This window comes from Arthrobacter tumbae (genome assembly GCF_016907495.1).
In the GTDB taxonomy this organism is placed as follows: Bacteria; Actinomycetota; Actinomycetes; order Actinomycetales; family Micrococcaceae; genus Arthrobacter_D; species Arthrobacter_D tumbae.
The window spans coordinates 3,661,201-3,703,121 of the sequence record NZ_JAFBCC010000001.1 but is presented as its reverse complement, the minus strand read 5'-3'; the positions used below and the strand labels follow the sequence as shown (position 1 = coordinate 3,703,121).

The following is a 41,921-nucleotide window of genomic DNA, read 5'->3' as shown; positions in this document are numbered from 1 at the left end:
CTCGTTCGCGGTGGGTGGTCCGGCGAGGAGGCCGTAGACGCCGACACCGGCCAGCACCAGGACCGTCACGAGTGCGGCGAGTGCGGCGATCAGTCGGTGACGGGAACGCGGGGCAGACAGGTCGGGAGGCTTCATGCCTTGTAGGTGCACCACGTGCACCCGCAGTCGCCCGAATGCTCAGAGGGCGCGCAGGTGCCCCCGTGCGGGCGGGGTTTCGTGGCCTGCCCGGCGGTCGCGGGCGGTCCGCAGTTCCGCGGCGAACCTGCTGGTGCCCTCGACGGCGGTCAGGAAGGACTCGATCTGCTCGTCGGTGAGTTCGGCGGCGAGCTGCTCGGCGTCGTAGTGGGTCCACCAGTCGGCCAGTTCGGTCCAGGTCAGCACGAACGCCCGCACCGGATACTGCACCGGTGCAGCATCGTCGTCGGCTGGCGGCGCGGGTCGAGGGGTGCGCTTCTTCGCTGTCGCTGTCGCGGTCTTGGCGCGGGCGAGCGCGTCGGCGGCAAGCTGGTGCAGGTCCGACTCGCGCTCATCCCTGGCTGTCTCGGCGAGATCGTGGATGTGCCGGTAGATCGGATCGACGGCGGCACCCGCGTCGATTCGCTCCAGCTCGCCGGCCACGTAGTGGCGTAGCGCGGCCGGCTGGGCGGTGTCGTCGGCAAGCTGCTGGATGTAGCTGATCTTGTCCAGCGTGGTGTGGGACGCACCGCCGGGGACCATCGCCGCAGCCTGCTCCCGGTCTTCCCGGAGGCGCCCGGTGACGGTGGTGCAAAATTTGCACCACCGTTACTTCCAGGCTGATTCGCCGCACTGAACCGGGCCGCGGCCTGCCTGCGGGCGGCGTCTTCGGCCATCAGCGCTTTCAGCTCCCGGTAGAGGGCGGCGGCCTCGGTCTGGGTCAGGGGTTTGTGCAGGACGTTGTCGTCCTGCTCGGCCAAGAGGTGCCCGAGCCGGTCGGAGATGCCCGAGCGGACCCACACGTTGACGGTCTTCCAGCCGAGCTGTCTGATCGCGGTCAGCCTCCTGGCCCCGCACACGAGCACGCCGTCGGGGGTGATGGTGATGGGTTGGAGGAGGCCGTCGCGGTCGATGGAGGCAGCCAGTTCGTGGATGTCGCCCAGCTCGGCGCGGTGCCGGTGGCCGACCCGGATCGAGGCGACGGTGCGTTCCAGCTCGATGGACCCCGCCGGCGCTCTCATCGCGACCCACCCCCATCGGCGGCATCGTCGTCATCGACACGGTCGTCGCGGCGGTGGTGATGGGTGGGGGTGGCGAGCGAGACCACGAGGACGAGGTCGTCGTCGCGCAGCAGCACCGGCAGTGTCTCGCCGATCAGCAGCCGCAGCAGCACGCCCCGCCCCGCGGTCGTGGCGGCGTAGGCGGGGTGGGGGTTACCCAGCAGCGCCTTCAACAGCGCGGTCCACGAGCCGCCGGGTAAGTCGAGCAAAGCTCGGGCGTGCCGGTCGCGGCGCAGGCTCTCGTAGGCGGCCTGCCGCGTGCCCGCCTTCGTTAACGCGGCACACACGTGCTCCACACCGGCCCGGGCTGTGTCGGGCGGCCAGTCCAGGAGTGTGAACAGAGCGATCGCGTCCTCGACGGCCGAACCGGCAGACGTGTACGCCCGCGCCGACGCGGAAGACTCTGTCGCATCGGGTTCGAGGTGAGGGTGGTCGGTGACGTGAAACGCCGGGTGGTAGTCGGCCAGCGGCGTCTCCCGGTCGGAGAAGCGTTCGGGGTCGTGGAACGCTGAGATGTGCGGGCGGCGTGCCTGGTGGACGGAGCACAGGAGTCCTTGGGCGCGTTCTTCGAAGATGCAGGTGATCCGCACCGCGTGGGTGATCACCGCCCACGGATCTTTCGCCGTGCGGGCAGCTTGGGTGCGCATCACGTCGAATGCCGCGGTGGCGGCCTCCCAGGGGTCCAGGCCGTGCTTGCGTGCCAGTGGCGCGTACTTCTCCGCCGCGTAGGCCATCAGTGCCGCGGCTGTGGGGTCGTGCTCCCACGCACCCGGCCCGGCATCGTGGAGGCGAGTCAGCAGCGTGCGTAGACCTTCGCTGCGCGTGAAGTCCTCGCCGTTCTCGGTTCTCTGGTGATTAGTGGTATGAGCCTTCTCGGTCATGGTGGGAGCACCTCCTGACAGGCAGGTGCGCACGCCGTCCCCAACGACGACGTCCATGCTGCCTGCCCGGGTGGTGCTCATGACCTCTCACCTGCTCAGCTCATCCGACCGGCGAACGCGACGGAACGGACTGAGTTGTCCTGCTGCGGCCAAAGGCCGACAGCGCGGCAACCGGCGCGCCCGATCCCCAAGCCCTCGCACACCGGTGTTCGTGGCGGTGCGGGTGCGGCGAGCCAACTCGACCTCCAAGTCGATGCCCCGCCCCGCCAACGCCGCCCCTTTCCGGGCGAGCAGGTCCGTAGGCCGCACCCACTCCACCCCCCGCGCACGCAGGCCCGCATCCTGTGCGAGCCGCTCACGGGTCTTGCCCCGGAGACCAGCGATCCTCGCCGCCTGCACTGCCTCTGGTGTCTCCGCCCTTTCGACCGGCGGGGTCTCGGTCTTCTCGGCCGGTGGTGTCTCGACCTGCTCGGCTGGCGTCGACGGCGGGTGATCGGTCTCCGGCACCGGCGGTCGCCGGTGAGGTTCCTGCTGGTGGTCATGATCGGGATTCATGCGTCCTTCGCCTCCTCGGCATCGGTGTGCTCGGTGGTATCGGGAAGGTGCGCGCTGGTGAACCACCGGCCCACCGTGGACGCGTGCACGCCCAGTTCCCGGGCATCCTTTTGTTCGACCATCCCTGCCCGCGCAGCGCCGCCGCCCGCGCACGCCGATCGGCGAAACCCGCCGCGGCATCGACCTGCGGGTCAGCGCTCCGGTCCACTGATGCCTGCCTCACGCCGGCAGCTGCGACGGGGTCGTTCTCCTGCGGTATCGGCGCCGACAGCGCGGTGGCTTCCACCGCATCCGTTGGTGTCGCCGCCGATACCGGCTCCCACGCTGCATCCGGGCTGGGGCCCTCGATCGCTGCGGCTTCGGACTCGTCGGTGGATGCGGGCACCTCGGCGGCGAGTTGCGGTCGGGTGAGGATGACGGTCAGATGGGTGATCGCCAGCAGCACCACTGGCGGCACCGCCGCCACCGCAGCCGCCAGCACCCCGGGCACGTCCGCATCGGCAGCCACCACGGCGTGGATCGCGTTGGCGGTCACCGACACGGCAGCGCCGCCGATCAGCAGCGCCCACGGATACCACGCCGACCGATGGCCGGCCAGGGCGACGACGGCGACGGTGGCCACGACGATGATGCCGTCGACGATCAGCGGCCACGCCCACGCCTGTGAGCCGCCGACCCCGGAGCGGGCGGCCAGGTCCGCCAACGCCGTGAACGACAGCCAGAACGCGCCGCCGGCGATGAACACCGTCCCGGCCACCGCCGTGACCACCGCCCACCGCCGACTCGACGGACTGCTAGGGACGGTCATGACAGCCGTGGCCCCGGAGCGGACGTCCGCACGGTCGCCTCGCGAGCAAACCACCCGTCCGCGGCCCGCGCCGAGCCCCGCACCGTCGAGGAAGGGCGGGCGGGGGGTTGGGTGGTGCGGTAGGCCGAGCGGACGGTGGCGGTGATCTCCCGCTCGCCCAACCCCACTTCCGAGGCCGCGGCCGTGAGCACATCCAGTGCATCGGGGGTCGTGACACCGTTCTCGGCCAGTCGGCAAGCGGCCCAGAACAGGCCCCGGTTCCGTTCCCCTTCGCCGCGAGCAGCGACCCACGTCACCAGCCGCGACACATCCACCGACCGCTGCACATCGTCGCCCGTCCTGGGCCGGAGCATCGGGCGCGGGTCGAGGAAGTCCCGCAGCCGGTCCGAATCCAGCGTCGCCGAGGGGCCGGTATTGATCTGACGCACCCGGTAGCCGACAACTGCACCGTTGATGGACACCATCGAGGGTGGGACGAGGATGTAGCCGCCGTCGCCACGGAAGTCCACACCGGCGCGCGCGGACTGCCAGGACCGCTGCGTCGCCTGCTCCGGTGTCGCCGGGTAGTAGGCGTGCATCCCACCCGACGGCGTGGACACCAGGAACGCCCACCTCGACACGAGGCCGGCACGGTGGGCACGCCCGAAGGAGGCGAATCCGTCGGTGGGGCCGTGGACATCGACATCCACCACCACCATCCCGGAGGTGGCGCCGGTGGGGACAGCGAGGTTCGCATCCGGGTGCGTCCGCCACCAGGCCTCCACCTGGCCAGGATCGGTGGTGGCGTCGTGGAAGCCGTGCTCGGTTAGCGGACGCTTCCCACCCGGCACGCACGGGAACAGCGGCACGCCTGCGGCGGCGAGTTCTCGTGCTGCGGCGGAGACCGTCCAAGGCCCGGTCATCTGCGACAGCACACCCGCGAGCGCGTCCGTAGCGGCCATCACAGATCCCGTCCCTGCATCACGGCCGCGCTGGCCACCGGCCGGGGACCCGTTTCGGGCACGGGCTCGACCTGCCTGCCCGACGCTGCGCGTTCGGGTGCGGAGCGCTCATGGGATGGCTGGTTGCGCTGCGGCGTCTCACGGTCGAGACCCGGCGGAGTGCCGTCACCGACCTGGGCGGTGTCGAGCTGACCGAGGATCGTCAGGGCGGCCTTGCGGACCCGCTCGCCGGTAGCCTTGACGATCTCGACCGGTTCCTTGCCGTCCACCCGCGCAGCCCAGGTCGACACGTACGGGATCGTGTACCCGGTCGTGTCCATGTGATGGGCGGCGCCGATCATCAGCGCCACCGACTCGGCCTCCACCTCCCCGATGCCGCGATGCTGGCGGGCATCCTCCTGGTCAGGACCGTGCATCAGGACGTGCCCGAGTTCGTGAGCGAGCGTCTTGACCTGAGCGGCGGGGTCCATGTTCTCCCGGACCGCGACCGTCTTCGCGGTGTAGTCCGTCACGCCGTTGGCGCCGTGGATCATGCCCTCGTGCGGCACCGCCAGCACGGTGAACCCGCGCTCCTCAACCAGCCCGGCCAGACCATCCCACAACCCGACCGGTGCTTCACCTTCCAGCAACTTCGGCGCGGGCGGTTCCGGGATCGCATCACCGGCAGTCTGCGAGGCGTCCCACACGTAGGCGGGCTTGGCGGTAATCATCTTCGAGCGCACGACCTCACCGGGGCGGGGCTTCTCGCCCTTGCCGAGTCGCCGCCACGACTCAGGGTCAGACGGTGTCGCGGTGGCGAAGCGGCCGGTGACCGGGGCGAGGATCATGTACCCCGACTGACCCTTCTCCACCTGCCGGCCCAGGCCCTGCCACTGGCGATACCCGGCCACATACGACGGCACCGGCTCCGGAACCCGACCTGCCTCGAAAGCCGCGGCATGCTGTGCCCAGATCAACAGGATGTTGGAGAACGATCTCGCCCTGAACCGCGCCGCGAACGCGAGCGCCCGGCCCCAGTCGTCGCCGGAGACGAGCTGTTCCACCGCGCCGGTCAGCCGCTCATGCAGCTCATCGAGCTTCGCCTCCCGCGCGGCCTGAGCTTCCTCCCGTGTCGTAGCCATCGTCGCTGTCTCCTCCCGATACCCTGAGCACCGGGCCGATCGGGCTCGGTGAACATCAGGTGCGCCGGGAACACCAGTGACGAGAGACGGAGGCCGACGGTGTGACCGTCAGTGCGCGGGGTGAATCCGACGAGTCCTACCGGACTACCAGCCCGTCAGGTGACGAGGGCGCAGGATCGGACGATGATGCGGATACGTGTATCGCAAACGCGAATATCGGTATCGAACCGTCAGGTCAGTGCCTTCTGCCGGACGAGCTGGCGATACCGCGTCGGGCTCGCTCCGACACACTGGCGGAACAGCCGCGCGGCGTGACCCCGGCTGTGCCAGCCGACCTCACGCATCGCCACCTCGATCGGCAGATCGGTCTCACGCAGCAACCGTGCCAGGCGTTCGGCGCGCAGCGTCGCCAAGTACGTCATCGGCGTTTTCCCGTAGGCGTCGACGAAGACCCGGCCGAGCTGAGACGGCGAGAGATGCACAGTGTCTGCAAGCTCGTGGAGTGTCCACCGCTGCTCAGGCATGTCGCGCAGCAGTTCGGCGGCTTGCCGGGCCTCGGCGCGTAGCGGCGCGAACCGACGCAGCGATGGGGGACCGGGACGGGTGGCCCTCCGCTGCGTCGGGGACCGCCGTCTCTGCGTGGTCTTCATGTACGGCTTGATCACGTCGAGGACAGCGAACAGCAGTGCTTGCATCCGGTAGAACCGGTCTGGAGACAGTCCGTCGAGGCTGAGCGAGACCAGCTCATCCAACCACGGCATCAGCATCCCGGTGCGCTCCTTACCGAGGTGAAGTATCTGTGCAGGCTCGGAGTACAGCTCATCGGCGAAGCCCTGCGCATCCAACCGATCAGCCAGCAATGCGGCGTACTGCCAGAACACTTGATCGATCACGTAGTCGCGGTCGAGGTAGAGGGTGGTAAAGGTGATCGAGCCTTCGGGCTGACTTCCGCACAAAGTGTTCGCCCCGAGTGCGACGAGGTCACCAACGATGACGGGCTTCTCGCCGAACTCGCTGAGGAGGATCGCTGAGCCGCACCGGACGAAGATGAGCTTCACACAGTCGTACGCGACGGGGCCAACGGGGCGACAGATGCTCTGGGTGCGGGCAACGATCGGTGAGAAGGCACCACGATTCCGAGGATGGCGAGCCGTTGCTTGTTGAGGCACCACCGTGTTCACGGCTGGTCATCTGATCCGGTGCGTCGTCCGAACGCGTCGCCAAGGAGGCTCACGCCGTCGCTGTTCACGAAGGCGCATTCGCCAGCGGAGAGAACACGGCAGCCTCGCCGTCGATCAGGGAGGACGCAAGAAGGCGCCTGACCGCTCTGCGCCTGTTCGGTCGGCGCGAGGACCTCAACGCGCAGCCCTGCCTCGGACCGGTGGCGCCATTGCGGTCGGCTCACCCACGGCAACCTCTGCTCAGGGTCACCGGTCCTTGCATTAGCGGGTCTAACACCCAAGTGGTACTATGGTCCATATGACACAGACTAACACTTCCTCAGTGGGCGCGGACCCTCGCCGCTGGTGGATTCTCGCTGCCCTCTGCTCAGTGCTCCTGCTCGTCGGCCTCGATCTGACGATCCTCAACGTTGCCGTCCCCGTGATCGGCGCCGATCTAGACGCCTCGGTCGGCGAATTGCAGTGGATCGTCAACGGCTACACCGTCGTGCTGGCAGCACTCCTGCTGCCGGTCGGTCAGCTCGGCGACCGCTTCGGCCGCAAACGGCTGCTGCTGGCCGGACTCGTCGTCTTCGGCATCGCCTCACTGCTGTGCGCATTCGCACCCACCCCGGGCTTCCTGATCCTGGGCCGCGCCCTGCTGGGCCTGGGAGCGGCGTTCCTTAACACTCTTGGCCTGGCGGTGCTGGTATCCGTGTTTCCGGCCGAGGAGCGCCCTCGGGCGATTGGCATCCAGGCTGCCGCCGTCTCGGCCGGCATGCCTTTAGGGCCGATCGTCGGCGGGTTCTTGCTGGAGAACTTCTGGTGGGGGTCGGTGTTCCTGCTCAACCTCCCGCTAGTCCTGATTGTCTTCATCGCCCTAGCCGTACTGGTGCGGGAGTCCCGCTCCGAGCGCCCGGTTCGGGTCGATGTCACCGGCGGCATCCTGGCCGTCGGCGCCGTGGCGATCCTCAGCTACGGTCTGATCACCGCCGGCGAGACGAGCTGGACCAACGGCATCGCCATCGCAGGCATCCTCGCGGGTCTGGTGCTGCTCGTGGTTTTCGTCATCGCCCAGCGCCGGGTGAAGGACCCGATGGCGGACCTGTCACTCTTCAAGGAGTCCGGCTACACCTGGGGCTCGATACTCTCAACCGCCGTACAGTTCGTCGTCTTTGGCGTGATGTTCATCGTGCCCCAGTACTCATACGTCGTTCTCGACGCCTCACCCGTGCAGGTCGGCCTGCACCTGTTACCCTTGATCGCGGCCATGATTCTTGCCATCGGCGTCGCCAGCCGTGTCCGAAAGACTGTCGGGGCGCGGGCGATCATGGCCGCCGGGTTCGTCGCCTTGGCCGCTGGCCTGACCCTCGGTGCGCTCTCAGACGTCGAATCCGGCTTCGGGCTTTTCGCGTTGTGGACCGGACTCATCGGAGTCGGCTTCGGTGCCGCCATGCCACCTGCACTTGACATCGCGCTGGCACCGGTTCCCAGCAACCGCTCTGGAGTGGGATCGGCCCTGCTCCAGGCTCAGCGGCAGGTCGGCGCAGTCCTCGGCGTTGCTATCATGGGTAGTGTGCTCGCCTTGAACTACCGTGCGCGTCTCGACACCGCCGCTGTGCCCGCCGAAACGTTGGAGACCGTTGAGCACAGCGCCCCCAGCGGCCAGAGCGTCGCCGAAGAGCTCGGCTCCACCGAGCTTGCCGCCAACATCTCGGACGCCTTCACCCACGGCATGGCCGCCAGCTTCTGGGTCGCCGCAGGCGTCTCGGTGGCGTGTGCGCTTGTCTCCGTAATCTTTATCCGCAAAGGCGCCGACCAAGTCACCGACCCCGAGCACGCGAGCGAGACCCGATGAGTACTCCCACCCTCGGACGACGCGAACGTAAGAAGGCCGAAACCCGTATCCGTATCCAGCAGGCCGCACTCGACCTGTTCGAGCAGCACGGCTTCACCGAGACCTCGATCGAACAGATCACTGAGTTGGCCGACGTGTCCACGACCACGTTCTTCCGGTACTTCCGAACCAAGGACGAGACTGTTGCGCACAACGGGTTCACTCCTTTCTTCCTCCAAGCGCTGCGCGCCCAGCCGGACGACCTCGAACCCCTTGACGCAATCCGTGTCGCGCTCAAAGCCGCCGACGAATCGGTCTCAGCCGAGACGTGGACCAACGAACGTCGCCGGCAGCTCTACGTCCTCAGCGAGCCCGATCTCCGGGGACCCTCAGTTGGTGCCATCAAAAAACTGTTCGACGACCTCGCCACTCTTCTCGCCGCCCATGCGGGAAGGGAACCCGACGACCCAGAGGTGACCGCCTTCACCGGCGCCGTCCTCGGTATCTTCGGTTCCACGGTCCTCAACGACAACCTCACCGTCGACAAGTACCTCGCCGCCCTCGACGCCGCCCTCGACTTCCTCGCCCAAGGCATGCCCCTGACCAGAAGGCTCTGAAACAGGCGCCGCTCGCGGTTCCACGTGGCGAAGGGCTGCAGTTGCACCGCCGCCGGTTGCTCCACGAGTTGCACTGGTCATCGTTCGCTACTTCCGCCTAAGGCCGGACAGTGGGCGCGGACAGCAGCCCGCGCACGTCCTCGATCACCACGAACTAGGGGTGTAGCGCGTCAATCGCGGCTGTCGTATGCGGCCGAAGCTGGGAACGAGGCGCCAGGGGCGAGGCAAGCCTGCTTGCCACGATCGACACATCCGGCAAGGGAACTTCGCCGCAGAGGATATCCACCGGTGGCACGCGACGCGTGTCGATGGCAGTGAATTCGTCGGCGCTCGGGGCGTCGGGGCAGTGGCGTGCGAAGACGCGGGTGAAGGGCTCGTTGTGTTCGGGAACCGGACGGTCAGGCCGCTGAGGACGTGCTCGACGGCGAGGTCGCGTCCGCCGTATCCGAAGAACAAAGACCTGACCCGCATACGGCCCCCGCCGGTGGGCTGATCGGCTCGCGCATGACGGCTCCGCAGTTCGGGGAACCCGGACCGGACGCCTTCTAGAGTTCCGCTCGCGGGCTAGTCGCCTGGCAGTTGCTCGGTCCCGGCCAACCGCCACGAAGGCGGGTTACAAACAGCCTCCATGTCCACGGGACGCCTACCGGAGTCGTGACTCGGGCCGTCTCTGCTGACCCGCTCCTTAGTCGAGCACACCTCTTGCAGATCGAGGACAGAGTCTGCTGCGGCATAAGCCGGACTCTTGGAACTACCGTGGTTGTGTGAGTGCTTGGGAACCGGTGAGCGGGCTCGTGAAGTTCCCGGACGGCCGTTCCATCAGAGGCATGGGAGTCCGACGCCCTCGCGGCGACGTCCCGGTTCCGGATTCGCTGTCTACTTGCTCGGCAGAGACCCCGCGGCATCGATGGCTGGCCGTACAGGTGGGTTAAGTGGGCGCGACTTCTCTCTGCCCGACTCCATGGACGACGCGATTAGCGCACCGGGCGAAGCTCATACTCGGGCGGAGCGCGAACGGGTTGAGATTGCCTGCGGTGGTGGGATAGGTCGCACCGGCACCGCCATGTCGCTCCTGGCGGTCATGGGCGGAGTCGAGTCCGCAGACGCTGTCGCCTGGGTGCGCGAGAATTACCACCCGCGCGCAGTCGAGACACGCCGACAGCGACAGTGGATCAGGGAGGCGGCGGCGCGCTTCCGCACGTGAGCGTGGGGGGTTGCGAGCAAGCCCTTCGCATTACCGGACGCAACCACCTGCTACGAAGCCAGGAGGGGGCAGCACGCAATCACATGCCTTTGAAGAAGGTCGTTCAGTGCAATTCGGCAGTGTTGCGGTAGGGCCGGTCATGAGCATCAGGTCGTCCGTGGTGAGGGCGTCGTTGCCGCGCTCGGTCAGGATCGCCGGCTCTCGCACATACCTGGCCACGTCGTCTAGGGTCTCCTGCCGCTTCGTCGGGCCTCAGCACTTCGCGCGCTGTTGCGCTTGAGTCGCCCGGCGACGGCGATGGTCACGAGCGCCACGGCTGTGGCGACGGTGTTCGGGATGACGAGGGGCCAGTCGTGTCGGGACAGTCCGTAGAGCACCCAGAGCAGGAAGCCGGGGATGAGCAGGGCGAAGTATCCGAGTGATACGTCGTCGGCGGATCGGGTCCGCAGCATCCGGTGAATCTGCAAGGCCGGGGCGATGGCCATCACGACTCCCCATGCCGCCGCCGCAAGACCAAGAACATCACTGAGCACCATGTGGGCCTCCTACTGGTGGCCCTGGCTCTGGTCCTCGTCCGTACAGCACGGGGGGCGACACGAGGATGCGCCAATACTATCGACCCCGGGCGATCCGCCGGCGAAGTCACCGACTGGGAAACCGACAGATTGGTATACCTCCCAGTTCGGGAGCTACACCAAGAACGTACAGTCCCGTTCCTCTTCGCGATGCTCAGACTTGACCTGGAGTCGGGTCCAAGACGGTATGGAGCAGTTCCTGCCCGCAGGCGATGCTCACGTGGCGCAGTTGGAAGGCTGGCGCGCTGTGCTCGCGGCGTTGTCGCGGCACGCCCGTGAACGAGTGAGCCAGTGGCTGGCCGTCCTCGACAGCGAGGGAGTGCTGGCCCGGAGAGCAGGGACCAGTCCGCCACGGTCCTGCTCGCGACCGTCAACGGGCTCAGCCTTGAACTGATCACACTCGGCACCCCAGCAGGCGTCGAGGCCGCGCACCACGCCCTCGGCCCCATCGTCGATGCTGCCGTGGTTGGCCCTCCTTGGTAGTGCGTAAGTTTGCCAGCTCGCGGAGCCACGGCAGCCGCCATCGCGGGAGCCCGGCCGGAAGTTCCGGTAAGTCGGTGTCAGCGGTCGAACGTATCCTGAGATGGTGCAGCAAGGTGCTGCTGGCGGGTAGTGCGGCTTCGGCCGAGGAAGTGAGGAGCTATGTCGGCCGATGAAGGTTTGCCAGCTCGGGGTGCGGTGTTTTGGCCGGTTGGCACCGGGGACAGCACCACCGTCGTCGTGGACGAGACCCTCGTGTTGCAGGTGGACCTGCATGACATGGCGAAGGCTGATGACGAGGCGAACCCCGAGGTCGCGGTGGTCGACAAGCTCGTTGAGGCTTTGCCTGTGGTCGAAGGCAAGCCGTATCTTGCGGTCTTCGCGTTGACCCACGCGGACAAGGATCACTGCCTCGGATTCGCAGACCTGCTGTCGAAGGTCCGTATCGGCGAGCTGTGGTCCACGCCCAGGCTCTGGCACGAGTACTACGACCCGGACACTGAGGACCCGTGCGAGGATGCAGTCGCGTTCCGTGAGGAGTCCGAACGTCGCATCGAAGCCACGGAGGCGGCGCTCACGGCGGGCGAGGAGCCCACCAGCGGTGATCGGGTGCTCGTCATCGGCTACGACGACGAGCACGGCAAGCATCCCTACGATGAACTGCCCGAGCAGTACAAGTCCGGTCCCGGCAAGTCCGTGACCGTCCTCGATGGGCACGAGTGCGAGGGCCGGTTCGAGGCTTTCTTCCACGCGCCGTTCAGAGAGGACAGCGCTGCGCCGCGCAACGAGACCTCTCTGGCCATGCAGGTGACGCTCACTGACGACTCGGGGATCGACGGGAAGGTACTCATGTTCGGCGACCTGGCCCACGACACGATTATGAAGATCTTCGATTACAGCGAGTACCACAACCGAGAGCAGTACCTGGAGTGGGATCTGCTTCTTGCTCCTCATCATTGCTCGAAGAAGGTCATGTACAAGCCCGACGACGAGGGCAAGGACGTGTTGCAGATGGACGTGCTCAACGCGTTCGAACGCAACGCGCGCGATGGAGCCGTGATCGTCAGCAGCAGTGCCCTCTTCCCGGCCAAGGATGTCGCAGGAGCTAACCCGCCGCACCGGAAAGCCGCCGATCGCTACAGCGAGATCGCCGATGAAGTGATCTGCACAATGTCGTGGGTCGATGAAACAGCGCCCTCGGCGGTCGTGTTCGGCGTGGATGTGACCGGGGCAGGAGTTGTCCAAGACACCGTCGTGGAGTTGGCGGCCAGTGAATCCACCAAGAGCGCTGCACTCACGGGTGCAGGCACTCGACTCGCGGCGGTGACTGCAGCAGCGGTCAACGTGGCGAAGTCGCTCCCCGCGGGGGGTGTCGAGGCCGCCAGTGGACCGGAACGAGTGCAGCAGGCAGTGAGCACGGACCGCGGTGGGGACAAGGCTCCCGACGCGCCGGTGGGCTTCGGACGTTGACCGAGCGGGCTGTCACGCAGCTTCACGAACTCGCGAGCGTCAGCGACGGAGCCATCGAGGTCGTCGGGTCTTGGGAGACCAAGGCCGGCCTCGTCGTCGACGTATCTCTCGATACGCGAGGGATCGAGACCAAGGGGCAGGGCATCAAAGTTCGGAACCGCGAGAGGTTCCAATTCGTGATCGATGATGCCTATCCGTACCGTCCCCCATGGGTCTGGGTATCTCACGCGAGATGGGCCGGCACCCCGCACGTCCAATGGAAACGGCATCTTTGCCTCTACGCGGCCCCGTCGGTGGAGTGGAATCCCGCCGAGGGAATGCGAGGCCTGATTGAGCGACTGATGAGCTGGCTTCGCGCAGCTGCTGAGGCAACGCTTGACCCGGACGGCCAACCGCTGCACCCGCCAGTGACCTACAGCTCGGCCGACGCCGGGCAGATCGTGGTCAATCCGGATGTCGGCGAACTCGTGCCCTGGGGGGAAACGGTGGTGCCCGGGCCGACGAGGCTTGTGTACGCGTGGTGTGAACACGCCGGTCAGCGGATCGACATCCTCGAATGGCTGACACTCGAAGAGGCGTACGACCGCGTGCTGGCCGACGATTTCGAACCGCGCGACGCGGCAGGGCGACCGTTCTACGTGGCGCCCCTGATCTTGGTCAGCGACGAACTGTCGATGGAGTACCCGAACAGAGCTTCGGCGTTGGCGGAGAGTCTTGAGGAGTTTGGGGTCCCTCGCGATGAGTTGTTGCGGGCCATCACAAGCGCCGGCAGATTCAACGGCGCCATTGCCGAACTGGCATCACTGGAGCAGACGGCCCCGGTGGCAGTGTTGCTCGGCACACCGGCGCGACGAGTGTCGGGGACACGGCGCCTCGCGCACATCACCGCATGGCGGATCGACGACTTCGGCGAGGAGGTCACCGGTCTATTGAGGCGAGTCGGCCGACTGGACGACGACGAGCTCAAGGAGCAGGTTCGCTCTCTCGCGCATGACTGGTTGGGCTTTGCCGACATCAAGTGGATGGTCGTGCATGAGAACCGGGCAGAGCTCACGAACCGCCGCGACCAAGGCTCGGCAGCATCCTGGTTGCACGGCAAACGGGTCCTCATGCTCGGCTGTGGCGCGCTGGGCGCGCCGATCGCAGAACACTGTGTCCGGACGGGAGTGCGCGCACTGACCGTCGCTGACAACAGCACCGTCAAACCGGGTATCTTGCTGCGCCAGCCGTACTCGGATGCCGATATCGGGTTCAACAAGGCGCGACAGCTCGCGAGGCGCCTGACGACCCTGCGACGTGACCTCACCGTGGAGGCGTTCACCTCCAACGTCATCACTCTCTTCACCGGCGAGGGCCAGACGTCACCCGACTATGACCTCGTCATTGATGCGACCGCCGATATCGGCGTGCGCGCCGCGGTCGAAGCCGCTCGCGCGCGGCAGCGTGATCAATGGCCACCGCTGATCACGGGGCTGTTCGGGCACGATGCCGTCCGAGCGCTCGGTATCCTGTCCCGGCCGGGCGCCACTGGCGCCGGTCACGACGTTCTGCGACGCATCGCGGTCGACGGCCGCGGTGCTGCTGCCGGGTCGTGGCGCGACATTGTGGATGACTTCTTTCCTGACCCTCCGCGCACCGAAATGTTCTTTCCAGAACCAGGATGCTCGGCACCCACCTTCACCGGCTCGGCGATCCAAACCACAGCTCTTGCATCGGCGTTGTTCTGGGCGACCATCTCAGAACTCGCAAGCGAACGTCGCAAGGACCCGATGGTGGCGGTGGCCGTCCGGCTACCGGGCGCAGAGACCGGGGTCGGGACGAGTCGCTTCTATTGGCCTAATGATCACGTCACCACCGATGTCTCCGGGCGCTACGAGATTCGACTCTCGACACGTGCCCTGGCGGAGATGAGAGCCGAGACGCGCCGAGGCGCCAGAGCGCGCGGACAAGAGGTGGAAACCGGCGGAATGCTGCTCGGGTCCTTCGACGAAGCCACTGGCAACCTCTATGTCGACGCTGCCGTCGGTCCGTCACCAGACAGTGCCTTGTCCGCGGTGTACTTCGACCACGGCACCGCTGGTACGCAAGAGCTGATCGAGCACCATCGAGCGCGCACCGCAAACCGTGTCGGGTTCGTGGGCATGTGGCACACACACCCCTACGGTCGCGCGCAGCCGAGCCCGACCGACGAAGCAGGCATGGGCTGGATCGTCTCACCAAGCGGGACAGGCCGGCGGGCACTGATGTGCATCCTTGGTGGTCCGCCCCCCAGATGGAACGCGTGGTATGAGGACGGGGAGTTGCCGGACGTCTATCTCAGAGTCGTCGACCGCCTCACCGAGACTGAGCGCCGCGTTGACGGCCGGCCCCAGGTCATCCCCGACGCCGCCTACTATCCAGGCGGCTACTTCCAACCTCCGTCAGAATCGCCGCACTCCCTCTCTTGGTGGCAGCAAGCTCTGAGAAGGCTCCGATGAGCGAAACGCCCCGCATCGGTCTGGCCCTGTCTGGTGGCGGGTTCCGCGCCACTGCGTTCGGCCTCGGATGTTTACGCGCCCTTCACGATCGTGACCTACTGAAGCATGTCCGGGTTGTCTCGGGGATCAGCGGCGGGAGCCTGCTGGCAGCGATGTGGGCATACGGGCCGCGGGGCTTCGTCGACTTCGACGCATCCGTTGTAGGTCTGCTGCGTTCGGGGATTCAAGAGGAACTGGTCAGACGGACATTCACACCATGGGCGATGGCCCGAAACGTCGGCAGTGCTGTCAGCGCTGGCACCAACCGGCAACCGCGCTCACGCACCCGGACTGACAGCCTCGTGGCCGCATTGCAGGCCCGACCGTTCGGGCAGCGCACCCTCCCGGAGGTCTCCCACACCGACCTGGCGACCGTCATCTCCGCCACAGACATGACCTCTGGCAACGCCGTTCGGTTCGGCAGTCAGGTAAGTTCGTGCTCCCCATACGGGGAGATCACAAACCCGGTGACGGTCGCCGAAGCAGTCGCGGCGTCTGCCGCATACCCGGTGCTCCTGCCAGCGCTGACGCGCGACTACACGTTCCGAGACCGCTCCGGGAAGGCCAGCAACAGGAGGGTGGTGATGACCGATGGCGGCGTGTATGACAACCTCGGATTGTCACCGCTGATGCCCGGGCGTTCACCACTGCACACGGACCACGTCTACGATCTCGACTATCTCATCGCTGCCGACGCAGGACCCGGCCGAAGCGAAAGAACAGCAGCTCGGTTCTGGCCGAGCCGCATAAAGCAAACCTTCGAGATCACCCACGGGAAGACCCAAGACGCCAGTCGCGCACGAATCCACCTGGCCGGCGAGACTAGACAAGTAAGAGGGTTCGTGCACGCCTATCTGGGGATGAACGACCGAAACCTGCCAGTGCCCGTGCCTGACCTGGTTTCGAGAGACGCGGTCGAGCGATACCCGACCAACTTCGCGAGTATGACCGACACCGCGCTCAGCGCGATCAGTGTGCGCGCTGAGCAACTGACCCGGGTGCTCTTGTCTCATTACTGCCCAGACCTGGGATGAAATGCACGGCGGTGCCCAACCTCTCTAGACTCTCGATGTAACAGGTCGGTTGCTACAGGCGGGGGCACGCCGTCCGAAGGTGCCCCAACGTTTTACCAGGCCTGTCGCGCGTCACTTCAAGCCGATATCGCCAACTCGTTCGCGCGCAGCGGCTCTTCACCGCTTGACCAACGAAGCCACCGCCATCGCACAGCGTGCACCTGACTCGCATGACGGTGTCGATGCGGGTGATGAGCGCCGGCGACGGCTACAAGTACCTGCTTCGTAGCGTTGTCGCCGCCGACGGTGACCGCTCCCTTTCGACACCGTTGACGCGCTACTACGCGGAGGAAGGTACGCCCCCGGGACGGTGGCTGGGTTCCGGCCTCGCTGGCCTGGGTGATGGTCGGCTCTCGACCGGGGATCAGGTCTCGGAAGCGCAGCTTCAGCTCTTGGTCGGGATGGGCCGCGACCCTGTCACCGGCGAGCCGCTAGGGCGAGCCTTCCCGCGGTACGCCGCGGTCGCCCAGCGCATCAAGCAGCGCGTCGAGCAACTGCCGGGTGAGCTGGGGCCGGCAGTTCGGGCCGAAGCCACCGCGCAGATCGAGAACGAGGAGACAACTCAGGGGACCAGGAGGGCGGTCGCCGGGTTCGACTACACATTCTCGGTGCCGAAGTCGGTCTCTGTGCTCTGGGGTGTCGCGGACGCAGGAATGCAGGCGTTGATCACCGAGGCCCACCATGAGGCGGTGGCGGAGGTGGTGGACTTCATGGAGCGTGCGGTCGCCGCCACCCGCACCGGCATCACGGCCGGCGATGGGGCGGTCGCCCAGGTCGACGTGACCGGGCTGATCGCCCCCGCGTTCGATCACTACGATTCCCGGGCCGGCGACCCGCAGCTCCACACCCACGTGGTCGTGTCCAACAAGGTGCAGACGGCACTGGATGGACGGTGGCGGTCGCTGGATGGGCGGCCAATGCACGCCGCCGTGGTCGCCCTCTCCGAGCATTACAACGCGGTGCTGGCAGACCGGCTCACCCGTACCTTCGGCCTCGACTGGGAGCCGCGGGAGCGGGGACGGGACCGGAACCCGTCCTGGGAGATAACCGCAGTCCCAGACGAGTTGATCGCAGCATTCTCTACCCGCTCGCACCACATCGAGGCCGAGGCCGACCGGCTCATCGCCGAGTACGTCGCCGAGCATGGTCGGCGACCGTCTGCGGCGACGATCGTGAAGCTGCGCGCCCAGGCCACCCTCGCCACCCGGCCGGACAAGCAGGTGCGGTCGCTTGCTGACCTGACCGCGGCGTGGCGTACCCGCGCCAGCAGCCTCCTCGGAGAGGACGTGACGACCTGGGCGCGCGGCGTGACGGGCACCGGGGCTCCAATGGTGTTGCGGGCGGATGATGTGCCGCTGGAGACGGTCGCTGCGGTCGGGGCCGCGGTGGTGGCCGTGGTCGGTGAGAAGCGCTCGACCTGGCGGCGTTGGAACCTGCACGCCGAAGCCTCCCGGCAGACGATGGGCTGGCGGTTCGCCAGCGCACGCGACCGAGAGGCGATCGTCGGGATGATCGCCGACGCCGCCGAACAAGCCTCGCTCCGGCTGACTCCGCCAGAGCTGGCCGCCAGTCCCGCGGTCTTCCGGCGCATCGACGGGACGAGCGTGTTCCGGCCCAAGCACTCCACGGTGTTCTCCTCCGAAGAACTCCTCGCCGCCGAGGACCGGCTGCTCGACCGATCCCGCACCCTCACCGGGCCGGCGGTCCCGGTGGAGACGGTGGAGCAGATCACCGCCCGCCCCGACACCGAGGGGCGGATGCTCAGCGAGGATCAGGCCGAGGCGCTGATGAAGGTCGTGGTCTCGGGCCGCGTCGTCGATGTGTTGGTCGGTCCGGCCGGGGCGGGCAAGACCACCGCAATGAACGCTCTACGCCGGGCCTGGGAAGCTGAGCGCGGACCGGGCTCAGTGGTCGGGATGGCACCATCGGCCGTGGCCGCGCAAGTGCTGGCCGACGACCTCGGCATTGTTACCGAGAACACGGCGAAGTGGTGGACCAATCACCTCACCCACGGCACCACGTTCGAGGCTGGGCAGCTCGTTATCATTGACGAGGCCTCCCTGGCAGGCACGCTGTCCCTCGATCGCATCACGCGTCTCGCCGCGCAGGCTGGGGCGAAGGTGCTGCTCGTCGGCGACTATGCCCAGCTTCAGTCCGTGGACGCCGGCGGGGCCTTCTCTCTGCTGGTAGGTGACCGTGATGACACGCCTGAGCTGGTCGATGTCCACCGCTTCATGAACGTGTGGGAGAAGAGCGCCTCGCTCTCGCTGCGGCACGGCCACGCCGATGTGATCGACAGCTACATCGACCACGACCGTGTCCGCGGCGGCGACGCTGAGGCGATGACCGACGGCGCCTACGTCGCCTGGCGCGCCGACCGCGATGCCGGACTGGTGTCAGTACTGATCGCCGAGACCCGCGACGACGTAAGCACCCTGAACTCCCGCGCGCGTGCGGACCTCATTCTCGACGGTGTGCTCAGGCCGAGTCGGGAGGTTGACCTGAGCGACGCTACGACAGCAGGGATGGGCGATACGATCATCACCCGCCGCAACGACCGCCGTCTTCGCAACCGCAAGGAATGGGTGCGCAACGGCGACACCTGGACCATCACGGCCGTCCGCGACGACGGATCGCTCACCGTCCACCGCACCGGTCGGAAATTCAGCGGGGCCATCGTCCTGCCTGCTGCGTATGTGGCCGAGCATGTCGATCTGGGATACGCGGTCACCGCGCACCGAACCCAAGGCCTCACCACCGATACCGCTCACGTGCTGGTGGAACCGACCACGACGCGGGAGAACCTATATGTCGCCATGAGCCGCGGCAAACGATCCAACATTGCGTACGTGATACTGGACCGCCCCGACGACCACACGCATCCCCATCCCGGCGACAGCCTCGATGCCACCGCCCGGTCCGTGCTCTATGGGGTGCTCCAGCACACCGGTGCCGAGCTGTCCGCGCACGAGATCATCGTCGCTGAACAACACACCTGGGGCTTGATCGCCCAGCTCGCGGCTGAGTACGAGACCATCGCGGCCGCAGCCCAATACGACCGCTGGGTCACCCTCATCCGTACCAGCGGCCTTGCCGAAGACCAGGCCGACGCCGTGGTCGAGTCTGAGACCTTTGGGGCGCTGACCGCCGAACTACGACGGGCCGAGGCCAACCACCACGACATTGACCGACTGGTCCCGCGCCTCGTCGCCGCGCGAGGATTCGATGACGCCGACGACATCGCCGCCGTGCTGCACCACCGGGTAGCACGCGCCACCGCACGCCCCGCCGGTTCCGGCCGCACCCGCAGAGCGCCTCGCCTGATCGCCGGCCTCATCCCACACGCCGACGGCTCGATGGCCGGCGACATGCGGCAGGCGCTCGGGGAGAGGCGGAAGCTGATCGAGGATCGCGCCTATGCCGTCCTGGATACCGCACTCGACGCGAAATCCTCGTGGACGAAGCCACTCGGAACGCCACCGCGCGACCAGAGCAGGCAACGGGCATGGCGACGACAGGTCCGCGTGATCGCGGCGTACCGGGACCGGTACGGGATCACCGACGACGCACCGCTGGGTGCTCCACCCGAGGCGACGGCACAGAAGGTCGACGCCGCACGAGCCCGCCTCGCACTGGATCAAGCCACCCGCATCACCGCCGACGCGAACGACGTCTCGCGCGAGACACCACGGCGCACCCCCGAACGGCAGTCGCCGACCCTGTAGGTACCCCAGGCGGCCCCCTTCCACTTGTCCGAGGTTCGTCGTAGAATCGGTGGTAGGTAGCGCAGTAGTTACGCGCCGTTGAGACAGATTCGACGGCATGGCCCACGCTCCGGCAGAAGGCCCTCTCAGGGACGTTCGTTCGCTACCGAAGCCCTACAGGAGAGGACTGTCCGCGATGATCCAATTGATCTGGGCCGCAAGCGTCCACACCCGCTACTTCTTGCGTCGTTACATGCCGACCAACATCCTCCTCGACGTCATTCGCACGCGTCGCGGCCTCAAATGGGGTGCCCCGGCGATGCTGCTGGCGATCCCGTACCTGCTCGTGGCGGCCATCTGCCGCAACCTGATCGAGGAGGGCGGCCCGGGCTGGCTCAACCTGCTCGTGCTGTTGTTCATCTACAACGCGATGAAGTTCACCATCATGGGACCAGTCAGTCTCATCCTGCTCGCCCGAACCCGCCAGCTCGAGCGGGCACAGCGCCGTCACCAGCGGGACAGGGAGGCTGAGACCCTGCAAGTGGCCGGCCCCAGCGCCGGTGGACGCGAGTTGTTCTTGGCGAGGTCAGACGCCTACTGAGAGATACGGCGCCTTGGACCACGCTGGTCTGAACACAGGTATCCTCGGGTAGACTTCTCGTGTGAACCGTAACGAAAGCCAGACGCGGGCTGACCTCATCGACCCTTTGCTTCAGTCTTCTGGCTGGTCGAGCGACCTGGTGGAGAGCGAGCACGCATATCGACCTGGCAAGCTTCGGCTGCTCGGCGAGCAGACAGTTCGGGATGAGCCGCAGTTCGTCGATTACGTGCTTCGCGGTGAGCCGCGAGGCATGATCCTCGCAGCCGTGGAGGCGAAGGACGAAAGCCACGCGCCCGGTGCGGGGATACAGCAGGCGCTCGCCTATGCAACTGACGTTCTGGCACCGTTCGCGTTTGCGACAAACGGGCATGAGGTCGTCGAGCAGGACATGCGGACCGGCGCGGTTCGCCGGCTCACTGAGTTCCCTTCTCCTGACGAGTTACTGCAGCGCTGGCAGGCGGATGTCGCGTGGCGGGGTCAAGAAGTTCTTGGCTGGCGTGGTGGTGGGGCCTCCAATCCGCTGTTGCAGCCGGCCTACAGCTTGCCGGGTGCCCCGTCGTTGCGCTACTACCAGGAGCGGGCGGTATCAGCAGCGATTGAGGAGATGCTGATGGGGCGCCGCCGGGCCTTGCTCTCGCTGGCGACCGGCACGGGCAAGACATTCATCGCGTTCAACATTGTCTACAAGTTGCTCACTAGCGGGTATCTCAAACGCGTGCTCTTCATTGCGGACCGGGTCAACCTGCGCGACCAGGCACACAACGAGTTCGGTGGCCTCGGTGATCGCCGCGGCGTCGTGACCGGTGGACGAGTGCCGCTTGAACGCGATGTGCACTTCGCGATCTACCAGTCGTTATATGCGCAGTTGCCGACCGGACAACGAGTATTCGAGCAGTACCCGCATGACTACTTCGACCTTGTGGTGGTCGACGAATGCCACCGCTCGGGATACGGCGACTGGGGAGCCATCCTTGAGCACTTCGACACAGCTTTCCACCTCGGTATGACAGCGACGCCGAAGGAAGACGACTCGATCAACACCTACACCTTCTTCGCCTCCGAGAACGCGGATGACCGAGGCCAGCCGCGGCCCGTGTACGAGTACTCACTTGGGCGCGGGATCGACGACGGGTTCCTCGCCACCTACAAGGTGTTGCAGGTCAGCACCAGCGTCGACGAGGGTCTGGTCATCAACACTGAGATCGAGCGGGGCGCCGAGCTTCTCGTACCCGACGGCACCACACCGCGCGATGTGTACGAGATGCGTGCATTCGAGAGAGACATCGTCGTACCGGACCGAACACGGGTGCTGTGCGAACACCTGGCCGGCGTCCTGCGAACCTACGGTCCGCTCGACAAGACCATGGTCTTCTGCGTCACCATGGAGCACGCCGAGTTAGTCCGTAGTGAGATGCAGCGGCTGCTCGGCTCCGAGACCGGCAAGAACCTCTACGCAGCCCGAATCGTTAGCGAGGAGCGCGACGCCCAAGCCACCCTTGAGCAGTTCCAGCTCGCGTCCTCCACTGAGCCGGTAGTCGTGACGACCGTCGACCTGCTGTCGACGGGAGTCAACGCCCCCTCGGTGCGCAACATCGTCTTCATGAAGCCAATCGGTTCGGTCACGACATTCAAGCAGATCATCGGCCGCGGCAGCCGCATCGATGCGCTGACCGGCAAGACCTTCTTCCGCGTCATTGACTACACCAATGCCACCCGCCTGTTCGACGAATGGGATCTGCCGAGCCAGCCTGTCGTGGCAGGGCCAGTGACCGGGGACCACAGTATCTCTGGATACGTGCAAGATGAGGATTCAGCCGAGCCCGTCGCCAACGCTTCACTCTCCGTGCGGCTCCAGGGCCGCCTCCTCGCCGAAACCCGCAGCACAACTGATGGGCGCTTCGACATTCCAGACCAGCCGAGTGCGGTGCTCGATGTCTTCATCGCCGCAAGCGGCTACACCCGACGACACCTTCGCGTCGACACCACCTCTGATGAGGCACGGAACCTCGTGGTTGCGCTGCGCCGCCCGTCGCAGGGCGAACGACGTGTGAGGATTTCCGGGCTGGAAGTAACAATCAAGGACGAGATCGAAGTAGACCTCGGCAACGGTCATGTCCTCCCCACCGCGGAATACCTCGCACGCGCCAAGGCGGTGATCGGCGAGCGGGCGGAGTCGCTCGACGAGCTGCGCAGCGTCTGGCAAACGCGCTCCCAGCGCGAGGCGCTCGGCGAGTACCTGGCCATGCGTCAGATCACTCCTGAGCTGCTCGCACTCGTCATTGGCCGCACCGATGTCGACGCATTCGACCTGTTCGCCGCAGCTGCCTTCGATGCTCCCTTGATGAGCCGGGAGGCGCGGGCAACCGCGGCGCAGGGTGCGTTGGAGAAGAAGTACCCGGAGCTACCGGACGGATTGATCGCAGCTGTGCTGGATAAGTTCCGTCTCGGCGGCACAGCCGAGATCTCCAGCAGTGAACTTTTCGGTCTCCTGCCCTTCAGCGTCAGCTGGGGAGGCGTTCTCGGAGTCGCTTCCGAACTCGGCGGGCCGGAGCAGGTCGCGGCGTTCCTCCAGGACGTCCAGATTTCCCTCTACGACGCAGGAATTGACGGATGACACTCTTCGAACTTCAGGCCAAAATCAAGTCCGCATCAGACAAGATGCGAGCCGACGACAACACCAAGAACGCGCTCAAGTACCTCGAACAACTCACATGGCTGCTCTTTCTCAAGGTCTTCGATTCGATGGAAGAGACGAAGGAGATGGTGGCGCGTATTGACGGAGCAAGGTATCGGCCGCTCATCGCGGGCAAGTACCGCTGGACGACTTGGGCGCGCAACACCAAGCTGACTGGTGATGAATTGATCGAGTTCGTCACCGACGACCTCTTGCCCCACCTGCGAGGATTGCGGGGAAGCGCACGAGCAGAACGGATCGCAGCGATCTTCAGCGAGATCCGGACGGTGATGAAGTCCGGTTACTCGCTCAAGGAGGTCATCGCGATCGTTGACTCGATTGACTTCCATGCGCTCGACAACCATCACGCGATGAGTGTCATCTACGAGTCGCTTCTCGCCCAGACGGCGGACGCAGGGTGGTCCGGTGAGTTCTACACGCCCCGCCCCGTCGTCGAGTCGATGGTGCGGATCGTCGACCCGACGCTCGGCAAGCGGATCTACGACCCGTGCTCCGGTTCGGGTGGCTTCCTGGTCGCATCCGCCGAGCACGTCGCCTCGGCGACCAAGACGGTGGAGGACAAGGAACTCTTCAACTCCGCGACGTTCTTCGGTCAGGAGTCGGGTGAGATTGCTGCGCTTGTCGGCACGATGAACCTGATCCTCCACGGCGTCGAGGACCCCCAGGTGGTGAGGCGCAACACGCTTGAGCAGGACGCCCGGAACGTGAATCCGAGCGATCAGTTCGACGTCATCCTCACCAACCCACCGTTCGGCGGGACCGAGAATCCGCAGGTCCAACAAAACTTCCCAAGCAAGTCTGCAGCCACCGAGTTGCTCTTCTTGCAGCACTGTATGGCGAAGCTCCGCGACGGTGGACGTGCGGCCATCGTCCTGCCCGACGGCATCCTCTACCGCACCGAGACGGCCTTCTCGACCGTGCGGCGCCGCATGCTCAACGAGTTCAACGTCACGGCTATCGTGCGGCTCCCGACCGGAGTGTTCCCGACTGCCGCAGACACGCGCACCAATCTGATCTTCTTTTCCAAGGGTGGACGCACACAGACGATCCGCTACTACCAGGTGCCAAATCCGCCCGGGAAGCGCTCATATAGCAAGACGAACCCCCTGACGGTCGAGGTACTCAGAGGCGCCGAGCGCTGGGTCGTCGACGGTGTCGCTGATGAGTACTCGTGGGAGGTCGACTACGACACCATCATCGACAACGGGTACGACCTCGACATCCCGTGGCCGAAGGCCGCCCTGTCGGCAGACGCCGCGTCTGCAGGCGTGCTCATTGAGGAAATGCGCAACCGCTTGGTCACACTCACTGAGCTTACCGATGCCCTGGCCGAGGCCCATGAATCGTTGGAGTCCTACCCGCTGGGAGAGAGCATCCAGATTGCCGACTGGGCCGTCGAGGCGGGCGCGCGAGCGGGCTCCCGTATCCCGGGCCAGTTCGTTGGTGTGTCCAACCAGGGTGGGCTCACCCCTTTCAAGGGCAAGCCCGCCAAGGACACCAGTCGCTACCGAGAACTACGCCCGGGCGACTTCGTCTACAACCCGATGCGTGTCAATGTCGGCTCCATCGCCTTGTGCCGACGCGAGGACGAGGCTGGCTGGGTCAGCCCCGACTACGTTGTCTTCCGCCTCGCGGAGGATGCTCCGTTCCACGAGGAATACCTGCTCATGTACCTCAAGAGCGAGAAGGGCAAGACCGAAATCGTGCGCGAGAGCCGAGGCGCCGTACGCAGGCGCCTCTATTTCGAGGGACTCGCGAAGATCAACGTGCCCGTTCCAGGCGACGCTGAGTCCTGGTCAGCCCTCATCGCATCATTCGCAGCCGTCCGGCGACACCTGCGCGAGCTCCCAGCAACCGCGCTGACCACGCTCGCTGCGTTCGAGGCTGCGGCCTTCAGCCCTCGTGGAGCTGCCACCGACACACCCGGCGATCTAATAGTGTAGTACTCGCAACCATTATCTGATAAGGTGAACCCACAGCAACTGTTTCAGGAGGGTTCATGCGACTGGGTGGTTCGAGCGAGGTGGCCAAGGAGCTGGGCGTCTCACTGTCACGAGTGACGGCACTCCGACAGCGCCCCGACTTCCCCGATGCCGTCGGCGAGATCGCCCAGGGGCCGATCTGGGACCTGGACGTGGTGCGTGAGTGGAACCAATCCGGCATGCGCCGTTCAGCTGGTCGGCCCTCCGCTGAGCAGGCGAAGCGCACCCTGGGCGGTCGATTCGTGCGTGAGGACGAGACGATCGGGCACGGCGGCTTCGCGGACGTCTACCGCGCCGGCGACAAGAAGACCGGTGCGACTATCGCGGTCAAGATACTCCGCAACGTCGACGGCGTCGAAGAGGAAGCAATCAAGCGATTCCAGAGAGAGCTGCGGATCATGGAGAGACTCTCTCACCCCAACGTAGTGCAGGTACTTGCTCAGGGTGAGACCGGGGACGGCAAGGTGTGGTACGCAATGCCGCTGGCGCAGGGCAGCCTGGCGGACTACCTGTCCCTTTTGAAGGACAACCCCCCGCTGATCGTCGACATAATCCGGCAGGTTTGCGCAGGTTTGAACTACATCCACGGAGAAGGGATCTTCCATCGCGACCTGAAACCCGGGAACGTTCTGCGACTCGGAACTGGTGACGATGGGGCAGACACTTGGGCTGTGTCTGACTTCGGCCTTGCGGTCATGGCTGAGCGTGACACTGATCCGCTGACCTCTACCTACCGGCAGGGCCTGGGGTCGTGGGTCTACACCGCACCGGAGCAGTGGCAGAACGCCCGCCAGGCCAACCACCTGTCGGACATCTACAGCCTGGGCAAGATGCTTCAGGAACTGATAACTGGCGAGTGGCCAGTCAACGTCGAAATCACTCCAGGCGTCTTTCGCCCGGTGATTGAGAAGGCAATCGCTAACACGCCCTCCATGCGATACCAATCGGTCGCTGAATTTCGTGAGGCCGTCGAGCGGACCATAGACACTGAACAGGACCACCAGTCGTGGGAAACCCGAGAAGAGCAGGCTGAGCGACTTCGCGACCGCATTCTGGGCAAACCGACCTTCGAGGATCTCGTTGAGGTCCTCGACTGGGCCCAGTCGCTCAACGAGAATGACCGCGACGACATGTCGGCACTGGTGCGCGTCTTGCCCTGGATGAGTGCCTCGTCGATCGGCTCCCTTTGGGAGCGAGACGCACCGGCGTTCATGCGCGTCATGGAACGCTTCTGCTCCTACGTTGCAACGGGTAGTTTCTCCTTCGAGTCGTGCGACACGCTCGCTAACTTCATGCGGCGCGTCGTCGGCACCACGGGCAGCGCACCCATGCTCGGGAAGACCGTGGCGGCCTTGGCACGCCTTGGAGCCCACCACAATCGCTGGCATGTCCGCGACGTCCTCATCAAGATCCTGCAGAACGAGACCACGCTCGACGGTGCAGCAGAAGTCGTCGAGGCGATCCGATCAATCCCCATCGACGAAGCGCGTTGGTCGGTCACCGACTTCACCTTGAGAACGCTGCCCCGGCCGATCCGTACTGGACTCACGCCATTGCTCACCGAGGCGAGCTGAGTAGTAGTCACAGGCGTGGATGGGGGGTGTGATCATGTGCGTGCTCATCGCCTGGTCAGACTGGGACATGCAGGTCGGGCCAACGCGGACGGTTGTAGGCGTGCTGTGTAAGCAGTCGAGGTAGAATCGGAGCACACCTACGGGGGTGTACTTTCCATTGCGGGCTGAGGCACCGGAATACCAGCGCCGCATTCTGGATGCGCTCCGCGAACCCCTGGAGAGCGGCGAACTGGTGCTCCACCGGGCGGCCGGAACAGCCACGTATCCTGCACGCTTCCAGTTGGTTCTCGCCGCCAATCCCTGCCCGTGCGGCCAGGCTACGGGAAAGGGTATCGACTGTCACTGCTCAGCACAGCAACGCCGGCGCTACTTTGACCGGATGTCCGCTCCGCTTCTTGACCGTGTCGATCTGCAACTGGCCGTCCACCGGGTCGCGCTTCAGGATTTCTCCGGCACAGCCACGGCGGACTCAAGCGCTGCCGTGGCCACGCGCGTTGCGGCAGCACGTGCCGCTCAACACGAGCGGCTCAGCAAGTGGGAGCTTTCCACCAACGCAGAGGTTCCCGCCCCGCTGCTGCACAACGAACTCAGACTCACCCGGAAGGCAACCGTTTCAGTGGACAAGAAGATGGAGCGGGCCGCCATCACCAAACGCGGCTACGACCGCGTTCTCCGCGTCGCCTGGACAATCGCTGACCTGACCGGTCGGTCCTCTCCCAACGCCGATGACGTCACCACAGCGCTGCTCTTTCGAGCCCAGGAGGAGGCGGCATGAACGGTTCCGTGTGGAGCGATGAGCAGGTTGCCCGTGCCGCACTGGCTCGACTGCTGGAACCTTCGGACAACGTCGGGTTGGCTCTCGTGGCTGCCGCAGGTCCAGTGGAGGCGCTGCGGATTGCAACGGGCGGAACAAACTGTGGCCCCCAGGTACACCGCGCGTTTCTCGAGGTGCTGGACGCAAGCGGACACCGGGTGAGGACGGATGTCCTCACTCATGCAATCGGCCGCTGGCAAACCCGCGTCGGCGCGCTCGCACCCCTCAGAGACCTGGAAACGGTGCGCCGATTTGGAGGCACCCTCCTCATCCCGGAGTCGGACTGGTGGCCCGCGGCACTGGCAGATCTCCAGTTGGGCGAGCCTTTGTGCTTGTGGGTGCGCGGTGAGAATCCCGTTGCCATTCCGTCGCAGCAGCGCGTGGTCGCGGTAGTCGGGTCACGGGACAGCACAAGCTACGGAACAGCCGTCACTGCCGAAATCGCTGCAGGCCTGGTCGCCCGCGGCCTCACGGTGGTGTCGGGGGGAGCGTACGGTATCGATGCGCAGGCTCACCGCGGAGCGCTGGTGACGGCGAGGGAGGACCACCCCCTCCCCACACTGGGCGTGCTGGCATGTGGTGTCGATCGCTATTACCCGGCCGGGAATGAAGGGCTGCTGCGCGAAGTGGCACAGCGCGGACTATTGATCTCGGAGGTGCCCCCCGGGTCATCACCCTCGCGCTACAGGTTTCTCCAACGGAACCGGCTTATTGCCGCCCTCAGCTCCGTCACCGTCGTGGTTGAAGCCCGCTGGCGTTCGGGAGCACTCAGCACGGCGCATCATGCGGCGCTCCTGGGCCGCGCGGTCGGAGCAGTGCCCGGCTCTGTCCAGTCCCCTAACTCAGCCGGATGCCACCGGCTCCTCAGGGACGGCAGCGCAATCTGTGTGACCGACGCCGCCGAGGTCGCGGAGCTCGCAGGTCCATTCGCTCTGGAAACCGAAAAGAAGCACGCCGAGCTGCCATCCCTGCACGACGGTCTGGTTGTGGAGGATCTACTGCTTTTGGACGCGTTGCCCGTTCGGGCATCTTCGACGGTCGACAAACTTGCAACCGTTGCCGGTCTCAGCGTTCCGGGAGTTCTCGCGGGCCTCGGCCGCCTTGAGACGGACGGACTCGCCCAGCGTGCCGACGACGGCGGCTGGCGGAAGCGCCACCGCTGAATGTCCAGCCATGATGTATCAGATCTGCAGCAACAGCATCAGGAGAGGAACAACCATGAATACTTTCACGATCATCGACAGCCCGATTGGGGGACTGGTTCTCGTGGCCCGGAACGAGAAGCTTGTTGGGGTCTACCACGAGTACCACTCGCCGGAGCCCTCTCCCGTTCTTCTGGGATTACCCATCGAGGCAGACTCTCAGCAGATTCCTTCCGTCGAGGATGCGCAGGGTGAGCCACCGGCCTTCGATGAGGAAGCCGCAGCCGAGGTGTTCCGTAGGACGGGTGACTGGCTCCGTGGGTACTTCAGTGGGGCCGTTGCTGACCCTGTGCCGTATGACCCGCCGGCCGGGACGGACTTCCAGCGCACCGTTTGGGAAGCGGTCGCTGACATTCCGTACGGGGAAACCCGCACCTACAAGGACATAGCGGAAGGCCTGGGCAATGTATTGATGGGACGGGCTGTCGGGGCAGCTGTGCGCGCTAATCCGTTATCGCTCATCATCCCGGGACACCGTGTAGTGGGCGCGGGCGGAGCAATCACCGGGTACGCAGCCGGTGTCGCCGTCAAGCGTGCGTTGCTCGAACTCGAGGCGGCGGTAACAGCCGGAGCCGCCGCCTGAACGGTCGGCGCGCATGTAGCGGACTCGAGGTGAACCTAGCGCCGCCGCTCGGCTGTACTGGGCAATTGCAGGGTGCGGCGGTGCGCCTCCTTGAGAGAGAACACGTACTGGCGCAGACTGGACTGCGTACCTCAGGTATCGATTGCGTACATCACAATCACAGGCAGAGCGGGGAGTGAGGCCATGAGTGGATCCCCGGGGGATGGGTTTCCGCCTCCATTTGCCCGCGAAGCGGAGGGATTCATCCGCTACCTGTCCCGTGAACGGAGCCGTTCACTCCACACCGTGCGTGCCTACCGGGGAGACCTTGAGGATTTTGCATCATTCGCGGCCTCGCGAAGTATTGCAGATCTCGCAGAAGTGGATTTGAGCTGCCTGCGCGCATGGCTTGGTTCCCTTGATCAGCAAGGGCTCTCCCGGGCAACCATCGCCCGGCGTGCAGCAACGGTTCGCAATTTTCTTGCGTGGGCCACCCGTGAGGGCTGTTTGCGCGACAACCCTTCTCTCCGGCTGAAAGCTCCTCGCCGGCAGAACGGACTCCCTGACGTCCTGTCAGAAACCCAGTTAAGGCCCTTGTTGGCATCCACTCAGAAGGCCGCGCTTGGAGGCGACCCCGCAGCACTACGCTCGCGTGCGGTGCTTGAGCTGCTTTATGGGTCCGGCATCAGGGTCGGTGAAATGGTCGGACTGGACATCGACGACCTGGACCACGAACGGCGCACCGTTCGTGTGCTTGGCAAGGGCAACAAGGAGCGCACGGTGCCGTACGGCGTGCCGGCAGCTCACGCACTGAATGACTGGCTGACCCGCGGAAGGAAGCGTTGGGTCGGACCTGCGAGCGGCGCCGCGCTCTTCCTCGGACCGAGAGGGCGTCGCCTGGACCAACGTCAGGCTCGGTCAATCGTGGAAAGACTGCTTGCGGCGGTCGATGGAACCGGTGCCCGAGGCCCGCACGCCCTCCGCCATACGGCCGCTACCCACCTGTTGGACGGCGGAGCGGATCTGCGGGCAGTGCAGGAACTCCTCGGGCACCAAAGCCTGGCAACCACTCAGCTGTATACCCACGTTTCAGTAGACCGGCTTCGCCGAAGTTACGAGCAGGCGCATCCACGCGCGTAATCGGCTGGCGCTGGTGCCGGTGGCGTGCGGCAAATGTCGCGGGAGTAATTACAGTGGCGCGTTTCGCGTTCATGAGGCAGAATGAGCGTAGTTTGAATATTTGTGGACTGAGGCATCAGTGGAACCTCACTGAGAGCGTCACCGCCGAACTGCAACTCAGACAGTGCCACCCGAAACTGAAGGTCGTTGGGGAAGACGTACCTACAGCTATGGAGGATGGAATGTCTGTTGTGATGGCGCGCGGTGTTTTGTATATACACTCAGCCCCTTCTGCGCTGTGCCCTCATATCGAGTGGGCCGTCGGCTCGGTCATCGACCAGCGCGTGGACCTGCAGTGGTCCCCGCAGCCTGCCGCGCCCGGAATGTTCCGCGCAGAACTTTCATGGGTTGCCGTGCAAGGGGCCGGAGCCAAGTTGGCGTCTGCGCTGCGGGGCTGGGCGCACCTGCGGTACGAGGTAACTGAGGAGCAGAGTGCCGGCGCTGACGGCGGTCGCTGGTCGCATACCCCGGAGTTGGGCATTTTCCACGCGACCACGGATGTCCACGGCAACGTCATGGTCACCGAGGATCGCATCAGATACGCCTACGAGGCTGGGGCCGGCGATCCGGCGGCCGTCTACCATGAACTATCCCTCGCGCTGGGTGAATCATGGGATGAGGAACTGGAACCATTCCGGCATGCAGGAGAGGGCGCTCCCGTGCGCTGGCTGCATCAGGTCGGCTAGCTGGATTCGCTTCACCACAAAATTCGCAGCACCACAAAAAATGCGGCCCGGGTACCAACTGGTATCCGGGCCGCATTCCTTGTTCGTGTAACTTCCTGCAGGCTAGACGTTCTTCACCACGATGACCGCATTGTGGCCGCCGAAACCAAAGGAGTTGCTGAGAGCCACGACATCCCCGGCGGGCAGATCACGTGCGGAGGTGACCACGTCGAGCGGGATCTGCGGGTCCTGGTTCTCAAGGTTGATGGTGACCGGTGCCCTACGCTCGTAGACGGCGAGCACAGTCATGACGGCTTCAACAGCGCCCGACGCACCAAGCAAATGCCCGGTCTGCGACTTGGTGGCCGAAACGGCGACCGATTCCACCTGATTACCCAGGGCGGTCTTCAATGCTACATATTCCGGCTGGTCACCGACCGGCGTGGATGTTGCATGAGCGTTGACGTGCACGATGTCGGACGGCTGGACACGCGCATCGAACATTGCTGCCTTCAAAGCGCGGGTAGCGCCCAACCCCCCGGGATCCGGTGCGGTGATGTGGTAGGCGTCCGCAGTTACGGATGTTCCTGCCAGCTCGCCGTAGATCCGTGCGCCGCGCGCCAGGGCATGCTCCTCCGCCTCGAGCAGCAATGCGCCCGCGCCCTCACCCATCACAAAGCCGTCGCGGTCCACATCGTACGGGCGGGAGGCATGCTCGGGATCATCGTTGCGACGGGACAGAGCCTGCATGGATGCAAACGCCGCAATCGGCATTGGGTGAATCGCTGCCTCCGCACCGCCGCACATGACCACGTCAGCCTTGCCGGACCGGATCAGTTCAAGTCCCTGATGGAGCGCTTCGGTTCCGGATGCGCACGCAGACACGGGAGTGTGCGCGCCGGCCCGAGCTCCGAGATCGAGACTGACGGCAGCTGCAGGGCCGTTGGGCATGAGCATGGGAACCGTCATCGGCAGGACCCTTCGCGGACCTTTGGCCCGTAGGGTGTCCCAGGCATCCAACAGCGTCCACACGCCGCCGATTCCGGTAGCGAAAGCCACAGCGAAGCGGTCGTGGTCGACCTCTTCGATCCCGGAATCGCGCCACGCCTCACGGGCAGCAACTACCGCGAACTGGGTGGAGGGATCCATACGCTTGGCCTCGACGCGGGAAAGAACCTCGCTGGCCGGAGTTGAAACCTGGGCCGCGAAAGTGACCGGCAGCTCATACTCCGCGACCCAGTCGGCCTCGATGGTGCGCGCGCCGGAGACGCCCTTCAATGCGTTTGCCCACATGGTGGGAACATCGCCGCCGATGGGTGTTGTGGCGCCCAAGCCGGTGATGACTACTTTGCGTGCCATGCTTCACTCTTTCGATGCGTCGGTGTTTCCGTGCGGAAGGTGTGCCTCATGAGGCGGCGATGACGAGGTCATAAAGCCATCGCCGCACGCCGCTAGGACTGGGCGTTGGCGATGAAGTCCACTGCATCGCCAACGGTCTTGAGGTTCTTGACTTCCTCGTCCGGAATGCGCACGCCGAACTTCTCCTCGGCGTTGACAACGATGGTCATCATGGAGATGGAATCGATGTCCAGATCGTCCGTGAAGGACTTGTCCGTCTCCACGGACTCGGGCGCGAGACCGGTCTCTTCATTAACGATTTCTGCCAGTCCTGCAAGGATTTCTTCGTTGCTAGCCATGATGGCTCCTTTTCTCTGTGTCCGGTGTATACCGGATCGTTTCGATCAGACCGCGGGCTGCGGGCTGAAGTGGAAAACTATGGGAGGACAACCACCTGGGCGCCGAAGACCAGCCCGGCCCCGAAACCGATCTGGAGGGCAAGCCCTCCGCTCAGGTGCGGGTTCTCGGACAGCAGCCGGTGCATAGCGAGGGGAATCGAGGCAGCGGACGTGTTGCCGGCGTCGACGATGTCCCGAGCGACAGCAACGTGCTCAGGCAGATTCAACTGTTTCACCATCTCATCAATGATGCGGATGTTGGCCTGATGCGGAAGAAAGGCAACGAGGTCCTCGGCCCGGATGCCGGCGGCGTCGAGCGCTTGTTGCGCAACCTTCGCCATCTCCCAGACCGCCCACCGGAATACGGTCGGGCCGTCCTGGCGCATGGTGGGCCAGATAGCCGATTCCGCGGCGGCTGCGAGCGCTTCGGGGCCTTCCGAGAGCGCTGCAAGGGAAAGTTCACGCACATCGAGCAGCGAATGAGTCATGCGGATCGACTCGTGTTTGCTGCCGTCCGAACCCCATACGGAAGGGCCGATACCAGGCGAGTCCGAGGGACCAATGACAACGGCACCGGCTCCATCCCCAAGCAGGAAGGAAATGGTGCGTTCCGTGTTGTCGATGAAATCGGAGAGCTTCTCCACACCGACCACCAAAACGAACTCGGCGGTTCCTGCGTGCACCAGGGCATCGGCCTGGGCGATGCCGTAGCAGTAACCTGCGCAGGCAGCCGAGATGTCATAAGCCGGCGCAGGTGTAGCGCCAAGACGATCAGCCAGTTGCGCGGCCGCGGACGGGGTGGCATACGGGTGGGTGACGGTCGAGACCAGCACGGCGCCCAGCTGCGAGGCTTCGATCCCTGCGTCTGCGAGGGCGGCCCGCGCTGCTGCTTCTCCCATGTCGATGACACTGGTGTCCTTGTCAGCGCGGTGCCGGGTGACAATTCCGGTTCGTTGACGGATCCATTCGTCGGACGAATCGATCCACTGGCAAATGTCCTCATTGGTGACAATCACCTCTGGCCGGTAGATGCCCAGGCCGTGGATGCGGGTGTGCTCGCGCAGTGTGGACTGTTTGAGGGTAGGTGTTGTCACGCGTTTCCTTTTGCGATGGGGGCGTCCGCCGGGGGAGCGGTGCGGGAGTGTTCTTCCATGAAGTCCCGCGCGGTGCTCAGGTCCTCGGGCGTTTTGACTGCGAGGCTGGCTGTCCCGCGCATCCCGCGCTTCGCCAGCCCTGTCAGGGTACCCGCAGGCGGAAGCTCAAGCACTCCCGAAACACCCATGTCCTGCAGCCGCTGCATGCACAGGTCCCACCGGACGGGCCGGGAGATCTGCGCGATCAGGCTATCAAGATTCAGTTCCCCGGAGGCGACTGGTTCGCCGTCGTAGTTGGAAAGCAGCGTGGCCAGGGGAGCCGTCGGCGAAAGTGAGGGTCGAAGAGCTTCAAGGGATTCCACTGCGGGAGCCATGTGGCGCGTATGGAAAGCGCCCGCCACTTTCAATGGGATAACGCGCGCTTTCGGGGGCGGATCCGCGGCGAGGGCAGCCAACTGCTCGAGTGTACCGGCCGCCACGGTCTGGCCGCCGCCGTTGGCGTTGGCGGCGGTTAACCCGTGCCGTTCCAGGGCCGCAGCGACATCGGACGGATCCCCGCCCAGAACTGCACTCATGCCGGTCGGCGTAGCGGCCGCTGCCGCGGCCATTGCTTGCGCACGCGTGCGCACCAGGGCGACTGCGTCCCGCTCGGTCAGGGCGCCCGCAACAGCTGAGGCGGTCAGTTCGCCCACCGAGTGGCCGGCCACGACTGTGGCAGAGGTGAGCGGCGTATCACCAAGGAGCACACGGGCAGCCATTAAGCCGGCAGCAACAATGAGCGGTTGCGCAACTGCGGTGTCCCGGATGGTCTCTTCGTCGGACACCGTGCCGTGCCGAATCAGGTCAACGCCGTCGGATTCACTCAGAGCCGCCAGATGCTCGCGGACGCCTGGAAGGTCGAGCCAGGGATTCAGGAATCCGGGGGACTGGGAGCCTTGTCCAGGGCAGAGAATTGCAAGCACGTATCAAGCTTTCCAAATGGGCGGTCAGAAGCAGGGTGTTCGGGTGCACGAAGCTCCCGTAGCCACTTTGTAGGAAGTCTACAACGAAGCCGTCCGATCCATCCGTGTCGACGGACGCTCCGGCGTACCTCTGGGCGGTGGCGAGAGACGGCCGATGACAAGGGCAGTCTGGAGAACAAACGCCTCGCGGGGAAGCAGTGGATCCCACCCGGTGATGTCGCACACACGCCGTAAACGGTAGCGGACGGTGTTGGCATGTACGAAAAGTTCGCGAGAGGTGGCTTCCAGCGAATGACCGAGGGCGATGTACGCGGAAAGCGTCTCCTCGAGACCGTTCTGGGCACTGGCGAGAGGGCGGTAGATGTTTCGCAGCAGCGCCTTGCGGGCAGTTTCGTCGCCGGAGATGACGCGTTCCGGCCACAGATCATCGGCAGCAACCGGACGGGGGGCTGACGGCCACGCCCGCGCGGCCGTCAGCCCCGCGAATGCGGCCTGCGCGGACCCACTGGCAGCGACGAGGGACGCTGATTCCGGGCCATAGACCACCGGGCCCGGTCCGAACAGCTCGCTTAGTTTGGCATAGGAACTATCGCGGTCCTGGACGCCCCCGAGGACGAGGATGAGGCGGTCACCCTGTATACCCACCAGGGTGTCCTCTGCCAGCCGGCCTGTCGTGCGGCGCAGTTCATTGAGGAACATCGCGTTCGGTTCAGCGGGAGAACTGCCCACCATGACGGTGATTGGCGCCTGGGACTTCCAGCCCACCGCTGCGATCCGGGACCGCAGGGCATCGGAGCTTTCTCCCCGCAGGATGGCGTCCACCACCAGCGCTTCAAGCCGCGTATCCCATGAGCCGCGGGTCTCAGCCGCTCGGGCGTAGACGTCCGCTGCAGCGAAAGCAACCTCACGGGAGTATCTGAGCACCGCCTCTCTCAGCGGCCACTGGTCGGCGTCGGCGGCGAGGTCAGGAACTTGATCCTCCACGACCTGCACGACGACGCGAATGAGCTGGAGTGCCTTCTGGAGACTGATCGAACGTGTGAGTTCGGTCGGCGCAGTCCCGAAGACGTCGCTGAGGACCCATGCAGGGGAGACCGGTTTCTGGTACCAGTTGACAAACGATGCGATGCCCTTTTGGGCCACCAGACCAAGCGCGGACCGCTCGTCGGGACGCAGGTTCCGGTACCAGGGCAGGGAGGAATCCAGCTGCTTCAGCGTGGCGGTCGAAAGGGCGCCGATCTGTGTCCGGAGCCGGTCCACCGTCGTCGGATCGGGAACGGGCAGGGATGTTCCGCGCGGCGGAGTGGGCGATGCCATGAAACGAGCATACGGCGCCGCTGCTCAAGGCTCCATTTTGTACGAAGGCTACAAAGAACGGCTTAAAGTGCGAGCAGGACCCGCCGACTCACATGGGCCGGCGGATCCTGCTGTAACGGTCCGGAGTCAGGAATCGCCGCCCGCGTTACCCGTCGTCCCCGCGTTGACGTCGAGGAGTGAGTACTTCTCGATCGCTTGGCGTGGTGCGTCGGCGTCGACCTCTCCCCGCTTGGCGAGGAGTTCGAGCGTGCGTACGACGACGGAGTGGGAGTCGATCTTGAAGTACCGCCTGGCTGCGGCGCGTGTGTCGGAGAAGCCGAACCCGTCGGCGCCGAGCGTGGCGAAATCCTGCGGCAGGAACTGGCGGATCTGGTCCGGAACGGCCTTCATATAGTCGGTGACGGCGACGATCGGTCCCGGTGCATCGCCCAGCTGCTGGGTGACGAAGGGCACGCGGGGCTCGGCGCCGGGGTTGAGGAATGCTTCCTCCTCGGCGGCGAGTGCGTCGCGTCGCAGCTCGGTCCACGAGGTCACGGACCACACGTCGGCGGACACATTCCACTCTTCGGCAAGAATCTGCTGTGCCTCGAGTGCCCAGGGGACGGCCACACCGGACGCCAGAATCTGCGACTTCTGAGAGTTCTCCGCCGAATGACCGTCCTTGACCTTGTACACACCGCGAAGCAGACCGTCCACATCGAGGTTCTCCGGCTCAACGGGCTGGAGAATGGGCTCGTTGTAGACGGTGATGTAGTACATGACATTCGGGTCGGACCCGGACACTGCGTCGCCGTCTCCATACATCCGCTGGAGGCCGTCCTGGACGATATGCCCGATCTCGTACCCGTAGGCGGGGTCGTAGGTGACTACGGCTGGGTTGGTGGAGGCGAGGATGGGTGAGTGTCCGTCGGCGTGCTGGAGGCCTTCGCCGGTGAGGGTGGTGCGGCCGGCGGTGGCTCCGATGATGAAGCCACGGGTCATCTGGTCACCGGCTGCCCAGTAGGAGTCGCCGGTGCGCTGGAATCCGAACATCGAGTAGAACACGTAGATCGGGATCAACGGTTCACCCTGAGTGGCATAGGCGGTTCCGGCAGCGGTGAACGCCGCGACAGATCCTGCCTCGTTGATGCCTGCGTGGAGAATCTGGCCCTGAATCGATTCCTTATAGGCCAGGACCAGGTCACGGTCCACGGAGAGGTAGTTCTGCCCTTTCGGGTTATAGATCTTCGCCGTCGGGAAGAACGAGTCCATACCGAACGTGCGTGCCTCGTCCGGGATGATCGGAACAATGCGCTTCCCGAATTCCTTGTCCCGCATGAGGTCCTTCAGCAGCCGGACGAAGGCCATGGTGGTGGCCGCCTGCTGCTTCCCGGACCCGCGTTTGGCAACCTCGTAGGCCTTATCGCCGGGAAGGACAACCTCGGCATGATTGGTACGCCGCTCCGGAAGGTAGCCGCCGAGTGCCTTGCGGCGTTCGTGGAGGTACTGAATTTCGGGGGAGTCCTGGCCCGGGTGGTAGTAGGGCGCGTTGTAGAGGTCTTCGTCGATCTGCTCGTCGGTGATGGGGATGCGGAGGTGGTCCCGGAACGCCTTGAGGTCAGCGTTGGTGAGTTTCTTCATCTGGTGGGTCGCGTTGCGGCCCTCGAAGTGGGTGCCCAGCCCGTAACCCTTCACCGTTTTGGCGAGGATGACGGTCGGTTTGCCCTTGAATTCGGTGGCAGCCTTGTACGCCGCGTACACCTTCCGGTAATCATGCCCGCCACGCTTGAGCCCCCACACCTGGTCATCGGTCATATCCGCCACCAGATCCTTCGTGGCCGGGGTCTTCCCGAAGAAATGATCCCGCACGAACCCACCGGACTCCGCCTTATAGGTCTGGTAATCCCCGTCGAGGGTCTCATTCATGATCGTCACCAGATCCCCGCCGGTGTCCTTGGCGAGCAGGTCATCCCACTCCCGGCCCCACACCACCTTGATCACGTTCCACCCCGCACCGCGGAAGAACGCCTCGAGTTCCTGCATAATCTTGCCGTTACCGCGCACCGGCCCGTCCAGGCGCTGCAGGTTGCAGTTGATCACAAAGTTCAGGTTGTCCAAATTCTCATTCGCCGCCAACTGCAACAGGCCACGCGATTCCGGCTCATCCATCTCCCCGTCCCCGAGGAACGCCCACACCTGCTGCCCGGACGTGTCCTTCAACCCACGGTTCTGCAGATACCGGTTGGACTGCGCCTGATAAATCGCGTTCATCGGCCCGATCCCCATCGACACCGTCGGGAACTCCCAGAACTCCGGCATCAACCGCGGATGCGGATACGAAGACAACGCATGACCGGCCTTGGACTTCTCCTGCCGGAACCCGTCCAGATCCTCCTCAGTCAACCGGCCCTCCAGGTACGCCCTGGCGTACATGCCCGGTGACGCGTGGCCCTGGAAGAACACCTGATCCCCACCCGAGGGGTGGTCCTTGCCCTTGAAAAAATGATTGAAGCCCACCTCATACAGGGTCGCCGCCCCCGCGTACGTGGAAATATGGCCGCCCACACCGATCTCCGGGCGCTGCGCCCGGTGCACCATCACCGCAGCGTTCCACCGCATCCACGCCCGGAACTTCCGCTCGATCTCCTCATCCCCCGGGAACTCAGGCTCCTCATCCACCGGAATGGTATTCACATAATCAGTCGTCACCACAGGAGGAAGACCCACCGACCGGCCACCAGCACGAGCCAGCAAACGACCCAAAACATCACGGGCCCGATCGGAACCGCGCTGATCAATCAGTTGATCAAACGACTCAATCCACTCAGCCGTCTCCTCCGGATCCGAATCCCCACCAACACCCGAACCCACAATCCCCTGATCAGCAACCATGCCAAACCCTCCCAATCCGCAGATTATGTCTGCGACGTCTACGACTTCGTGCTTCGGGCCGTTGCTCATCGAAGCGGTCAGAATCCGATCGGCGTTCGCCGGACCTATGGATTCACTGTGACACTCTAGCCCTGCAGGGTGTTTGATGCGTAGCTGAACAGGTACCAGCCAGGCCAGGTTACGCCTTCACCGAACAACACATTCCAGTGTTTGAGTGCCGGTTTCACTCAAAGGTAGGCGCGTGCGGGGGCAGCCGGGCCGTCGTCGTCGTGCTGACCGGGTGGAAGCGCGGGTTGAAGCGTGGCGCTTAAGGGTGTTGGCTGGTAATAATGCATAGCAACGTAACGTGGGTCCGGGGTCAGAGGCACCACCGGGACAATCACAGGAACATTCGCAGCCTTTCGGAAGGAAAAAAGTGAGCGAGGCCGAAGCCGCCACAGCAGGAAGCGTGGCGGACAAACTGGGTTTCAAGGACGGCGACCTTGTTCAGGAACTTGGGTACGACGAGGATGTTGATTTCGACTTCCGTGCCAATCTGGAAGATGAGATTGGATCGGAACTCCTGACCGAGGACGACCAGGATGTTGTAGATGGTGTAGTCCTGTGGTGGCGTGCCGACGACGGCGATCTGGTGGATGCGCTGGTGGATTCACTGACGTCCCTGGACGAGGGCGGCGTCGTCTGGCTGCTTACACCGAAATCGGGCAGGGACGGATATGTCCCGCCGTCGGAGATTCAGGAGGCAGCGCCTACTGCCGGACTTCACGCTACGTCTTCAGCCGGGGTGTCCCGGGACTGGGCGGCAACCCGGCTTGTGGCCCGTCGCAAGCAGTAGGTGACCAACCTGTCAGCGCCCGGTGACCCGGCCCCAGGGTTTGAACTGCCCAATCAGCACGGGGAGCTGATCAACCTGAACGCGCTTCGCGGCACCGCCGTCGTGCTGGTGTTTTATCCGTTCGCGTTCTCCCGCGTCTGCACTGGTGAGCTGGACGAACTGCAGCAGAACCTGCAGGAGTTCCGGAGCCGCAGCGCGAGAGTGCTGGCCATGTCGATCGATCACAGGTACGCCCTCCGCACGTACGCAGAGCAGAGGGGGTATAGGTTCGACCTCCTCTCGGACTTTTGGCCACACGGTGCAGTGGCTGAACGGTACGGTGTGCTGGATTCGTCCAACGGGCACGCGCGTAGAAGCACCTTTTTCATTGATCCAGCCGGGATCCTCACCTCCCGCGTGGATGCCCCGCTGGGGCAGCGCCGGCCCTTTGAGGGCTACCGTGCGGCTCTCCTGGACCTTCCGGGACAAACTGCGGCATCTCCGCGATGACGTCTTCACCGCTGCCGCATGCATCGTCGCTTCCCGGGTTCGGAACAACCGGATTCGCCCGAAGTGACCCTGCCGCTGCGAGCTCACTGACGGGGCAGCAGGTGACGAGCCTGCGGAACGCGGCTGAACTGCTTGGGCATCTGCGCCTGGCCGTGCTGACCGGCGCAGGCTTGAGCACGGATTCCGGAATCCCGGATTACCGCGGACCGAATTCCATTCCACGGAATCCTATGACGTACCAGCAGTTCATCGGTGATGACGCGCTGAGACGGCGCTATTGGGCACGTAACCATATTGGCTGGCACCACCTCCGTCGGGCCGACCCGAATGACGGCCACCGCGCAGTGGCGCTGATGGAGCAGCGCGGTCTCCTGACCGGGCTGATCACGCAGAACGTGGACCGGCTCCACTCAGCGGCGGGCAGCACGAAGGTGGTGGATTTACACGGAACGTATGATCGCGTGGTGTGTCTGAGCTGTCGTACATTGTTCAGCCGCCAGGACATCGCGAGCCTCCTTGAGCAGCTCAACCCCGGTTACCTCGAGCGCACCGGCAACGCCGGTGACGTGGCACCGGATGCCGATGCCGATGTTGACGACACCTCCGATTTCACCATCGCACCCTGCCCCGTGTGCGGCGGCATGCTGAAACCCGATTTCGTCTACTTCGGTGAAAACGTGCCCAAGGACCGCGTGGAGCGGGCATATGCAATGGTGGATGAAGCCGGTGCTCTTCTGGTTGCCGGTTCGTCACTGACAGTGATGAGCGGTCTCCGATTCGTGCGCCACTCGGCCAAGCACGCCAAGCCCGTCGTCATCATCAATCGGGGTGCAACCCGCGGCGACGATTTCGCGTCATTGAAGCTTGAACTGGGAGTCTCCGAATCCCTGGCGTACCTCGCGGACGCCTTGCCTGGCGTTGCAACTCACGACGACGGATCAGCGGCACGCTGATTGGCATTGCGGAGCGTCAATCCGGTACAGTGATTCCTCGTGGTGGAGGGCAGGTCAGTTCAGCCCCGCCGCATCAAGGGTCTTTAGCTCAGCTGGTAGAGCGCCACGTTTACACCGTGGATGTCATCGGTTCGATCCCGGTAGGACCCACCAGGAAAACCCCGCTGTTCGAGGCTCTCCGGCCTGACCAGCGGGGTTTTGCGTTGGCTTCAG

32 protein-coding genes, 1 tRNA gene and 2 pseudogenes (1 of these 35 running past the window's edge) are annotated in these 41,921 nt (G+C 64.9%); 20 read left to right on the top strand and 15 right to left on the bottom strand.

What is annotated here, in order from left to right:
- Positions 1 to 177: 177 nt before the first annotated feature.
- The 7 genes and pseudogenes from JOD47_RS17415 to JOD47_RS17385 all read right to left on the bottom strand — a co-directional run bounded on the left by JOD47_RS17415 (position 178) and on the right by JOD47_RS17385 (position 6,656).
- A pseudogene (locus tag JOD47_RS17415) lies at positions 178 to 1,196 on the bottom strand (ParB N-terminal domain-containing protein).
- Positions 1,193 to 2,116 (bottom strand): hypothetical protein, encoded by a 924-nt coding sequence (locus JOD47_RS17410; protein ID WP_204536877.1) that lies wholly within the window; start codon positions 2,114 to 2,116, stop codon positions 1,193 to 1,195. The pseudogene JOD47_RS17415 and the gene JOD47_RS17410 overlap by 4 nt, the downstream one beginning before the upstream one ends.
- Before the next feature lie 87 nt (positions 2,117 to 2,203).
- The gene (locus tag JOD47_RS17405) at positions 2,204 to 2,671 is read right to left on the bottom strand and encodes a hypothetical protein (RefSeq protein WP_239548158.1); all 468 of its coding nucleotides are present in this window, start codon (positions 2,669 to 2,671) and stop codon (positions 2,204 to 2,206) included.
- A pseudogene (locus JOD47_RS17400) lies at positions 2,668 to 3,479 on the bottom strand (DUF2637 domain-containing protein). The gene JOD47_RS17405 and the pseudogene JOD47_RS17400 overlap by 4 nt, the downstream one beginning before the upstream one ends.
- Positions 3,476 to 4,423, bottom strand: coding sequence for a bifunctional DNA primase/polymerase (locus JOD47_RS17395; RefSeq protein ID WP_204536262.1), 948 nt, complete (start codon positions 4,421 to 4,423; stop codon positions 3,476 to 3,478). Before JOD47_RS17395 ends, JOD47_RS17400 begins: the two are co-directional and overlap by 4 nt.
- Positions 4,420 to 5,541 (bottom strand): ArdC-like ssDNA-binding domain-containing protein, encoded by a 1,122-nt coding sequence (locus JOD47_RS17390; protein WP_204536260.1) that lies wholly within the window; start codon positions 5,539 to 5,541, stop codon positions 4,420 to 4,422. The genes JOD47_RS17395 and JOD47_RS17390 overlap by 4 nt, the downstream gene beginning before the upstream one ends.
- A gap of 230 nt (positions 5,542 to 5,771) precedes the next feature.
- Positions 5,772 to 6,656 carry a helix-turn-helix domain-containing protein gene (locus tag JOD47_RS17385; RefSeq protein ID WP_204536875.1) on the bottom strand — a complete coding sequence of 295 codons (885 nt, stop codon included), beginning with the start codon at positions 6,654 to 6,656 and terminating at the stop codon, positions 5,772 to 5,774.
- 364 nt (positions 6,657 to 7,020) lie between these two features.
- Here JOD47_RS17385 and JOD47_RS17380 point away from each other — a divergent pair, with 364 nt between their 5' ends.
- The 3 genes from JOD47_RS17380 to JOD47_RS17370 all read left to right on the top strand — a co-directional run bounded on the left by JOD47_RS17380 (position 7,021) and on the right by JOD47_RS17370 (position 10,359).
- The gene (locus JOD47_RS17380; protein ID WP_204536258.1) at positions 7,021 to 8,559 is read left to right on the top strand and encodes an MFS transporter; all 1,539 of its coding nucleotides are present in this window, start codon (positions 7,021 to 7,023) and stop codon (positions 8,557 to 8,559) included.
- On the top strand, positions 8,556 to 9,155 hold the full coding sequence (locus JOD47_RS17375) for an acyl-CoA-like ligand-binding transcription factor (RefSeq protein ID WP_204536256.1): 600 nt from the start codon (positions 8,556 to 8,558) through the stop codon (positions 9,153 to 9,155). Before JOD47_RS17380 ends, JOD47_RS17375 begins: the two co-directional genes overlap by 4 nt.
- Positions 9,156 to 10,116: 961 nt before the next feature.
- Positions 10,117 to 10,359 (top strand): protein-tyrosine phosphatase family protein, encoded by a 243-nt coding sequence (locus JOD47_RS17370; RefSeq protein ID WP_239548156.1) that lies wholly within the window; start codon positions 10,117 to 10,119, stop codon positions 10,357 to 10,359.
- Between the two features lie 224 nt (positions 10,360 to 10,583).
- Here the strand turns inward: JOD47_RS17370 and JOD47_RS17365 are convergent, their stop codons facing one another.
- Positions 10,584 to 10,895: a SemiSWEET family sugar transporter gene (locus JOD47_RS17365; RefSeq protein ID WP_239548155.1), complete on the bottom strand. Its 312-nt coding sequence runs from the start codon at positions 10,893 to 10,895 to the stop codon at positions 10,584 to 10,586.
- 681 nt (positions 10,896 to 11,576) lie between these two features.
- Between JOD47_RS17365 and mblB the strand changes: the two genes are divergently transcribed.
- The 13 genes from mblB (at position 11,577) to JOD47_RS17300 (ending at position 31,472) form a co-directional block, all read left to right on the top strand.
- Positions 11,577 to 12,884, top strand: coding sequence for an anti-phage 6A-MBL system MBL-fold protein (mblB, locus tag JOD47_RS17360; RefSeq protein ID WP_204536254.1), 1,308 nt, complete (start codon positions 11,577 to 11,579; stop codon positions 12,882 to 12,884).
- Positions 12,881 to 15,361, top strand: a complete 2,481-nt coding sequence (gene cap2-3, locus JOD47_RS17355) for an anti-phage 6A-MBL system cap2_3 protein (RefSeq protein ID WP_204536252.1) — start codon at positions 12,881 to 12,883, stop codon at positions 15,359 to 15,361. The genes mblB and cap2-3 overlap by 4 nt, the downstream gene beginning before the upstream one ends.
- Positions 15,358 to 16,434 carry a patatin-like phospholipase family protein gene (locus JOD47_RS17350; RefSeq protein ID WP_204536250.1) on the top strand — a complete coding sequence of 359 codons (1,077 nt, stop codon included), beginning with the start codon at positions 15,358 to 15,360 and terminating at the stop codon, positions 16,432 to 16,434. Before cap2-3 ends, JOD47_RS17350 begins: the two co-directional genes overlap by 4 nt.
- 209 nt (positions 16,435 to 16,643) lie before the next feature.
- Positions 16,644 to 20,198: a MobF family relaxase gene (gene mobF / locus JOD47_RS17345; RefSeq protein ID WP_239548154.1), complete on the top strand. Its 3,555-nt coding sequence runs from the start codon at positions 16,644 to 16,646 to the stop codon at positions 20,196 to 20,198.
- Between the two features lie 232 nt (positions 20,199 to 20,430).
- Positions 20,431 to 20,778 (top strand): sulfate permease, encoded by a 348-nt coding sequence (locus JOD47_RS17340; protein WP_460432902.1) that lies wholly within the window; start codon positions 20,431 to 20,433, stop codon positions 20,776 to 20,778.
- Positions 20,779 to 20,839: 61 nt separating this feature from the next.
- A complete protein-coding gene (gene hsdR, locus JOD47_RS17335) occupies positions 20,840 to 23,392 on the top strand; it encodes an EcoAI/FtnUII family type I restriction enzme subunit R (protein ID WP_204536248.1) in 2,553 nt (850 codons plus the stop codon).
- Positions 23,389 to 25,416, top strand: a complete 2,028-nt coding sequence (locus tag JOD47_RS17330) for an N-6 DNA methylase (RefSeq protein ID WP_204536246.1) — start codon at positions 23,389 to 23,391, stop codon at positions 25,414 to 25,416. The genes hsdR and JOD47_RS17330 overlap by 4 nt, the downstream gene beginning before the upstream one ends.
- Positions 25,417 to 25,472: 56 nt before the next feature.
- Positions 25,473 to 27,029 (top strand): serine/threonine-protein kinase, encoded by a 1,557-nt coding sequence (locus tag JOD47_RS17325; protein WP_204536244.1) that lies wholly within the window; start codon positions 25,473 to 25,475, stop codon positions 27,027 to 27,029.
- A 145-nt stretch (positions 27,030 to 27,174) separates the two neighbouring features.
- Positions 27,175 to 27,804, top strand: coding sequence for an ATP-binding protein (locus JOD47_RS17320; RefSeq protein WP_204536242.1), 630 nt, complete (start codon positions 27,175 to 27,177; stop codon positions 27,802 to 27,804).
- Positions 27,801 to 29,006: a DNA-processing protein DprA gene (gene dprA, locus JOD47_RS17315; RefSeq protein ID WP_204536240.1), complete on the top strand. Its 1,206-nt coding sequence runs from the start codon at positions 27,801 to 27,803 to the stop codon at positions 29,004 to 29,006. Before JOD47_RS17320 ends, dprA begins: the two co-directional genes overlap by 4 nt.
- Before the next feature lie 55 nt (positions 29,007 to 29,061).
- Positions 29,062 to 29,628: a methylated-DNA--[protein]-cysteine S-methyltransferase gene (locus tag JOD47_RS17310; protein ID WP_204536238.1), complete on the top strand. Its 567-nt coding sequence runs from the start codon at positions 29,062 to 29,064 to the stop codon at positions 29,626 to 29,628.
- A gap of 183 nt (positions 29,629 to 29,811) precedes the next feature.
- Positions 29,812 to 30,747 carry a tyrosine recombinase XerC gene (locus JOD47_RS17305; RefSeq protein ID WP_204536236.1) on the top strand — a complete coding sequence of 312 codons (936 nt, stop codon included), beginning with the start codon at positions 29,812 to 29,814 and terminating at the stop codon, positions 30,745 to 30,747.
- A gap of 221 nt (positions 30,748 to 30,968) precedes the next feature.
- The gene (locus JOD47_RS17300; protein WP_204536234.1) at positions 30,969 to 31,472 is read left to right on the top strand and encodes a DUF3145 domain-containing protein; all 504 of its coding nucleotides are present in this window, start codon (positions 30,969 to 30,971) and stop codon (positions 31,470 to 31,472) included.
- 102 nt (positions 31,473 to 31,574) lie between these two features.
- Here the strand turns inward: JOD47_RS17300 and fabF are convergent, their stop codons facing one another.
- From fabF to aceE, 6 genes are all read right to left on the bottom strand, one after another.
- On the bottom strand, positions 31,575 to 32,810 hold the full coding sequence (fabF, locus tag JOD47_RS17295) for a beta-ketoacyl-ACP synthase II (RefSeq protein WP_204536231.1): 1,236 nt from the start codon (positions 32,808 to 32,810) through the stop codon (positions 31,575 to 31,577).
- A gap of 92 nt (positions 32,811 to 32,902) precedes the next feature.
- Positions 32,903 to 33,148: an acyl carrier protein gene (locus JOD47_RS17290; RefSeq protein ID WP_204536229.1), complete on the bottom strand. Its 246-nt coding sequence runs from the start codon at positions 33,146 to 33,148 to the stop codon at positions 32,903 to 32,905.
- A 77-nt stretch (positions 33,149 to 33,225) separates the two neighbouring features.
- Positions 33,226 to 34,281, bottom strand: coding sequence for a beta-ketoacyl-ACP synthase III (locus JOD47_RS17285; RefSeq protein ID WP_204536227.1), 1,056 nt, complete (start codon positions 34,279 to 34,281; stop codon positions 33,226 to 33,228).
- Positions 34,278 to 35,243, bottom strand: coding sequence for an ACP S-malonyltransferase (locus JOD47_RS17280; RefSeq protein WP_204536225.1), 966 nt, complete (start codon positions 35,241 to 35,243; stop codon positions 34,278 to 34,280). The genes JOD47_RS17285 and JOD47_RS17280 overlap by 4 nt, the downstream gene beginning before the upstream one ends.
- Positions 35,244 to 35,321: 78 nt before the next feature.
- On the bottom strand, positions 35,322 to 36,560 hold the full coding sequence (locus JOD47_RS17275; RefSeq protein WP_204536223.1) for a PucR family transcriptional regulator: 1,239 nt from the start codon (positions 36,558 to 36,560) through the stop codon (positions 35,322 to 35,324).
- A 126-nt stretch (positions 36,561 to 36,686) separates the two neighbouring features.
- A complete protein-coding gene (gene aceE, locus JOD47_RS17270) occupies positions 36,687 to 39,431 on the bottom strand; it encodes a pyruvate dehydrogenase (acetyl-transferring), homodimeric type (RefSeq protein ID WP_204536221.1) in 2,745 nt (914 codons plus the stop codon).
- A gap of 415 nt (positions 39,432 to 39,846) precedes the next feature.
- Between aceE and JOD47_RS17265 the strand changes: the two genes are divergently transcribed.
- From JOD47_RS17265 to JOD47_RS17250, 4 genes are all read left to right on the top strand, one after another.
- Complete coding sequence (locus tag JOD47_RS17265) at positions 39,847 to 40,266, top strand: DUF3052 domain-containing protein (RefSeq protein WP_204536220.1); 420 nt, start codon at positions 39,847 to 39,849, stop codon at positions 40,264 to 40,266.
- The gene (locus JOD47_RS17260) at positions 40,267 to 40,755 is read left to right on the top strand and encodes a peroxiredoxin (RefSeq protein ID WP_307836375.1); all 489 of its coding nucleotides are present in this window, start codon (positions 40,267 to 40,269) and stop codon (positions 40,753 to 40,755) included.
- On the top strand, positions 40,752 to 41,708 hold the full coding sequence (locus JOD47_RS17255; protein ID WP_204536218.1) for an NAD-dependent protein deacetylase: 957 nt from the start codon (positions 40,752 to 40,754) through the stop codon (positions 41,706 to 41,708). The genes JOD47_RS17260 and JOD47_RS17255 overlap by 4 nt, the downstream gene beginning before the upstream one ends.
- A 77-nt stretch (positions 41,709 to 41,785) precedes the next feature.
- Positions 41,786 to 41,861: transfer RNA gene (locus JOD47_RS17250), tRNA-Val, on the top strand.
- 56 nt (positions 41,862 to 41,917) lie between these two features.
- Here the strand turns inward: JOD47_RS17250 and JOD47_RS17245 are convergent.
- Positions 41,918 to 41,921: the end of an acyltransferase family protein gene (locus JOD47_RS17245; RefSeq protein ID WP_204536216.1), read on the bottom strand. 2,060 nt of this gene lie beyond the right edge of the window; only the last 4 of its 2,064 coding nucleotides appear in the window; the start codon falls outside the window, past its right edge; it ends in the stop codon at positions 41,918 to 41,920.

Excerpts from the sequence above, each read along its gene's own strand:
- JOD47_RS17410 (WP_204536877.1), bottom strand. The coding sequence starts at position 2,116 with ATGACCGAGAAGGCTCATACCACTAATCACCAGAGAACCGAGAACGGC.
- JOD47_RS17405 (WP_239548158.1), bottom strand. The coding sequence starts at position 2,671 with ATGAATCCCGATCATGACCACCAGCAGGAACCTCACCGGCGACCGCCG.
- JOD47_RS17390 (WP_204536260.1), bottom strand. The coding sequence starts at position 5,541 with ATGGCTACGACACGGGAGGAAGCTCAGGCCGCGCGGGAGGCGAAGCTC.
- JOD47_RS17380 (WP_204536258.1), top strand. The coding sequence starts at position 7,021 with ATGACACAGACTAACACTTCCTCAGTGGGCGCGGACCCTCGCCGCTGG.
- JOD47_RS17375 (WP_204536256.1), top strand. The coding sequence starts at position 8,556 with ATGAGTACTCCCACCCTCGGACGACGCGAACGTAAGAAGGCCGAAACC.
- JOD47_RS17370 (WP_239548156.1), top strand. The coding sequence starts at position 10,117 with ATGGACGACGCGATTAGCGCACCGGGCGAAGCTCATACTCGGGCGGAG.
- JOD47_RS17365 (WP_239548155.1), bottom strand. The coding sequence starts at position 10,895 with ATGGTGCTCAGTGATGTTCTTGGTCTTGCGGCGGCGGCATGGGGAGTC.
- mblB (WP_204536254.1), top strand. The coding sequence starts at position 11,577 with ATGTCGGCCGATGAAGGTTTGCCAGCTCGGGGTGCGGTGTTTTGGCCG.
- JOD47_RS17350 (WP_204536250.1), top strand. The coding sequence starts at position 15,358 with ATGAGCGAAACGCCCCGCATCGGTCTGGCCCTGTCTGGTGGCGGGTTC.
- mobF (WP_239548154.1), top strand. The coding sequence starts at position 16,644 with ATGACGGTGTCGATGCGGGTGATGAGCGCCGGCGACGGCTACAAGTAC.
- JOD47_RS17340 (WP_460432902.1), top strand. The coding sequence starts at position 20,431 with ATGCCGACCAACATCCTCCTCGACGTCATTCGCACGCGTCGCGGCCTC.
- JOD47_RS17330 (WP_204536246.1), top strand. The coding sequence starts at position 23,389 with ATGACACTCTTCGAACTTCAGGCCAAAATCAAGTCCGCATCAGACAAG.
- JOD47_RS17325 (WP_204536244.1), top strand. The coding sequence starts at position 25,473 with ATGCGACTGGGTGGTTCGAGCGAGGTGGCCAAGGAGCTGGGCGTCTCA.
- dprA (WP_204536240.1), top strand. The coding sequence starts at position 27,801 with ATGAACGGTTCCGTGTGGAGCGATGAGCAGGTTGCCCGTGCCGCACTG.
- JOD47_RS17310 (WP_204536238.1), top strand. The coding sequence starts at position 29,062 with ATGAATACTTTCACGATCATCGACAGCCCGATTGGGGGACTGGTTCTC.
- JOD47_RS17305 (WP_204536236.1), top strand. The coding sequence starts at position 29,812 with ATGAGTGGATCCCCGGGGGATGGGTTTCCGCCTCCATTTGCCCGCGAA.
- JOD47_RS17300 (WP_204536234.1), top strand. The coding sequence starts at position 30,969 with ATGTCTGTTGTGATGGCGCGCGGTGTTTTGTATATACACTCAGCCCCT.
- fabF (WP_204536231.1), bottom strand. The coding sequence starts at position 32,810 with ATGGCACGCAAAGTAGTCATCACCGGCTTGGGCGCCACAACACCCATC.
- JOD47_RS17290 (WP_204536229.1), bottom strand. The coding sequence starts at position 33,148 with ATGGCTAGCAACGAAGAAATCCTTGCAGGACTGGCAGAAATCGTTAAT.
- JOD47_RS17275 (WP_204536223.1), bottom strand. The coding sequence starts at position 36,560 with ATGGCATCGCCCACTCCGCCGCGCGGAACATCCCTGCCCGTTCCCGAT.
- aceE (WP_204536221.1), bottom strand. The coding sequence starts at position 39,431 with ATGGTTGCTGATCAGGGGATTGTGGGTTCGGGTGTTGGTGGGGATTCG.
- JOD47_RS17255 (WP_204536218.1), top strand. The coding sequence starts at position 40,752 with ATGACGTCTTCACCGCTGCCGCATGCATCGTCGCTTCCCGGGTTCGGA.